The 55,480-nt window shown below is 63.2% G+C and carries 56 protein-coding genes; 24 read left to right on the top strand and 32 right to left on the bottom strand.

Annotation, left to right across the window (positions count from 1 at the left end; genetic code table 11):
• Positions 1-239: 239 nt before the first annotated feature.
• The 3 genes from OZ411_RS31990 to rimO all read right to left on the bottom strand — a co-directional run bounded on the left by OZ411_RS31990 (position 240) and on the right by rimO (position 3,904).
• Positions 240-1,436: an acetylornithine transaminase gene (locus OZ411_RS31990; protein ID WP_282531147.1), complete on the bottom strand. Its 1,197-nt coding sequence runs from the start codon at positions 1,434-1,436 to the stop codon at positions 240-242.
• Positions 1,437-1,664: 228 nt separating this feature from the next.
• Entirely contained in the window at positions 1,665-2,306 is a 642-nt protein-coding gene (locus tag OZ411_RS31995; RefSeq protein ID WP_282531148.1) for a hypothetical protein, read from the bottom strand.
• Between the two features lie 272 nt (positions 2,307-2,578).
• The gene (gene rimO, locus OZ411_RS32000; protein ID WP_130583807.1) at positions 2,579-3,904 is read right to left on the bottom strand and encodes a 30S ribosomal protein S12 methylthiotransferase RimO; all 1,326 of its coding nucleotides are present in this window, start codon (positions 3,902-3,904) and stop codon (positions 2,579-2,581) included.
• Positions 3,905-4,017: 113 nt separating this feature from the next.
• Here rimO and OZ411_RS32005 point away from each other — a divergent pair, with 113 nt between their 5' ends.
• The 5 genes from OZ411_RS32005 to OZ411_RS32025 all read left to right on the top strand — a co-directional run bounded on the left by OZ411_RS32005 (position 4,018) and on the right by OZ411_RS32025 (position 9,824).
• Positions 4,018-4,608 carry an ANTAR domain-containing protein gene (locus OZ411_RS32005; protein ID WP_130583806.1) on the top strand — a complete coding sequence of 197 codons (591 nt, stop codon included), beginning with the start codon at positions 4,018-4,020 and terminating at the stop codon, positions 4,606-4,608.
• Positions 4,605-5,771 carry a CmpA/NrtA family ABC transporter substrate-binding protein gene (locus OZ411_RS32010; RefSeq protein WP_282531149.1) on the top strand — a complete coding sequence of 389 codons (1,167 nt, stop codon included), beginning with the start codon at positions 4,605-4,607 and terminating at the stop codon, positions 5,769-5,771. The genes OZ411_RS32005 and OZ411_RS32010 overlap by 4 nt, the downstream gene beginning before the upstream one ends.
• Before the next feature lie 351 nt (positions 5,772-6,122).
• Positions 6,123-7,898 (top strand): NirA family protein, encoded by a 1,776-nt coding sequence (locus tag OZ411_RS32015; RefSeq protein ID WP_282531150.1) that lies wholly within the window; start codon positions 6,123-6,125, stop codon positions 7,896-7,898.
• Positions 7,895-9,496 (top strand): sulfite reductase subunit alpha, encoded by a 1,602-nt coding sequence (locus tag OZ411_RS32020; protein WP_282531151.1) that lies wholly within the window; start codon positions 7,895-7,897, stop codon positions 9,494-9,496. The genes OZ411_RS32015 and OZ411_RS32020 overlap by 4 nt, the downstream gene beginning before the upstream one ends.
• A gap of 175 nt (positions 9,497-9,671) precedes the next feature.
• Positions 9,672-9,824 carry a hypothetical protein gene (locus tag OZ411_RS32025; RefSeq protein ID WP_165435523.1) on the top strand — a complete coding sequence of 51 codons (153 nt, stop codon included), beginning with the start codon at positions 9,672-9,674 and terminating at the stop codon, positions 9,822-9,824.
• Positions 9,825-9,970: 146 nt separating this feature from the next.
• On the opposite strand, the gene OZ411_RS32030 is transcribed toward OZ411_RS32025, so the two are convergent.
• Genes OZ411_RS32030 through OZ411_RS32045 form a run of 4 tightly spaced genes read right to left on the bottom strand, consistent with a single transcriptional unit; the run spans position 9,971 to position 12,743 of the window.
• Positions 9,971-10,744 (bottom strand): 5-oxoprolinase subunit PxpA, encoded by a 774-nt coding sequence (locus tag OZ411_RS32030; protein ID WP_282531152.1) that lies wholly within the window; start codon positions 10,742-10,744, stop codon positions 9,971-9,973.
• A gap of 34 nt (positions 10,745-10,778) precedes the next feature.
• Complete coding sequence (locus OZ411_RS32035) at positions 10,779-11,822, bottom strand: biotin-dependent carboxyltransferase family protein (protein ID WP_282531153.1); 1,044 nt, start codon at positions 11,820-11,822, stop codon at positions 10,779-10,781.
• Positions 11,819-12,550 carry a 5-oxoprolinase subunit PxpB gene (pxpB, locus tag OZ411_RS32040; protein ID WP_282531182.1) on the bottom strand — a complete coding sequence of 244 codons (732 nt, stop codon included), beginning with the start codon at positions 12,548-12,550 and terminating at the stop codon, positions 11,819-11,821. The genes OZ411_RS32035 and pxpB overlap by 4 nt, the downstream gene beginning before the upstream one ends.
• Positions 12,551-12,554: 4 nt before the next feature.
• Complete coding sequence (locus OZ411_RS32045) at positions 12,555-12,743, bottom strand: hypothetical protein (protein ID WP_282531154.1); 189 nt, start codon at positions 12,741-12,743, stop codon at positions 12,555-12,557.
• Between the two features lie 18 nt (positions 12,744-12,761).
• On the opposite strand from OZ411_RS32045, the gene OZ411_RS32050 reads away from it, so the two are divergent.
• Both OZ411_RS32050 and OZ411_RS32055 read left to right on the top strand, forming a co-directional pair.
• Positions 12,762-13,460 carry a ribonuclease activity regulator RraA gene (locus tag OZ411_RS32050; protein ID WP_282531155.1) on the top strand — a complete coding sequence of 233 codons (699 nt, stop codon included), beginning with the start codon at positions 12,762-12,764 and terminating at the stop codon, positions 13,458-13,460.
• A gap of 23 nt (positions 13,461-13,483) precedes the next feature.
• Entirely contained in the window at positions 13,484-13,888 is a 405-nt protein-coding gene (locus tag OZ411_RS32055) for a cupin domain-containing protein (protein WP_282531156.1), read from the top strand.
• A gap of 127 nt (positions 13,889-14,015) precedes the next feature.
• Here the strand turns inward: OZ411_RS32055 and OZ411_RS32060 are convergent, their stop codons facing one another.
• Both OZ411_RS32060 and OZ411_RS32065 read right to left on the bottom strand, forming a co-directional pair.
• Entirely contained in the window at positions 14,016-14,798 is a 783-nt protein-coding gene (locus OZ411_RS32060; RefSeq protein WP_282531157.1) for a DUF2147 domain-containing protein, read from the bottom strand.
• 192 nt (positions 14,799-14,990) lie between these two features.
• The gene (locus tag OZ411_RS32065; protein WP_282531158.1) at positions 14,991-15,773 is read right to left on the bottom strand and encodes a transporter substrate-binding domain-containing protein; all 783 of its coding nucleotides are present in this window, start codon (positions 15,771-15,773) and stop codon (positions 14,991-14,993) included.
• Between the two features lie 91 nt (positions 15,774-15,864).
• On the opposite strand from OZ411_RS32065, the gene OZ411_RS32070 reads away from it, so the two are divergent.
• Entirely contained in the window at positions 15,865-16,383 is a 519-nt protein-coding gene (locus OZ411_RS32070; protein WP_282531159.1) for a DUF1993 domain-containing protein, read from the top strand.
• 142 nt (positions 16,384-16,525) lie between these two features.
• Here OZ411_RS32070 and OZ411_RS32075 read toward each other — a convergent pair whose 3' ends face one another.
• From OZ411_RS32075 to OZ411_RS32105, 7 genes are all read right to left on the bottom strand, one after another.
• Entirely contained in the window at positions 16,526-16,942 is a 417-nt protein-coding gene (locus OZ411_RS32075; RefSeq protein ID WP_282531160.1) for a hypothetical protein, read from the bottom strand.
• Positions 16,943-17,044: 102 nt separating this feature from the next.
• Positions 17,045-18,469 carry an amidase gene (locus OZ411_RS32080; protein WP_282531161.1) on the bottom strand — a complete coding sequence of 475 codons (1,425 nt, stop codon included), beginning with the start codon at positions 18,467-18,469 and terminating at the stop codon, positions 17,045-17,047.
• Positions 18,470-18,615: 146 nt separating this feature from the next.
• Positions 18,616-19,605 carry a hydroxyacid dehydrogenase gene (locus tag OZ411_RS32085; RefSeq protein WP_282531162.1) on the bottom strand — a complete coding sequence of 330 codons (990 nt, stop codon included), beginning with the start codon at positions 19,603-19,605 and terminating at the stop codon, positions 18,616-18,618.
• 132 nt (positions 19,606-19,737) lie between these two features.
• Positions 19,738-20,838, bottom strand: coding sequence for a sn-glycerol-3-phosphate ABC transporter ATP-binding protein UgpC (gene ugpC / locus OZ411_RS32090; RefSeq protein ID WP_130578204.1), 1,101 nt, complete (start codon positions 20,836-20,838; stop codon positions 19,738-19,740).
• Positions 20,839-20,842: 4 nt separating this feature from the next.
• The gene (locus tag OZ411_RS32095) at positions 20,843-21,754 is read right to left on the bottom strand and encodes a carbohydrate ABC transporter permease (RefSeq protein ID WP_130578205.1); all 912 of its coding nucleotides are present in this window, start codon (positions 21,752-21,754) and stop codon (positions 20,843-20,845) included.
• Complete coding sequence (locus tag OZ411_RS32100) at positions 21,754-22,692, bottom strand: sugar ABC transporter permease (RefSeq protein WP_130578206.1); 939 nt, start codon at positions 22,690-22,692, stop codon at positions 21,754-21,756. Before OZ411_RS32100 ends, OZ411_RS32095 begins: the two co-directional genes overlap by 1 nt.
• Before the next feature lie 125 nt (positions 22,693-22,817).
• Positions 22,818-24,158, bottom strand: a complete 1,341-nt coding sequence (locus OZ411_RS32105) for an extracellular solute-binding protein (RefSeq protein WP_130578207.1) — start codon at positions 24,156-24,158, stop codon at positions 22,818-22,820.
• Between the two features lie 407 nt (positions 24,159-24,565).
• Here OZ411_RS32105 and OZ411_RS32110 point away from each other — a divergent pair, with 407 nt between their 5' ends.
• Positions 24,566-25,294, top strand: coding sequence for a Spy/CpxP family protein refolding chaperone (locus OZ411_RS32110; RefSeq protein WP_282531163.1), 729 nt, complete (start codon positions 24,566-24,568; stop codon positions 25,292-25,294).
• Positions 25,295-25,574: 280 nt separating this feature from the next.
• On the opposite strand, the gene OZ411_RS32115 is transcribed toward OZ411_RS32110, so the two are convergent.
• The 6 genes from OZ411_RS32115 to OZ411_RS32140 all read right to left on the bottom strand — a co-directional run bounded on the left by OZ411_RS32115 (position 25,575) and on the right by OZ411_RS32140 (position 31,532).
• Complete coding sequence (locus OZ411_RS32115) at positions 25,575-25,976, bottom strand: VOC family protein (protein ID WP_282531164.1); 402 nt, start codon at positions 25,974-25,976, stop codon at positions 25,575-25,577.
• A gap of 17 nt (positions 25,977-25,993) precedes the next feature.
• A complete protein-coding gene (locus tag OZ411_RS32120) occupies positions 25,994-27,181 on the bottom strand; it encodes an acyl-CoA dehydrogenase family protein (RefSeq protein ID WP_282531165.1) in 1,188 nt (395 codons plus the stop codon).
• 12 nt (positions 27,182-27,193) lie between these two features.
• Positions 27,194-28,600 (bottom strand): MFS transporter, encoded by a 1,407-nt coding sequence (locus OZ411_RS32125; RefSeq protein ID WP_282531166.1) that lies wholly within the window; start codon positions 28,598-28,600, stop codon positions 27,194-27,196.
• A gap of 190 nt (positions 28,601-28,790) precedes the next feature.
• Entirely contained in the window at positions 28,791-29,408 is a 618-nt protein-coding gene (locus OZ411_RS32130) for a DsbA family protein (protein ID WP_282531183.1), read from the bottom strand.
• An 85-nt stretch (positions 29,409-29,493) separates the two neighbouring features.
• Positions 29,494-30,225, bottom strand: a complete 732-nt coding sequence (locus tag OZ411_RS32135; RefSeq protein ID WP_282531167.1) for a DUF3750 domain-containing protein — start codon at positions 30,223-30,225, stop codon at positions 29,494-29,496.
• A gap of 89 nt (positions 30,226-30,314) precedes the next feature.
• Positions 30,315-31,532, bottom strand: coding sequence for an MFS transporter (locus tag OZ411_RS32140; RefSeq protein ID WP_282531168.1), 1,218 nt, complete (start codon positions 31,530-31,532; stop codon positions 30,315-30,317).
• 36 nt (positions 31,533-31,568) lie between these two features.
• Here OZ411_RS32140 and OZ411_RS32145 point away from each other — a divergent pair, with 36 nt between their 5' ends.
• Positions 31,569-31,847 (top strand): hypothetical protein, encoded by a 279-nt coding sequence (locus tag OZ411_RS32145; RefSeq protein WP_282531169.1) that lies wholly within the window; start codon positions 31,569-31,571, stop codon positions 31,845-31,847.
• Positions 31,848-31,994: 147 nt separating this feature from the next.
• Here the strand turns inward: OZ411_RS32145 and OZ411_RS32150 are convergent, their stop codons facing one another.
• Positions 31,995-34,064 (bottom strand): ATP-dependent helicase, encoded by a 2,070-nt coding sequence (locus OZ411_RS32150; protein WP_282531170.1) that lies wholly within the window; start codon positions 34,062-34,064, stop codon positions 31,995-31,997.
• Between the two features lie 107 nt (positions 34,065-34,171).
• On the opposite strand from OZ411_RS32150, the gene OZ411_RS32155 reads away from it, so the two are divergent.
• Positions 34,172-34,429, top strand: coding sequence for a hypothetical protein (locus tag OZ411_RS32155; protein ID WP_028166438.1), 258 nt, complete (start codon positions 34,172-34,174; stop codon positions 34,427-34,429).
• Between the two features lie 160 nt (positions 34,430-34,589).
• On the opposite strand, the gene OZ411_RS32160 is transcribed toward OZ411_RS32155, so the two are convergent.
• Both OZ411_RS32160 and OZ411_RS32165 read right to left on the bottom strand, forming a co-directional pair.
• Complete coding sequence (locus OZ411_RS32160) at positions 34,590-34,844, bottom strand: hypothetical protein (protein WP_130578217.1); 255 nt, start codon at positions 34,842-34,844, stop codon at positions 34,590-34,592.
• 207 nt (positions 34,845-35,051) lie between these two features.
• Entirely contained in the window at positions 35,052-35,240 is a 189-nt protein-coding gene (locus OZ411_RS32165; RefSeq protein ID WP_282531171.1) for a hypothetical protein, read from the bottom strand.
• A gap of 130 nt (positions 35,241-35,370) precedes the next feature.
• Between OZ411_RS32165 and OZ411_RS32170 the strand changes: the two genes are divergently transcribed.
• A complete protein-coding gene (locus tag OZ411_RS32170) occupies positions 35,371-35,571 on the top strand; it encodes a hypothetical protein (protein ID WP_130578218.1) in 201 nt (66 codons plus the stop codon).
• A gap of 269 nt (positions 35,572-35,840) precedes the next feature.
• Here the strand turns inward: OZ411_RS32170 and OZ411_RS32175 are convergent, their stop codons facing one another.
• The gene (locus OZ411_RS32175; RefSeq protein ID WP_282531172.1) at positions 35,841-36,053 is read right to left on the bottom strand and encodes a hypothetical protein; all 213 of its coding nucleotides are present in this window, start codon (positions 36,051-36,053) and stop codon (positions 35,841-35,843) included.
• A gap of 120 nt (positions 36,054-36,173) precedes the next feature.
• Between OZ411_RS32175 and OZ411_RS32180 the strand changes: the two genes are divergently transcribed.
• Positions 36,174-36,365, top strand: a complete 192-nt coding sequence (locus OZ411_RS32180; protein WP_282531173.1) for a hypothetical protein — start codon at positions 36,174-36,176, stop codon at positions 36,363-36,365.
• Between the two features lie 32 nt (positions 36,366-36,397).
• Here OZ411_RS32180 and OZ411_RS32185 read toward each other — a convergent pair whose 3' ends face one another.
• Positions 36,398-36,559: a hypothetical protein gene (locus OZ411_RS32185; RefSeq protein WP_282531174.1), complete on the bottom strand. Its 162-nt coding sequence runs from the start codon at positions 36,557-36,559 to the stop codon at positions 36,398-36,400.
• Between the two features lie 105 nt (positions 36,560-36,664).
• A complete protein-coding gene (locus OZ411_RS32190; protein WP_282531175.1) occupies positions 36,665-38,173 on the bottom strand; it encodes a PAS domain-containing sensor histidine kinase in 1,509 nt (502 codons plus the stop codon).
• Positions 38,174-38,441: 268 nt separating this feature from the next.
• Between OZ411_RS32190 and OZ411_RS32195 the strand changes: the two genes are divergently transcribed.
• The 5 genes from OZ411_RS32195 to OZ411_RS32215 all read left to right on the top strand — a co-directional run bounded on the left by OZ411_RS32195 (position 38,442) and on the right by OZ411_RS32215 (position 47,438).
• Positions 38,442-44,723 carry a HAMP domain-containing protein gene (locus OZ411_RS32195; protein ID WP_282531176.1) on the top strand — a complete coding sequence of 2,094 codons (6,282 nt, stop codon included), beginning with the start codon at positions 38,442-38,444 and terminating at the stop codon, positions 44,721-44,723.
• A 15-nt stretch (positions 44,724-44,738) separates the two neighbouring features.
• A complete protein-coding gene (locus OZ411_RS32200) occupies positions 44,739-46,235 on the top strand; it encodes an HWE histidine kinase domain-containing protein (RefSeq protein ID WP_130578234.1) in 1,497 nt (498 codons plus the stop codon).
• Positions 46,236-46,641: 406 nt separating this feature from the next.
• The gene (locus tag OZ411_RS32205) at positions 46,642-46,851 is read left to right on the top strand and encodes a hypothetical protein (protein ID WP_028166427.1); all 210 of its coding nucleotides are present in this window, start codon (positions 46,642-46,644) and stop codon (positions 46,849-46,851) included.
• A 163-nt stretch (positions 46,852-47,014) separates the two neighbouring features.
• Entirely contained in the window at positions 47,015-47,218 is a 204-nt protein-coding gene (locus tag OZ411_RS32210; RefSeq protein ID WP_028166426.1) for a hypothetical protein, read from the top strand.
• 7 nt (positions 47,219-47,225) lie between these two features.
• Positions 47,226-47,438: a hypothetical protein gene (locus OZ411_RS32215; protein WP_282531177.1), complete on the top strand. Its 213-nt coding sequence runs from the start codon at positions 47,226-47,228 to the stop codon at positions 47,436-47,438.
• Between the two features lie 211 nt (positions 47,439-47,649).
• On the opposite strand, the gene OZ411_RS32220 is transcribed toward OZ411_RS32215, so the two are convergent.
• Positions 47,650-48,081 (bottom strand): CBS domain-containing protein, encoded by a 432-nt coding sequence (locus tag OZ411_RS32220; RefSeq protein ID WP_130578225.1) that lies wholly within the window; start codon positions 48,079-48,081, stop codon positions 47,650-47,652.
• Positions 48,082-48,245: 164 nt separating this feature from the next.
• Between OZ411_RS32220 and OZ411_RS32225 the strand changes: the two genes are divergently transcribed.
• On the top strand, positions 48,246-48,464 hold the full coding sequence (locus OZ411_RS32225; protein WP_028166424.1) for a hypothetical protein: 219 nt from the start codon (positions 48,246-48,248) through the stop codon (positions 48,462-48,464).
• A 28-nt stretch (positions 48,465-48,492) separates the two neighbouring features.
• Here OZ411_RS32225 and OZ411_RS32230 read toward each other — a convergent pair whose 3' ends face one another.
• Positions 48,493-48,744 carry a hypothetical protein gene (locus tag OZ411_RS32230; RefSeq protein WP_035691250.1) on the bottom strand — a complete coding sequence of 84 codons (252 nt, stop codon included), beginning with the start codon at positions 48,742-48,744 and terminating at the stop codon, positions 48,493-48,495.
• Between the two features lie 170 nt (positions 48,745-48,914).
• Here OZ411_RS32230 and OZ411_RS32235 point away from each other — a divergent pair, with 170 nt between their 5' ends.
• Positions 48,915-49,175, top strand: a complete 261-nt coding sequence (locus tag OZ411_RS32235; RefSeq protein ID WP_130578227.1) for a hypothetical protein — start codon at positions 48,915-48,917, stop codon at positions 49,173-49,175.
• Between the two features lie 77 nt (positions 49,176-49,252).
• On the opposite strand, the gene OZ411_RS32240 is transcribed toward OZ411_RS32235, so the two are convergent.
• Positions 49,253-49,987: a DUF72 domain-containing protein gene (locus OZ411_RS32240; RefSeq protein ID WP_130578228.1), complete on the bottom strand. Its 735-nt coding sequence runs from the start codon at positions 49,985-49,987 to the stop codon at positions 49,253-49,255.
• Positions 49,988-50,180: 193 nt separating this feature from the next.
• Here OZ411_RS32240 and OZ411_RS32245 point away from each other — a divergent pair, with 193 nt between their 5' ends.
• From OZ411_RS32245 to OZ411_RS32255, 3 genes are all read left to right on the top strand, one after another.
• Positions 50,181-51,347, top strand: a complete 1,167-nt coding sequence (locus OZ411_RS32245; RefSeq protein WP_282531178.1) for an HlyD family secretion protein — start codon at positions 50,181-50,183, stop codon at positions 51,345-51,347.
• Positions 51,344-52,951 (top strand): DHA2 family efflux MFS transporter permease subunit, encoded by a 1,608-nt coding sequence (locus OZ411_RS32250; protein WP_282531179.1) that lies wholly within the window; start codon positions 51,344-51,346, stop codon positions 52,949-52,951. Before OZ411_RS32245 ends, OZ411_RS32250 begins: the two co-directional genes overlap by 4 nt.
• 105 nt (positions 52,952-53,056) lie before the next feature.
• Complete coding sequence (locus OZ411_RS32255; protein ID WP_282531180.1) at positions 53,057-54,400, top strand: sorbosone dehydrogenase family protein; 1,344 nt, start codon at positions 53,057-53,059, stop codon at positions 54,398-54,400.
• Between the two features lie 106 nt (positions 54,401-54,506).
• Here the strand turns inward: OZ411_RS32255 and OZ411_RS32260 are convergent, their stop codons facing one another.
• A complete protein-coding gene (locus tag OZ411_RS32260; RefSeq protein ID WP_130231366.1) occupies positions 54,507-54,764 on the bottom strand; it encodes a hypothetical protein in 258 nt (85 codons plus the stop codon).
• Positions 54,765-54,887: 123 nt separating this feature from the next.
• Between OZ411_RS32260 and OZ411_RS32265 the strand changes: the two genes are divergently transcribed.
• Entirely contained in the window at positions 54,888-55,415 is a 528-nt protein-coding gene (locus OZ411_RS32265; RefSeq protein WP_282531181.1) for a four-carbon acid sugar kinase family protein, read from the top strand.
• Positions 55,416-55,480: the final 65 nt, after the last annotated feature.

The raw sequence follows: 55,480 nt of genomic DNA on the forward strand, positions 1-55,480 counted from the left end.
TCGTGACGATCGCGATCCGCCCCTCATCTTGGGTGAGACGCGCGGAGTTAAATCACTGATTTGCCCGACGGGTTAAGCGATTTATTTCTGCGCGAAGGGCTGGACAGACTTTTGGCTGATTTGCCCGTCGGGTTGATTTGTCGCACCCATTGCCTCCACATCGCCATTGCGAGCGCAGCGAAGCAATCCATAGCGCCACGTGCGGGATTGCTTCGCCGCGCTCGCAATGACGGAGAGGACTACGCCACCCGGCGTGCGGCTCCCACTTGCGTCAGGATTGCGTCCAGGCCCTCGATCATCTCGGCGATCTCGGCCCGCGACGCGTTGAGCGCCGGCATGAAGCGCAGCGCGTCGGGTTGTGGCGAGTTGATCAGCAGGCCTTTCGAGAACGCCTGCGCCACGATCGCGGCGCCGATCGGCAGTTTCAGGTCGAGCGCCAGCAACAGTCCGCGGCCGCGCACTTCGCCGAGCCCGTGCCGGGCCGAGAGCCGCTGCAGCTCGCTTTCCAGGAACAGGCCGGCGTCAGCGACGGACTTCAGGAATTCCGGCTTGCCGACCTGTTCGAGGACGGCAAGCCCCGCGGCGCACATCAACGGATTGCCGTTGAAGGTGCCGCCCTGGTCGCCATGGTCGAAGCAGGCCGCATGCTCGGTCGCGAGCAAGGCGGCGAGCGGTACGCCGCCGCCGATGCCCTTGCCGAGCGTCATGATATCGGGCGCAATCCCGGCATGCTCGTAGTGGAAGAGTTTTCCGGTGCGGCCCATGCCGGTCTGGATCTCGTCGACGATCAGCAGCATGCCGTGCTCGCTGGTCAGCGTGCGCAGCTCCTTCAGGAATTGATCGGTCGCGGGCCAGACGCCGGCCTCGCCCTGGATCGGCTCCAGCATCACGGCAACCGTATTCGATGAAATCAGCTCCTCAACCGACGCGATGTCGTTGAGCTGGGCTTTGCGAAAGCCCGGCACCTTCGGTTCGAACAGCGGTTCGAACGCCTTCTTGCCGGAGGCCGACATGGTCGCGAGCGTGCGGCCGTGAAAGCCACCCTCGAAGGTGATGATCTCGAACGCGCCGTTCTTGTATTTTGTCCCATATTTTCGCGCGAGCTTGATCGCGCCTTCATTGGCTTCCGCGCCGGAATTGGCGAAGAACACCTGGTCGAAGCAGCTGTTCTCGACGAGCGCATTGGCAAGCTTGAGGCTGGGTTCGTTGTAGAAGGCCGGGCTCGGGGTCAACAGACACTTGGCCTGCGCGGCGATCGCTTCGGCGACAGCAGGCGGCGAATGGCCGAGGCAGTTGACCGCCCAACCCTGCACGAAATCGAGATAACGGCGGCCAGTATCGTCCCAGAGATAGGAGCCTTCGCCGCGGACAAACACGGTCTTCGGGCGCGCGGTGATGTCCATCAGCGCGTCGAACGGATGGAAGGTGTCAGGCATGTCAGGCTCCTTGAATTGCTTGGGATGAAAGGCAGGCGGCAACGCAAGAAGGCCGCACTTTTGAGGGTGCGGCCTTCTCGAAAACCTTAGGCTGAACTAGCTAGTCAGCGCTGGCGTCGGACATGGCGCAACCCATCATCGTCGCGGGTGCGACGACGGAAAGTAGCGCGGCGGATGGTCCGGTTCAGCTTCATGGCGATGGGCCATACAGCGCAAGGGCAGGGAATGTCAAGTCGCGCGCGGCGCCTCTTCGGTGTCCTCCTCGCCCCAATCGGCGTCGGCGATGGACGTGTCGATCAGTTCGCCACGGAGCAGGGCGAGCGGCGATTTGTAGTACAGCGCGATGTTGTGGAACGGATCGGTCAGGACCTTCCAGACCCAGATCAGTCCTGTCGGCACGTCCTTGATGATGAAGAGCTGGATCATGCGGGCGAGCCCGCCGGCGATGCCGATCGCGAGCCAGACGGCACCGACGTGACGGATGAAGTCGAGCCTGGTGGCCGGCGGTGAGAACAGGCCGAACAGCGTCGGAAAGACGAACAGCGCGACCGGTGCTAGCCCCCAGACGACCAGAAGCACGATCTTGCGGCTTTGGTTGTAGCCGACCTTGATCGCTTCCTTGTACTCGTTGGAAACCTTGTTCACGTCGTCATAGCCGTTGGGCTCAAAGAAGAAGTGCCCGGTCTGCCTCGTCAACATCGCGAGCCAGCCGACCAGACCGGCCATGGCCGGATGGGTGAATAGCAGCCCATAGCAGACCAGGAATATGACGGCGCTGATCAGGTGCAGCGTCTGATTGATGCGGCTCTGGTGGTAGTAGCGGTAATCGTCAAAACGTTGTGTGCGCAGTGTCTTCGAGAAGCGGCTCATCATTCACCCCTTGGATTTGAAGGTGCGCGAGCCATAGGCCGAGTCCGTGAATGGAGCGTGACATCTTGAAGTTGTTATAGTTATAGATACTAATCTAAGATTGGCACGCAAAAGCGGCTTCGCGGGATGCGAATTATCAGGCAACGCCATTCCTTGCCACCGGAGTGGCGGCAGGATTCTCCGAAATTTGAATATCGTTTGGCGGACGTTGAACGAGCATTGAGCTGGATCAAATCGTCCGAACTGGCTGCAACTATCGACGCAGAGACCGCTCAGAATCCGGCGACGCTGCCGTGCAGGTCATATTCGTCAGAGCGTTCGATCTTTGCAGTGACGATCTCGCCGACCTTCAGCGGGCGTCGGCTCGAGAGATAGACCGCACCATCGATCTCCGGCGCATCAGCCTTCGACCGGCCTCGCGCGACGGTCGGGCCGACCTCGTCGATGATGATCTGTTGCCTTGTGCCGACCTTACGCTTCAGCCGGCGCGCGGAGATCTTCTGCTGGCGGGCCATCAGCGCGTTGTAACGCTCCTGCTTGATCTCATCCGGCACGGCGCCGGGGAGCGCGTTGGAGGTGGCGCCTGCAACCGGCTCGTATTTGAAGCAGCCGACGCGGTCGATCTCGGCTTCGTCGAGCCAGTCGAGCAGATAGGCGAAATCGGAATCGGTCTCGCCCGGGAATCCGACGATGAAGGTCGAGCGCAGCGTAAGCTCCGGGCACTGCTCGCGCCATTGCTTGATGCGCGCCAGCGTCTTGTCCTGCGCGGCGGGACGCTTCATGGCTTTCAGGACATCCGGGCTGGCGTGCTGGAAGGGGATGTCGAGATAGGGCAGCACCTTGCCCTCGGTCATCAGGGCGAAGACCTCGTCGACATGCGGGTACGGGTAGACATATTGCAGCCGCACCCAGGCGCCGAGTTCGCCGAGCTCTTTTGCCAGGTCGAAGAATTTGGCGCGGACGGAGCGATCCTGCCACGGGCTCTCGGCATATTTCAGGTCGATGCCATAGGCCGAGGTGTCCTGCGAGATGACCAGCAGTTCCTTGACGCCTGCCTTTACCAGCCGCTCGGCCTCGCGCAGCACGTCGTTGGCAGGCCGCGATACCAGGTCGCCGCGCAGCTTGGGGATGATGCAGAAGGTGCAGCGGTTGTTGCAGCCCTCGGAGATCTTCAGGTAGGCATAATGGCGCGGGGTCAGCTTGACGCCCTGCGGCGGCACCAGGTCGAGATGCGGGTTGTGCATCGGCGGCAGCGCGCGGTGCACGGCGTCCAGCACGCTCTCATATTGCTGCGGACCCGTGATCGAGAGCACGCCCGGATAAGCGCTCTCGATCTGCTCGGGTTCCGCACCCATACAGCCGGTCACGATCACCTTGCCGTTCTCGGCCATGGCCTCGCCGATCGCCGAAAGTGATTCCTGCTTGGCGCTGTCGAGGAAGCCGCAGGTGTTGACGATCACGATATCGGCGCCGTCATGCTTGCGCGCGAGCTCATAGCCCTCGGCCCGCAGCCGCGTGATGATGCGCTCGGAATCCACAAGCGCCTTTGGACATCCAAGCGAAACAAACGAGATTTTTGGCGCGGCCGCCTGTTGCATATCTAAATCTGCCTGATTGATGGGCAGGAGCTAGTCCCAATTGTCCATAATTACAAGGCTTTGAGCTGGCTTCCATCGTGCTATGGATAGTTTTTAGGGAACACGAGTGAACGATGGCTGCCGAGTCGTCTCCGAAAATTGTCATCGTCGACGAAAGCCCGATCCGCGCCGCGATCCTGGAGGAGGGCCTGCGGGAGGCGGGTTATACCAGCGTCGTGCATATCAGCGAGATGCACAGCCTGCTGGCGCGAATCTATGCCGTTGACCCCGATATCATTGTGATCGACCTGGAAAATCCCAGCCGCGACGTGCTGGAACAGATGTTCCAGGTCAGCCGGGCCGTGCGGCGGCCGATCGCCATGTTCGTCGACCAGAGCGATGCCGCCTCGATCCAGGCCTCTGTCGAGGCCGGCGTGTCGGCCTACATCGTCGACGGGTTCAACAAGCAGCGTATCAAGCCGATTCTCGACCTCTGCGTGTCCCGCTTCAACGTGTTCGCGCGGCTGCAGGACGAACTGGACCGCACCAAGCACGCGCTGGAAGAGCGCAAGGTGATCGACCGTGCCAAGGGCATCCTGATGAAATTGAAGGGCCTCACCGAAGACGAGGCCTATGTGCTGCTGCGTTCCACGGCGATGCGCGAAAAGAAGAAGATCGGCGAGATCGCGCAGTCGATCCTGACCGCGTCGGAGTTGCTCAAATGACCACACCGCTTCGCATCGGTTTCATTCCGCTGGTCGACGCCGCCGCGCTGATCGTCGCCGCCGACAAGGGTTTTGCCGCCGCCGAAGGGCTCGACATCACCCTGGTGCGGGAGGTGTCGTGGTCGAACGTCCGCGACAAGCTCAATATCGGCCTGTTCGATGCTGCCCATCTGCTGGCGCCGGTCGCGATTGCCTCCAGCCTCGGCCTTGGCCACGTCAAGGTGCCGATCGTGGCGCCCTTCAATCTCGGCCTCAACGGCAACGCGATCACGGTCTCGCCGCCGCTGCATGCTGCGATCATGGAGGAACTCGACGGCGACCGTTTCGACCCGATGGCAACGGCGCTGGCGCTGTCGCGCGTGGTCGCCAAGCGGCGCAAGAGCGGGGCGGAGCCACTGATCTTCGGCATGACGTTTCCGTTCTCGACCCACAATTATCAACTGCGGTTCTGGATGGCGGCGGGCGGGGTTGATCCGGACGAGGACGTGCGGCTGGTGGTGCTGCCGCCGCCTTACATGGTCGACAGCCTCGCCAACGGCCATGTCGATGCGTTCTGCGTCGGCGCGCCCTGGAACTCGATCGCGGTCGATCTCGGCATCGGCCACATCCTGCATTTCGTTTCCGACATCCTGGTCGCCGCGGTCGAGAAGGTGCTGGCGATCAGGCAGAACTGGGCGGAGAAGAATCCTGACGTCGTCGCAGCGCTGGTGCGGGCGCATCTGCGCGCCGCTGAATTCATCGAGCAGCCGGAAAACCGCGCCGAGGCGGCTGCGATTCTGGCGCAGCCGGAGCGGATCGGCGTCGACGCCGAGGTGATCCAGCGCACGCTCGACGGGCGGCTCAAGATCTCCCCCGACGGCGCCAAGCGCGAAAGCGGTCGCTACCTGTTGGTCGGCCGGCGCGGCGCGGCGCGACCCGACCCGGTGCAGGCCGCGTGGCTCTATGCGCAGATGGTGCGATGGGGGCAGGCGGCCATGAAGCCGGACGCCCTCAAGACGGCCATGGACGTGTTCCGGCCAGATCTCTACGACGCGGCTGTGGGACGTCGGCCGGCGCCCGCCGATGTGCCGCTGCCGATCGGCGCTTTCGCCGGGCCGGCCTTCGATCCCAACGATATTCGGGGGCATCTGGCCGCGTTCAAGATCGGTTACTGGAAGCCGTAAGATTCGTGCTGCGATCGTGGGCAGTTGCCACAGGTCGGCTAAATTTTGAGCGCGCTGCTCGAAAATTCGCAACGCGGCTAGCCTCCGGGCTCCCGGGCGGTTCGGCTAATACACTGAAATAGCGTGATATTGTCTTCGGCGGCGTCTGGCACGCAACTTGAATGCTGCAGTGCGGCCAGCCTGTCGCAGATGCCTGCTGGCTCACGTCCAAGATGGATTTCCGCAGCAACGAAGCTGATCGGACCGTTCCCACGAATCGAGCAAGGCAGTCTTAGGCCACGCCGACTCCCGAGCGGTCGCTTTCCACCGTTGACGCCACTCGCCGTGGCCGCAGGAGCTTCGTCGCAGACCATGAAAATCGAGCCGCTCTCAGTCGACTTCTCCGACGAGCAGAAACGCTACCTCGAAGGCTTTGCCACCGGCCTGCAGATCAGCCGGGTCGGCCGCGGGCTTGGCGGCGGCGCCGCCAAAGCCAATGCCGAGCCGACCGGCCCGGATGCCGCGCATATCAAGGCGCAGGACAAGGTCATCGCGTCAGGCAAGAAGCTCGTCGACCAGGAGAAATTCAAACGCGACGAGCATCCCTTCGATGCCTATCCGCGCCTGAAGCAACAGGCGCTCGACGACGCGCCGCCGTCGCCTGCCGATAATTTCCGCTGGCGCTATTTCGGCCTGTTCTACGTCGCACCGGCGCAGGATTCCTACATGTGCCGCCTGCGCATTCCAAACGGCATCCTGAAGCACTGGCAGTTTGCGGGGCTGGCCGATCTCGCCGAAGAACTCTGCGGCCCGTACTCCCACGTCACCACGCGCGCGAACTTGCAGGTGCGCGAAATCCCGCCGCAGAACGCGGTGAAACTGATCGAGGGCATCCAGGACCTCGGCCTGTGCTCGCGCGGCTCTGGCGCGGACAATATCCGCAACGTCACGGGCACACCGACCGCAGGGATCGATCCGCAGGAAATCCTGGATACGCGCGCTTACGCCCGCGAGTGGCACCACCACATCCTCAACGACCGCTCACTCTACGGCCTGCCGCGCAAGTTCAATGTCGCCTTCGATGGCGGCGGCCGGATCGCAGTGCTGGAGGAGACCAACGATATCGCCTTCACGGCGGTGGAGGTGAAGGACGGGTTTGGAGCGGAGCCCGGCGTCTGGTTTCGGCTCGGCCTCGGCGGCATCACCGGGCACAAGGATTTTGCAAAATACTCCGACATCATTGTCAAGCCGGAGGAGGCGACCAAGGTGGCGGACGCCATCGTCCGCGTCTTCATCGATCTCGGCGACCGCACCAACCGCAACAAGGCGCGGCTGAAATATGTTCTGGACGGGATCGGTCACGACCAGTTCCTGAAGCTGGTCGAGGAGCGGCTGAAGCAACCCTTCACCCGCGTGCCGACTGAGGCGCTGGCGCCGCGGCCTTTGACGGACCGCATGGCGCATATCGGTGTGCACAAGCAGAAGCAGGAGGGGCTGAACTGGATCGGCGTGTCGCTGCCGCTCGGCAAGGTCACCTGCGAGCAGATGCGTGGATTGGCCAAGATCGCGCGCGATATCGGCGACGGCGAGATCCGCCTGACCGTCTGGCAAAACCTGCTGATATCAGGCGTGCGCGACGAGAATATTGAACTCGCGATCGCCGCGATCAAGACGATCGGGCTCGCGGTCGAGGCCTCGCACATCCGCGCCGGGCTGATTGCTTGTACCGGCAATGCCGGCTGCCGCTTTGCCGCCTCGAATACCAAGCGCCACGCCGCCGAGATCGGCGACTGGTGCGAGCCGCGCGTTGCCATGGACAAGCCGGTCAACATTCATGTCACCGGCTGCCATCATTCCTGCGCGCAGCACTATATCAGCGACATCGGCCTGATCGCGGCGAAAGTGGATGTCGGCGAGGAGGATCCGGTCGAGGGCTATCATCTCTTCACCGGCGGCGGCTTCGGCCCCGATGCCGATGTCGGGCAGGAGGTCTATCACGACCTCAAGGCGGAGGACGCGCCGAAGACAGTCGAGAAGCTTCTAAGAGCCTACCTCGCGCATCGTTCATCTGCTGACGAACCCTTCCTTTCCTTCGCGCGCCGCCATGATGGCGAGACGCTGCGCAAGCTCGCCGAGGCATCCGCATGAACCAGATCACGCCTCCACCGAAACTCGACATCATCCCCACCAGCGCGCCGTTCTCCGAAGCGCAGCGCTCCTGGCTCAACGGCTTCTTTGCCGGGCTGCTGTCGCCCGACGCTGCGACGCCATTGCCAGCGGAGTATGGCGCGGCTGTTGTGCAGGGGGCGACCGGCGATGGCGATGACGGCGAAGCGCCGTGGCATGACCAGACCATGCCGATCGCCGAGCGCATGAAGCTCGCCGAGGGCCGGCCGCTGCGGCGGCGCATGATGGCGGCGATGGCGCAGCAGGACTGCGGGCAGTGCGGCTATAACTGCCACGACTATTCCGAGGCCATCGCGGGCAAGAGCGAAGCGCGGCTCAACCTCTGCGTCCCCGGCGGCAAGGACACCGCGCGGATGCTGAAGTCGCTGTATGAAGAGCTCGACAAGGCGCCATCAGCACCGTCTGCACCAGCAGCCGTGACTGCGAACGCGACGCCTGCCGGCGAGCCCGGACGCTCGCGCGACAATCCGGTGCCGGCAAAGTTTGTCTCGCGCCGTCTCCTCAACAAGCCCGGCTCCGAGAAGGAGACATGGCATATCGAGTTCGATCTCTCCGGCTGCGGGATCGACTATGTCGTAGGCGATTCCTTCGGCATTTTCGCCAAGAACGATCTCGGCCTGGTCGACCAGATTATCGCGCTGCTCGGCGCCTCGCATGTGACTGAAGTCCGTGGCAAGACGCTGCGCGAGGTACTGCTCAACGACGTCTCGCTGTCGCCGGCGCCGGACTCCCTGTTTGAACTGATCACCTATCTAACCGGCGGCGCGCAGCGCGAGAAGGCGCGGGCGCTGGCGCAAGGCGAGGATCCCGACGGCGATGCCACCACGCTCGACGTGATGGCGGTGCTGCAGAAATTCCCGAAGGTACGGCCGCATCCGGAAGCTTTCGTCGAGGCGCTGGAGCCGCTGCAGCCGCGGCTCTATTCGATCTCCTCATCGCACAACGCGACGCCCGGAAAATTGTCGCTGACGGTCGACTGCGTGCGTTACATCATCAACAAGCGCAAGCGGCTTGGGCTCGCCTCGACGTTCCTAGCCGAACGCATCAATCCCGGCGACGCGCTTGATGTCTATGTGCAGAAGGCGCACGGATTTGCGCTGCCGCAGGATCCGAAGACGCCGATCATCATGATCGGTCCAGGCACCGGCATCGCGCCGTTCCGGGCCTTCCTGCTCGACCGCCGCGCCACCGGCGCGCAGGGGAAGAACTGGCTGTTCTTCGGCCATCAGCGCAGCGACTGCGATTTCTTCTATGCCGATGAACTCAATGCGATGAAGACGGCGGGCCTGCTCACGCGGCTGTCGCTCGCCTGGTCGCGCGACGGCGAGAAGAAGTTTTATGTGCAGGACCGCATGCGCGAGGTCGGCCGCGAGCTGTGGACCTGGCTCGCGGAAGGCGGGCATGTCTATGTCTGCGGCGACGCCAAGCGCATGGCCAAGGATGTCGAGCGCGCGCTGGTCGATATCGTCGCCCAGTTCGGCGCCCGCTCGGTGGATGAAGCGATCGCCTTCGTCGCCGACCTCAAGAAGAAGAGCAGGTTCCAGCTCGACGTCTATTGATCACGAAATCCGGCGCAAATTCGAACGAATAATATTCTTCACGTGAAGCTGGCCGGAGAAGTATTCCCCTCGAAGGAACCGGCCGGCAGCGCCGGTATCACTATTTTGGGGGCCGTCTTGCGTCGGAGCGCGAACGATATTCCATATGCGGCGGATGTCGCACTGGAGATCGACGATGCGCGAACTATCGGCGGAAGCCCGCCTGCATCTTTACGCGCGCAGCCTGTCGCGGAAATCGGGGACGGGGTTTCACACGGTTGCGCTCTACAGCGCGTTCGCCGTCATCGCGGCGATCGTGTTCGGCACGCTGTCCGTCCATCCGTTCTAAGAACATTGCTTGGCTCGATCGTCTCCGGCCGTCATTGCGAGGAGCGATAGCGACGAAGCAATCCATGCCTCCGCAAGTGGTGAGATGGATTGCTTCGCTTGCGCTCGCAATGACGGGGGAGGGCGGGCTGGCCCTTCAGCGGACTATCAATGCGCCGTCTTGAACGGCGCGACCGCGATCCCCGCATCCTTCAACGCCTGCCGCACGCCGCGCGCGATTTCGACCGCGCCGGGCGTGTCGCCGTGGATGCAGACCGTATCGGTGCGCATCTTGATCACCTTGCCTGACACCGAAACCACCGCGCCGTCCTGCACCATCCGCACCACGCGATCGGCGATCGCTTTTGGATCGTGCAGCACGGCGCCGGGTTTCTTGCGCGAGACCAGGTTGCCGTCGTCCTCATAGGCGCGGTCGGCGAACACTTCATGCGCCAGGCGGAGGTTGGCTTCCTCGCCGGCGCGGACCAGTTTCGAGTTGGCGAGCACGACGAAGATCAGGCTTGGATCGACTGCCTTGATTGCGCTCGCGATCGCTTTCGCCGTCATGTCGTCCTCGCAGGCGACGTTGGAGAGCGCGCCGTGCGCCTTCACGTGCGTGACCTTGTGGCCGGCCGCGGTCGCGATCGCCTGCAGCGCGCCGATCTGGTAGGCGACGAGGTTCTCGATCTCGGATGATTTCAGGCCGGGAACCGGGCGGCGACCGAAGCCATGCAGGTCGCGGTAGCCGGGATGCGCGCCGATGCTCACCCCGCGCGCCTTTGCCAGGTCCACGGTGCGGCGCATGATGTCGGCATCGCCGGCATGGTAGCCGCAGGCGATGTTGACGGAGGTCGCAAGCTCGATCATCGCGGCGTCATTGCCCATCTCCCATGGGCCGAAGCTTTCGCCGAGATCGCAGTTGAGGTCGATGGTAGCAGTCATGGTGCTTGTCCCGCTTTGCGTGGGTGGCTTTTGGCTAGCTAGTCGCTGATTCCGCGACCTGCCATGTCGCGGCGTCGACGGCGTTGACGGCGTGGCCTGCGACATTGGCCGCGCTCAGGGCTTCGAGGTTGAGATCAAGGCTTTCGAGCGGGCGCAGCCGGTCGGGCAGGGTACGGAGCAGTTCGGCGAATTTTCGCGCCTCGGCTTGCGCCTCAGCCATCGTGACCGCCTTGAACCGGAACGAGTGTCCGGCCGAAATCTGGGCGAAGCGGCCGAAATCAGCAGAGATGACGGTCGCGATCTTGGGATAGCCGCCGCTGGTGCCACGGTCCGGCATCAGCACGATCGGCTGGCCGTTGCCGGGCACCTGGATGCTGCCGTTCACGGTGCCATCGGAGACGATGTTGTGGCCGTGCAGATGCTTGATCACCGGGCCCTCGAGCCGGTAGCCCATGCGGTCGCTGGTCGCGGAAATCGTCCATTCGCTGTCGAGGAACAGTTTTTTGTTGTCCTCGGAGAATTCGTCGTCCTGCGGACCGAACAGGATGCGGATCGGCGCCTCCGGCTGTTCGGGCAACTCGATCCGCCGCTCGGCCGCGCCGCTGGCGCGTTGCACCTGCAGTTCGTCGCCGTTCTGGAGCGGGCGCGGGTAGGGGCTGCCGAGGCCTGCGCGCGCGTTCACGGCGAGGCTGCCGAACATCGGTTCCCCCGCAATGCCGCCCTCGATCGCGAGGTAGCTGAACGCGCCGCCCCTGGCAAAGCCGAGCGTCAATGTCTCGCCGTCGGCAATGGTCGCCGAGGTATCGAAGGTCACGGTTCGTCCAGCGATATCAGCGCTGCGCGAGGCGCCCGAGAGCGCAATGCGCACCGCGCCGCAGCGCGCGGTGAAGCTAGCGCCGAACGGACCGATCTCCACGGCAGCGGCGAACGGCTCATTGCCGACCAGCGTGTTCGCGGCCGCCAGAGCGAGCCGATCCATCGCACCGCTCGGCGTCAGCCCATAGCGCTGCGAGCCGGGACGGCCGCCGTCCTGCACGGAACTCGCCGGACCGATCGAGGAGATGATGAGCTTGCTCATGCGGCGACCAATTCGGCGACAAATTCGCCGGCTTCCGCGGCACGGTCCTGCTCGGCGAAGGTCCTGGCGTCGACCGGCGTGAAGCTGACGGTGTCGCCCGGCTCGAGCAGGAAGATCGGATCGCGGTGAAGCTGATAGGTGCGGACGGCGGTGCGGCCGAGCAGATGCCAGCCGCTGGGGCCGGCGATGCACTGGATTCCGGTCTGCACGCCGCCGATCGAGATCGTGCCGGCCGGCGTCAGCACGCGTGGATTCTGGCGACGCGGCAGGTGCAGGAACTTGTCCAGGCCGCTGAGATAGGACCAGCCGGGGGTGAAGCCGATCATGGCGACGCGGTAGTCGCCGGCGACATGGCGCCTGACGATTTCGTCGGGCGTGGTGTTGAGGGCCTTGGCGACGTCATCAAGGTCGATGCCATGTTCGCCGCCATAGGCCACGGGGATGCGCCAGCGCCGGGTTCTTGCGGCAGCCGGATCGGGGCGCTGCGCCAGCGTGAGCAGTTGTTCCCCGAGCGCTTCGAAGCCGATCTGCAGGGGATCATAGTGCACAAGCAGCGAACGATAGGTCGGAACGGTCTCGGTCACGCCGGCGATCGGCGCCACGGCAAGGGTGCGGTCGAGCGCCAGCACCCGCCGATTGGCGGCGTCATCGATATCGCGGCTGAATTCCACCGTGATGGCGCTGTCGCCACTCGGCAGAAGACGGGGTGGGGCTTCGCGGGCGGCCATGGCATCATTGCTCATCGAGCATCAAGCTAGCGTGTTTTGCTGCGCAGTGGAATTCGGCCTGTGAAAAATCACCAAGCAACTTCAATAAATTAAACCGCAGGCTGGCGATAAGATAGCGTAATCGGTGATTTGCATTCTCGCCCTTGACGCGAGTGCCGCGGCTCGCAAGATGCGCGCGCCAATTCATTCCCACCGGAGCCGATCTTTCAAGATGTCCCTCACTGCAGAAGCGATCGCGACGCTGTCGCACGTGTCCACCGCCACCATCACCACGGTCCTGCTCAAGAAGGGGCTGCGTAACGTCTGGATGCGCGGGACCAAGCCGCTCAAGCCGGGCCAGAAACGGCTGGTCGGATCGGCCTTCACGCTGCGCTTCGTGCCGGCGCGCGAGGACTTGGCGACGCCGGAATCCTGGTCGTCGCCGATCTCGACCCGCACTGCGATCGAGGCCATGCCGGAAGGCTGCATCGCCGTGGTCGATTCCATGGGCGTCAGTGACGCCGGAATCTTCGGCGACATTCTCTGTGCGCGAATGGTGAAGCGTGGCGTGACCGCGCTGATCACCGACGGCGTGGTGCGCGACCTCGAAGGCGTGCTCGGCACGGGACTGCCGGTGTGGTGCAACGGTTTTGCCGCGCCGCCGTCGGTCGCGGGCCTGACTTTCGTCGGCTGGGGCGAGCCGATCGGCTGCGGCGGCGTGGCCGTGTTCCCGAACGATGTGGTGGTCGCCGACCAGGACGGCGCGGTGCTGATCCCGCAGGCCTTCATCGACCAGGTGCTGGCCGAAGGGCCGGAGCAGGAACGGATGGAAGCCTGGATCGTCAATGAGGTGAACAATGGCGTGCCACTGCCGGGCCTCTATCCGATGAATGCCGAAACCAAGGCGCGCTACGCCGCAAGCAAGAAGTAACATCAAAAGAGCGAGGTAAGCGCATGGAAATCCATATCGCTGGCACGCGGCCGACCCGTCGCGGGCCGGCCGAATATTTCACCGGCACGGTGCTGCAGGATCCCGTCATCATGGCGCCCGCGCCGGCGCGGCTAAACTGTTCGCGTGTCTCCTTCGAGCCGGGTGCGCGCACGGCCTGGCACACCCATCCGCTCGGGCAGACGCTCTATGTGATCTCCGGCATCGGCCGGGTCCAGGCCGAGGGCGGCCCGATCAGGGAGATCAAGCCGGGCGACGTGGTCTGGATTCCGCCGAACGAGAAGCATTGGCATGGCGCTTCGCCAACCAACGCCATGACACACATCGCGATGCAGGAAGCGCTCGACGGCGTCTATTCGAACTGGATGGAGCATGTCACCGACGAGCAGTACAACGCGAAGGTCGGCTAGTTTTCCCAAGGACGCGGGAGCTTCGTAGCCCGGGTGGAGCGCCAGCGAAACCCGGGTCCGGTCGAGCCGCGTGCGAGGTCCCCGGGTTACGCTGCGCTTCACCCGGGCTACGGTTCGCCGCGAACGATCAGTTCACCCGAGTCCAGGTCTGGCCGCCGCAGAACATGCCGCCGAAGGCGCAGCCCTGCACACGCAGGGTGTCGGAGCCCTTGAGCGCGATTGTCGAGTCATAGGTACTGCCGCTGTTCGGATCGAGGATGCGGCCGCTCCATTTGTCCTTGCTGGGCTTCATGTTGAGCAGGACCTGCTCGCCGTTCTGGTTCGACTGCTCGTCGACGGCATAGCCGCAGAGGTTGGCGCCGCACTGCTCGATGCGGACCTTGCCTTCCTTCTCCTCCGTCAGCCACACGCCGATCGGCGAATTGGCTTGCGCTGCCGCCGCTGGTGTCACGGGCTTCGCGACCGGCGCTGGAGTGGCTGTGGCGACCGTCGGAGCCGGGGCCGGAGGCGGAGCGGGCACCGCGGTCTGCTGGGTCTGCGGTGCCGGTGCGTTCGGCGCAACGGCTGCTGTCGCGGTCGAGGGTTCGGTGGAGGCCGCAGCCGGAGGCGGCGCAGCAGGAACGGGCGGCGGGGCGGCCGGTGCTGCGGCTTGCCCGGACTGAGCGGGAGCCGCCGGAGCTGGCGCGGATTGCGAATCGGTTTTCGCTTCCTGCGATTTCTGCTTGCGAGTGCCTTCCTCGCTCTTGGCGCGCTTGGATTTGCGGCCGGTATTGTCGTAGACGCCGGGGATCTGGACGGTGCCGCGATCGGGGTCGATGCGGATGGTGTGGCCACCATATTCGAAGGTGTACTGGGCCTGCGCTGCGGTGCTTGCGAGCAAAAGCGCAGCGATAGCCAGAAGCTTCTTCATGATGACCTCCAGAACGGGAATCCCCGGTCAGCGAAGCTACACATCAGCAACCTGACGCAACGTGACCTAGATCACTTTCAAAACGTAAGTCGTGTGCTAGCGGCTTTGGTTCAAACGGCTGGTCACCAGTCTAGTTAGCGCTCATAAAGTGGTCAATTTTCCAGTCGAACGCGGCTGATGCTGCTGCATGGATCATTCGAACCAGGCGGCATAGATGCGCTTGAACGTGCCGTCCTTCATTGCGATGTCCAGCCATTGATCCACGAAGAACTTCAGCGGGACGTCGCGCTGCAGCCAGTAGGCCTTTTCCGCAAAGTCGAACGGTTGATCGGGATGCACCGCGCAGAGCACGCCGGGATGCAGTTTCTGCTGGTAGCGCGTCTCGGACGCATCCGTCATCATCAGGTCGGTATCGCCCTTGGCGATCTCGTCGAAGATCCTGGTATTGTCGTCGAAGACCTTGATCTCGGCGTTCTTCACATGCGCCCGCGCAAAGCGCTCGTTGGTGCCGCCGGGATTGACGATGACGCGCGTGCCGGCACGGTCGATTTCGGCAAGCGTCTGGTATTTGTTGACATCCGCGCAGCGGGTGATCGGCGTCTTGCCTTCGCGCACGATCGGGATTGAGAAGAAGCCTTTCTTCTGGCGCTCCAGCGTGATCGAGATGCCGCTCATCGCAATGTCGAAGCGGTCGGCTTCCAAATCGTTCGTCATCTGCGGCCAACCCGTTTTGACATATTCGACCTTGACGCCGAGCGCCCTGCCGAGCGCTTCCGCCATGTCGACATCGAATCCCCTGAAGCCGGGCGTCGTCCTGTCGACAAAGCTGAACGGCGCATAGTCCCCGGTCATGCCAACCCGCAGCGTGCCGCGCCGGACGATGTCGTCGAGCCGGGAAGGCGACGCTGCCGGCTGGGCGTGGGCGGAAGCCATCATCAGCATGGCGGCCACAAGGCCGACGAATGCGCGCAACATCAAAGTTCCTCCATCGATTGCCTCGATGATAGTCTGTTGCGACGGCTTTAGATGGAATGTGCGCGTCGAGCCAGTCAAAGGAAGTCAAATCGTGACAATCTCAGTTTACGAAGCATCGGTCGGCGTATTCGTGCCATATCTTCGCAATCTTTCCGGGCTGCTCGATCACGCGTCCACCTACGCAACGACGCGAAACATCGATCCTGCCGTGCTGCTCGGCATGCGGCTCTATCCAAACATGTACAGCATCAGGCAGCAGGTGGCGGAAGCCAATCGCCATGCGATCGCCTGTTGCGCGCTGCTGGCCGGGCACGAGCCGCTCAGGTTCGGCGACATCGAGCCTGATCTTGATGAGCTCAAGCTCAGGATCGCAGCCACGATCGATTTCGTCCAAAGCCTGCCGCGTGCTGCGATCGACGAGGCCGGCGACAAGGAGGTGGTGTTCACCTTCAAGAGCGGCGCGCAGCGCACCTTCACCGGGCGGTCGCTGCTGCTTGGCTTCAGCGTGCCGCAGTTCTTCTTTCACGTCACGACCGCCTACGACATCCTGCGTCACGCCGGCGTCGATCTCGTCAAGAAGGATTTCCTGGGGCCGCCAAGACCGGCGTAGCTGGGGGGAGCTTCGGTTCTGATTGAATCAGAACCGAAGCTCTAAATTCTTGTTTCGACGCGTTTTCTGCGCAGATAAGTCTACGCAATCTGCGTAAACTTGATCGCTACGCGAACCGGTATCCACTTCGCTCGAAAACGCTCTATATCTCGCCGCCTTCCTCGCGGACCAGGCTGGCGACGGCGGCGCGGCTGGCCATTTCCTGCTTCAAAACCTCAAAGCGATGATGTGCGTCGACCTCGCGGTCATCCACGAACCTGATCGCGGCCTCGCGATCCATCGGGCCGCTCACCAGGGGCTTCGAATTCTCGCCGATGGTCTCGTCGACATAATACTGGCCATCCTGCTCGCGCACCGTCCATTTGAAGCGGAGGGCGGCCATCGGGCCAGGGCCGACTTTGGAATAGCCATGGGCTTCCAGCGGTGGCGGGCTCGCGGGCTCCTCTTCGACCGCCGCCGGCTCGGCCTGCGGCTTCTCGATCGGCGGGGGCGCGTGCTGCTCGTCCAAAATGCTGGCGATGGCGGCAAGCGCATTATCGGTAGGATCGCTCTGGCTCAAAATCTCTTTCCCTGGGGTTGGTCGGCAAAGATGGTTGCCGACACTTCCCGTCTACACAACCCCGGAATGAGGCTGAGTTTTGGCCCTGCAGCAGCTTTTCCCTTACGCACATACCGGCGGACGCTTGTCCTTCCAGGGCCGCACCTGCTCGAGCTGGCCAGCGAGGCGGAACAGCCTTGCTTCGTCGCCAAGCTTGGCGGCGAACATCATGCCGAGCGGCAGGCCGTCCTTGCTCCAGGCCAGCGGCACCGACATCGCAGGCTGGCCGGACATGTTGAACATCGAGGTACCCGGCATGTAGCGCCGCAGGAGCGGACCGATCTGTGCCAGGTCGTCCGACATGGTGTTGATCTCGCCGAGCCGGATCGGCGGCGTGCACAGCGTCGGACTGAGGAACACGTCGCAGCCCTCGAAGAAGATCGCGAGGCTGCGCGAGATTTGGAACGCCGCGAGCTGCGCGGCGATGTAGTCCGCCGACGTGATATTTTGTCCGTTGTGGGCGCTTGCCAGCGACAGGACTTCCAGATCGTCTCCCGTCACCGTGCGGCCGATGCGCTGCTCGATTGCTCGCACGCTGACCGCAGTGTTGCCGCTGACAATCGTCGTCATCACCGTGGATGGATCGGCGGGAAGGGTGGGGGCGCGCTCCTCGACATGATGGCCGAGGTCGGCGAGCAGTTTTGCGGTGTCGCGGACGGCTGCGGCGACCTCCGGGTCGATCGCCTCCCCATAGGGCGATTTGTCCGTGAAGGAGATGCGAAGCTGGCCGGGATCGCGGCTGACTTCCTGCGAGAACGGACGCGCCGGGGGCGGCGCGACATAGAGGCTCCATGGCTCCGGACCGTGGATCGCGTCCATCATCACGGCGCTGTCGCGCACGCTGATGCTGACGACATGCGAGGTCGAAAAGCCGCCCCAGCCCTCGCCACGATCGGGACCGACCGGATTGCGGGCCCGGCTCGGCTTCATGCCGAACACGCCGCAGGCAGAAGCCGGGATGCGGATCGAGCCGCCGCCATCGCTGGCGTGCGCCACGGGCAGGATGCGTGCGGCGACAACGGCGGCGGCGCCGCCTGAGGAGCCGCCGGAGGAATGCGCGAGATTCCAGGGATTGCGGGTCGGCCCGAACAGGCGCGTCTCCGTGGTCGGCATCAGCCCGAATTCGGGGCTCGCGGTCTTGCCGAAGATGGTCACGCCGGTGTCGAGGAAGCGGTGGGAGAGGGTGCTGCTGTGGTCCGCGACGAAATCCCTGTTAACGTTGGCGCCGGAGGTCGTGCGCGTTCCCTGCAGGAGGTCGAGGTCCTTCAGAAGGAACGGCACCCCCGTGAAGGGTCCGTCCGGCAATCCTTTCTCGATCTGCTGCTCGGCATAATTGTAGTGCTTGACGACGACAGCATTGATCTCCGGATCAACCTTGGCCGTGCGGGCGATCGCTTCGTCTAGCAGTTCGCGCGGGCTGACCTGCTTGTTGCGGACCAGCTCGGCGAGGCCCACCGCGTCGTAATTGCCGAATTCCTTGAAAGCCATATTCCACACCTAGAGCGAACGACGCGCATTCGTCTCTATCCCTCTTGCTGGAGCATGACCTTTCGGAAGCAGCGGTATCCACAGGCCATGCGCTGATGACGGGCCGATCGTTGTCGGCCCGTCCGAAGATAGACGGTTTTAACGGATTAGTTGAGCACGTCCTGGTTGATCACGTTCTGCCGCACCGGCGCGCCGTCAAGGACGCTCAGGATGTTGCGTGCGGTCTGCTCGCTCATCCGGTCGACGGCTTCGACCGTGACGCCGGCAACGTGTGGCGCCATGATCACGTTCGGCAGGCTGTGGAGGGCCTGGCCGACCGGTGGCGGCTCCTGCTCGAACACGTCAAGGCCGGCGCCGGCAAGCCTGTCCGATACCAGCGCGTCGTGCAGCGCCTTCTCATCGACGATGCCGCCGCGGGCGGTGTTGATGAGATAGGCGGTCGGCTTCATCAGCTTGAAGCGCGCCGCGTTGAACATGCCGATCGTTTCCGGCGTCTTCGGGCAATGGATGGTGACGAAATCAGCGCGTGGCAGCGCCGCGTCGAGATCCGGCACCGCCTCGCAGCCCGCGGCCGCGATTTCGCTCACCGGCTTGTAGGGATCGTAAACCAGCACCTGCATTTCCATCGCGAGGCACCGTTTGGCCGTGCGGGTGCCGATGCGGCCGAATCCGACGATCAACACCGTCTTGCCGTAGAGATCGAAGGGCAGCACGCCGAGCCGGTTCGCCCAGGCGCCATCCTTGACGACAGCATGCATTTCCTGCGCGCGCTTGGCCAGCGTCAGCATCATGAACAGGGCGTGTTCGGCCACTGACGGCGAGTTCGCCGTGCCCGCCACCATCAGCGGCACCTTGCGGCGCGAGAGCGCCGGGACGTCGACCGCGTCGTAACCGACGCCGATCCGCGTCACCACCTTCATATCTCCGGACGCTTCGAGCTCCGGCTCGCCGAAACGGGTGGCGCCAAGCGCGACACCATGGACCGGGGCATGCTGCTTCAGCAAGACCTCGAAATCCCTGGCGGAGATCAGGTTGGGAAATTCGACGAGTTCGATGTCGTCCCGTTCGTTGAGGAGAGCCCGCGCCCCCGGTGAGAAAGTTTGTGTGACAAAAATCTTCTTCTTGTTGGTGGTCATTTCCTGCCCTTGGCTGTTACGTCTTGCGTCGTCAAATCATGGTCCGATTCCATGGAATCGGACCATGATCCTATCTCTTTATTTGAGCATGGCCTTTTCGGAAAACCGGTTTCCACTTTTCCGGGCCATGCTCTAGAGGACGACGCCGGTCACCTCGTTTAGCAAATGCATGTTGTTGAGGTCCACAGCCAAGCGGAGCGGGGCACCATCCTGCGCGCCGGCATTCGGATTGACCCGGCCGCAGATCTGGGCGCCCTCGAGGGTGAAATAGACCAGGGTCTCCATGCCCATTGGCTCAGTGACGTCGAGCACGGCGTCGAACGGCTCGACTCCCGGGTGCAGATGCGGCCGGGCCTCGGCGATGTGTTCCGGCCTGATTCCGAGCAGGAGCTTGTCGGTGCGGGGCACGGCCTGGTAGCGGGCCGCACGTGCGGGCGGTAACGGGAAGGCGAGGCGGTCGGTCAGGCGCACATGCAGCCGCCCGCCGACATCCTCGAGTCGGCAGGGCACGAAGTTCATCGCGGGCGAGCCGATGAAGCTGGCGACGAAACGGGTCGCCGGCTTGTGGTAGAGCTCGTTCGGCGCACCGATCTGCTCGATGCGGCCATGATTCATCACTACCACGCGGTCGGCGAGCGTCATCGCCTCCACCTGGTCGTGGGTCACATAGACGGTGGTGGTGCGGACCTTCTGGTGCACCTTCTTGATCTCGATCCGCATCTGCACGCGCAATTTGGCATCGAGGTTGGACAAGGGTTCGTCGAACAGGAACACCTTGGGATTACGCACGATGGCGCGGCCCATGGCGACGCGCTGGCGCTGGCCGCCGGAGAGCTGCTTCGGCTTGCGGTCGATCAGGTCGGTGATGTCGAGCATGCGCGCCGCTTCCGTCACCCGGCTCTTGATCTCGGCCTTGGGATAGTGCTTCAGCCGCAGCCCGAAGGACATGTTCTCGGCCACCGTCATATGCGGGTAGAGCGCGTAGTTCTGGAACACCATCGCGATGTCGCGGTCCTTCGGCGGCACGTCGTTGACGATGTCGCCGCCGATCGTGATGTCGCCGTCCGAGATGTCTTCCAGCCCTGCGATCATCCGCAGCGTGGTCGACTTGCCGCAGCCGGATGGACCGACCAGCACCACGAACTCATGGTCGGCGATGTCGAGATCGATGCCGCGCACCGCTTCGACTTCGTCATAACGCTTCACGACTTTCCGCAGCGAAACTTCGGCCATGAGTTCAACCCTTTGTCGCGCCGGCGGTCAGGCCGGCAATGTAATAGTCCATCAGGAAGGCGTAAATGATCAGCGGCGGCGCGGCGCCCAGCAGCGCCCCGGTCATGATCTGTCCCCAGTTGAACACGTCGCCCTTGATCAGGGTGGTGATGATGCCGACCGGCAGCACGAGCTGGTCGGTCGAGGTCGTGAACACCAGGGGATAGAGGAACTGGGCCCAGGAGACCGTGAAGGCGAAGATCGTCGCCGCGATCAGGCCGGGCAGTGCGACCGGAATGAAGATCCGCGTCAACGTCTGGAACCAGGACGCGCCGTCGATGATCGCGGCCTCATCGAGCTCCTTCGGGATCGAGGCGAAATAGCCGATCATGATCCAGGTGCAGAACGGCACCGTCAGCGTCGGATAGATGAACAGCAGCACGTACCAGCGGTTGATGAGCTGGATGCCGGTCCAGTCGCCGATCAGGACGAACATCTTGAACAGCGGGATGAAGAGCAGCGTGTCCGGAATGAGGTAGGTCAGGAACACGCCGGTCGCGAGCGTTGCCGAGCCCCAGAACTTCATCCGCGCCAGCGCGAACGCCGCGGGCACGCTGATCAGCATGGTGATGGTCACCACAAAGATCGAGACCCAGGCCGAATTCCAGAAGAAGCGCAGGAACTGGTTCGATGTCAGCAGCCCGATATAGTTCTCAAGCGTCGGATGATACACCCACCACGGGTTGGTCGCCGCCGAGATCTCGGCGCTGCTCTTCAGCGAGGTGATCAGCATGTAGAGCGGCGGCGTCAGCGAGAAGATCGCGAACAGCACCAGGAAGAAATACGACCAGCGCAGCGCCCAGGCGCGGTCGCGGCTGATGCTGCCATATTTGACCTTGCGGCTCGGTCCGGCCTTGTCGATCGTGATTGCGCTCATCAGGCTTCGTTCCCTCGCTTGGAGATATCGCGCAGGATGAAGATCGCCGCGACCGCGAGGATCGGCACCATGAACAACGAGACGCTCGCGCCGAGCGGGATATCGCTGCCTTCGATGCCGATGCGGAACGCCCACGTCGCGAAGATGTGGGTGTGGTCGAGCGGGCCGCCGGCGGTGAGGATCCGCACGATATCGAAATTCGCGAAGGTGACGATCAAAGAGAACAATGTCGTGATCGCGATGATGTTGCGCATCATCGGCAGCGTCACATACCAGATGCGCTGCCACCAATTGGCGCCATCGATGGCGGCCGCCTCATAGAGCTGTTCCGGCACCGATTTCAGCGCCGCCAGGTACATGATCATGAAGAAGGGCGCGCCATACCAGACGTTGACGAGGATGACGGAGAAACGCGCCCAGTTCGCATCGCCGGTCCATGGGATCGGCCCGATGCCGAAGAAGGACAGCGTGTAGTTGAAGGCGCTGTAGGAGGGGTCAAACAGCCACAGCCAGGCGAGCGTGCTCATCGCCGGTGGGATCACCCAGGGCACCAGCAACATGCCGCGCCATCTGCGCTGCTTGTTGGCGGGAACGTTGTGCACGAAATGCGCGACGATGAAGCCGATCAACGCTTTGAAGATCACGGCCGAAATCGCGAAGATGCAGGACTGCTTCACCACCAGCCAGAACGTGTCGCGCTTGAACAGGAACTCGAAATTGCCGAGGCCGATGAATTTCGTCATCGACTTGTTCAGCGTCGCCAGATGCAGGGAGTAGAACGCGGGATAGATGACGAACGCCGCGACGAGGAGGATCAGCGGTAACGTCATCAGGAACGCGACCGTCGACTTGCGCCTCAGCGCATTGTGTAAACCGTTGCGCCTCCGTGTGGCTTTTGTTGCCTGGACACGGTTCGGGTGAAGGGCGACATCGGCCATGATCGATCTTCCTCGCGAGAGTTATTTCAACGGAGAATCCGGAACGTCGGACCTGATGCCGCCAACAGCGGCGACGGTCCGTGTCGCGGCGGCCGATTCGGGCCACCGCGACGACACGTTCGTTCTCAGCTCCGCATGAAGCCTTCACACTCGCCTTCGGCCCAGGCGAGCGTCTTTTCCATCGCTTCGCCCTGGGCATAGCGCAGGCACATTTTCGTCAGCGTTGCCTGCGCATAGATTTGCTGCGCGATCTTGGGCGGCGCCGGCGAGGCCGCGATCGACAGCGTTTGCCTATGGTAGGGGTCCGGATAGCTAAAGAGAGTGCCCTTCGGTGGCCCTTCCTCCTCCCAAACCTTCAGCTTCGTCAGATTCTCATAGGCGGGCAGGTCATAGCCGCCGCTCGCCACCACCATCTTCTCGACCGATGCCGGCTGCGACAGGTGGACCAGTAGGCTCTTGGCGGCTGCCTTGTTCTTCGAGAACGCCCAGATGTTCCAGAAGAAAGGCAGATAGGGTGCAAAGCGGCCTTTCGGTCCGGCCGGGAAGCCGTGCGTCCAGCACTGTTCGGCGATCTGCGGCGCGTCGCGTTTGGCGACGGCCCAGGCGCTGGGCGGATTCATGATCATCGCCCCTTTGCCCGAGACCAGCCACTTGTTGTTGGAAGCGTCGTCCCATGCCGACACATCCGGCGGCAGGAACGCGATCAGCTTCTTGTAGAACTCGAGCGACTGCCGCACCGCATCGGTCTTGACGGTCAGATTGCCCTTGGCATCGACGAGCTCGGCGCCGTACGACTGGAAGATCGCGCCCGCGGTGTCGACGTTGTCGCTGGTCTCGCCGAGGCCGATGCCGAAGGGAACACCGGCCTTATGGCAGGCTTCGGCCGCCTTCAGGAACGTGTCCAATGTCCAGTTCTCGTCTTTCGGCGGCGCGCCCGCCGGATACATTTCCTGCACATCGATGCCGGCATGTTTCTTCATCAGATCGATGCGCGAGCAGGGGCCCTTGATCTGGCTGCCAACGCTGGCGGGAACGCCGAGCCACTTGCCGTTGGCTTGCCCCAGATAATTGACCGTTCCGTTGACCTTGCCGTTCTGATTGACGAGCTGGTCCATGATGTCGTTGACGGGCTCGAGCAGTTCGGCGTGCGCCTGCGGCCACCAGGTGGGCATCTGCAGAATGTCATGGCCGGACTTCGCCTGGGCTTCGGCGGCGATCGTCAGCAGGTTCTTATTACCTTGGCTCGGGATGTAATCGATCGTCACCTCGACCTTTTCCTTCGCCGCCCATTCATTGACGAGCTCGGTCGAAGCCTTGTTGGCTCCGGGCACCCAATGATCCCAGAAACCAATCGAGAGCGTGCCCGCGGCATAGGCGCCGCGGATGTAAGGAGCCGTAACCAGCGCTGCCGATGACAGCGCTGTAGCCGCAACAAATTCTCGTCGAGACAGCTTCTTCCGTGACATGGCGTTCCCTCCCTGGTGAGCCGACGGTCAAAGACTTGCGAAATCTCGTTTTTGTTTTTTTGGCTCGCCGCATTCGAGGCGGCGGGGCGATTTCCTCATTTTAGATCAGAGCAGAATTGTCGGCGCCTGTCGAGAAATCAGGTGAATGCTTTCGTAGAACTAACGTTGTGTGCAAATTGCAGGCAGTCGGATCTGTTAATCTTTGCGCTATGCCTGCCGCAGGGCGCTGGCAGAAATCTTTTTGCGGCGCACGCGAGGCGTTGCAAAGCGGGCGGTCCAGGTCGCCCTCGCGGTTCACCTTTGGACCGAAGCGACGCCACAGGTAGACCTGCTCGCGCCGAGAACTATAAAGTCTGGAATCGGCGGTGCGTCAGCCGCAATCACGATCGATCATGGAGACTCCGATAATGCCAAGCTTGGTATCGAAGCTGCGTGCGCGCTTGAGGATCTGCGCCGCGCTGGCGGTGGCTGCTATCCTGTCCGTCAACGCCTCGCCGCGCGCGGAGGCGCAAGGGTTGGTTCAGGGCGTCCAGCAGGGGGCCCGTGAAGGCAACAAGGCCGCCGGGCCGGTCGGTGGCGTCTTGGGCGGCGCGATCGGAGGTGTGGTTGGCGTGGTTACGGGGGTGACCGGCGTACTCACCGGCACCAACACGAACCCGGCGCCAGCCGACAAGCAAGGCGCTCCGGCCAAGAGCAGCAAGGCCGCAAAGGCCGCAAAGGACGCAAAGGATAAGGCCGCCAAGCAGCCGCAGATGCTGACCCAGGCGAACGTGCCGCAGCTCTCGGCCGAACAGATCGTCGCCAACAGCGACTCCAATATCGAGCGGATCAAGAAGGAGCTGAATCTCACGCCCGAGCAGGAGAAGTATTGGGCGGGCTTCAATAGTGCGATGCACTATCTCGGTCACAACGGCGCCGATCGCGTGAACCTGCGCATTGCCCGCGCCAAGCGCGACCCGCCGGACGATATCGTCGAGCAGATGCGCAATGAGGCCCAGTTCCTCAACGACCGCGCGGTCGACCAGCGCAACGTGGCCGATGCCGCCGAGCCGCTTTATGCGAGCCTCGACGACAAGCAGAAGCAGACCTTCATCAATGAAATGGTCCGCTTGAGCCACGAGCGGGGGCTGGATTGAGCGGGGGCGCGCTTCGACAGCCGCCACGAATAGCCGGGCAACCATGCCCTGGGGTAGGTTGAAGGCGCGGCACCCGGCTATCCTGCCGCAGCGGCGCGGCCCCTCCAATCGTCATGCAAAGTTGAAGAAACCTCGACTGATTCAGGCCGGACTTATGGCTGATTGAAGGTCTTGTCGGGAACCCGTTGGCGGGGCGCCACAAAATGGCTTCGGCCAGCGCAGGGGCTGGCCGATGAACCGGTGTGGAACTTATGCCCGGAGAGCCTTTGCTAGACCTTGGCTAGGCCTTGGCGAAGTTGAGTTCCACGGCAACCCCGTCCGGGTCGTAGAAGAAGAACTGGGTGTCGCCGGTGCGTGGCACGATGCTTTCGCGGAACTGGATGTTGTGCTCCCGAAGGCGCCTGCGCACGCCATCGACGTCGGTCGCGGCAAACGCGATATGGTCGAGCCGGCCGGTGTCTTCGTATGTCTTCTCGGTGCCGCGGACCACGATGCCCTCGCGCGGCTTGCGGGTGCCCATCAGATGCACGGTGGCGACGCCGCCGGAATAAAGCCAGTAGCCGGGGAAATCGAGCGGCGGCCGCTCGCCGTTCTCGAGACCCAGCACGTCGCAATAGAAGTTCTTGGTCTTTTCGAGGTCCTGCGGTTCGATCGTGTAATGCTGTAGTCGGCCGAGCGGCATGGTGTTCTCCCTGGAAACTAGACGAAGGTCAGGTCGCAGTCGGCACCCATCATCCAGGCGCCGACGGTTTCGAAATGGCTGTGCCGGCCCTGCAGTTGCTGGGTCACGGTGTGGATGTCGCGGAAGCGGCGCTCGAGCGGATGGCCTTCGAAGATCGCGGTTGCGCCCGCGGCATTGTAGGCGAAGTCGACTGCCTCGCGCGCCTTGTGGATGGCGTGGGTGGCGGCCATGCGGATGGTGATCCGCTGCTCGACCGTGATGTCGTTGCCGGCGATGAGGTCTTTCCAGATGTCGGCCATCGATTGCAGCACGAAGCCGCGCGCAGCATGCAGATGGACTTCGGCCAGGGCCAGGCCGGACTGCACCACGGCGTTGTCGCGCAGCGGGCTCTTGGCGCCGCGCGGCACCTTGTTGCGCGCCACGTCGACGAAATTGTCGAGCGCACCGCGGGCGATGCCGCAAGCGACGCCGGCAAAGCCGACCTGGTAGCAGGTGCCTGACCCCATCCGGTAGAGCGGTCCGTCCTCGCGGCGTTCGCGCTCGAATTCGCGGGTGATCGAATGGTCCGCGCGGACGAAGAAGTCGTTCAGCGTGAACTGGTCGCTGGCGGTGCCGCGCAGGCCGACCGTGTTCCAGATGTCGGTCCATTCGACGTCCTCGGTCCGCACCAGCATGGTGCGCTCGATCGGCGCGCCATTGGCATCGCGTTTCGGCGAGCCGTCGGCCGCATAGACCGGGCAATGCGCGCCGAGCCAGGTGGCGTGTCGCCCGCCGGAGGCGAACGACCAGACGCCGGTGACGCGGTAGCCACCCTCGCATTCGACCGCCTTCACCTTTGGGCCGGGACCCCAGGCCAGCACCGCGCGGGGATCGCCGAACACCGCATGCGCGACCGGGAGGTCGAGATAGGCGGCCGCCATCGCGCAACCGCCGGCCTGGCTCAGGCACCACGCCGTCGAGGCATCGGCCTGGGCGATGGTCTCCATGACATGGAAGAAGGTGAGGGGATCGGTCTCGATCCCCTGCGACGACCGCGGCAGCAACAGGCGAAACAGCCTGTAGTCATGGAGCTGGTCGAGCAGCGCCGGTGGCAACCGGCGCGTTTGCTCGATCTCGTTTGCGGCCGCTGCGACCAGCGGCTGGATCGCTTTCGCGCGGGCGATCACGGCCGGATCGCCCGCAAGTTCGGCAGACGTCGCGATCATCGCTCAAAGCTCCTAGGCTTGCCGAACCGACGCGGTCGCGGCCACGTCGGCTCCGGCCGTCAGCTCGCTATCGATCTGTTCGATCGACTTGCCCTTGGTCTCGATGCCGAGGAAGTAATAGACAAGCCCGGCCATCAGGAACCAGCAGCCGAGATAGACAAAGGCGGTCGGGATTTGCGTCAGCGGCACATCAGGCTTCAGGTAGTTGCTGGAGCCGACGATCAGCGCAAGGCCGACCGGGCCGATGATCTTGCCGATGCCGCCGAAGCCATAGGCCGAGCCCATGCCGGTGGTGCGCAGATGCGAGGGCCAGACCTCCGCCGCATAGGGCCCGACAATGGCAAAGCCGCCATCGGCGAAGAAGAACGCCAGGGTCAAGAGCAGCCAGAACGCGGAGACGCCGAACATCGTTGCGTCGTAATGATAGCCCGCGATGATCGTCAGCGCGCCGGCGCCGAAGCCGAGCAGGCCGCCGGAGGTCCGCCGTCCCAGGAGCTCCGAGAGATAGGAGAAGGAGATGCGGCCGAGGAAGCCGGACACGCTGAGCAGGATCATCATCTTGGCGGCTTCCTGCGGCGTCACCTTCAGGATCAGCACGAACAGCGCCGGCGCCCACAGGGTGATGCCGTAAACGCCGGTCTGGGCGCCGGCATTGCCGAGCCAGGAGACGATCAGGCTGCGCGGATATTTGAAGAGATCGAGCCAGCTCGTCTTGATCACCGGGCCGGCATCGGCCGCTGTCGGCAGCGGGAGGGAGGACGGCTCCACTTGCAGCGCCCAGGCGAGCGACTTGCGCGCTTCCTCGTAGCGGCCCTGGCGGCACAGCCAGCGCGGGCTCTCCGGAACCCAGAGCCGGACCAGCAGCACGAGCAGGGACGGCAGCACGCCGATCGCAAACATCAGCCGCCACTGGTCGGAGCCCATGAACGCCCCAAGGACGGCGCCGAGCCCGACGCCGAGCGGGATCACGCAGGTGACGAGGCCGCCGACCCAGCCGCGCTTGTGCGAGGGCACGAACTCCTGCACGAGCGGCAGGTCCACGCAATAAAGCCCGCCGACGCCGGTGCCGACGAAGAAGCGCAGGACCGCGAGATAGATCCAGCCGTTATCGGGGGTAAAGTACAGAAGGCCGGTGGCGATGGAGAAGTTGAGCACGGTGCCGATGAACACGATGCGGCGCCCGACCCGGTCGGCGAGCCATCCCCAGACATAGGCTCCGATGATGGCGCCGATGCCGGAGCTCATCAGCACCGTCGCCGACTGTCCGAAGGTGAGCTTCCACGGCCCGATCAGGAAGGCGAGCACGAAGCCGATCAGGAAATAATCGAAGAATTCCAGCGCGTCGCCGATGATAGCAGCCGAAAGGATCTTGATCTGGTTGCCGGTCAGACTCCTCCGGCGATCGAGAATCTCGAACATGGCGTTTCCCCATGGCGCCTGTTCATTTGATTCAAGCGGGCGTCGCGCCCATCACCCCGCCTATGGACGACGAAGCTATCCTTGAGCTGCGGCGAACGACAAGCCCACCAGCACGCGGAGCACGTCTGCGTTGTGACAATGAGGCGATGTATCCCGCTCTGCACAATCGCATGTGCGAGAGCGAAAAGGCCTAGCGCTTGAGCAGGGTCTTGAGCTTCGCGTCCAGCTCTTCGTAGGACATCGCGCCCTTCCATTGTTCGCCATTGACGAAGAAGGTTGGCGTGGCGTCGACCTTGAGCGTCTCCATTGCGTAGCGCTGGTCGGCGGCGATCTTGTCGAGCAGCGCCTGGTCGGTCTCGCAGGTTTCGACTTCCTGCTCGCTCATCCCGTTGAGTTTGCCGACCAGGAACAGCGTTTCCTTGGTTTGATCCATCAGGCGGGCCTGCTGCTTGAACAGTGTCTCGATGACGGCCAAATGCTTTTCCGGATCGTCCTTGCCAATGCAACGCACCAGCATCGAGGCGGCTGCGGCCTTGATGTCGAGCGGGAATTCGCGAAACACGAACCGGACCTTGCCGGTGTCGATATATTTCGAACGCAGCATCGGAAAGACGTTTTCGCCGAACGCTGCGCAATGCGGACAGCTCATCGAGGCATATTCGATGATCGTCACCGGCGCCTTCGGCGAGCCGATTGCGATGTCGGGCAATGATACGGGCTTGGCGAGGGCCGCTGCGGTCGCGCTTTGTGCCTTCGCCTCCCGATCCATCGGCGGAGCAAGTAGCGCAAGCAGGACAGTGAACCCCAAGGCGGCGCTGGTCGTACGATTGAGAACAGGCAAGGAAAATACTCCGCGAGTGAACGCTTCTTTCCGATAACAACCACGCAGCCAACTATCGCCGAGCCAGCGGCAGGCCGAGCCGGCCGATGCCGGGGAACTTCAGGGCAGGGCGACGGATATCGATGCCAAGGACTCCGCCGAACAAGTTCAGTTCGATCCCTTCGATCCAGCCCATCGTCAGACCGAGATAACCGCCCAATGTGGCGAAGACACCGGTGCGTGACGCAGTGATGCCATACCACTCGCCCCGATAGGGATAGTCCTTGCCGATTGCCGTCGGCGGCAGCACCGCTTGCAGCTCAGGGACGGCGTCGAGCGCCGCCTGAACAAATGTGTTCGAGTTCGGACCAGGCCAGGCGCTGTAATCGCCATCGTCGCGAAATCTGTAATTCTCGATGACCGCCCGGATCTTCGGAACCAACGGCTCAGCTTTCGCGCCGTCCACGCTCACGATTGCTTCCGGCACGGCACCGAACCATCGGCCGTCGGCCACGAATCCGTCGATCCGGATCGGCGCACCCCACGCCGTGTAGTCGTAGCGGCTGTAGCGCGGCGCGTCTCGTTCCTTAACCACGATCCAGGTGTGGACCGCAAAAATCCCGCGCCACCGCACGGTGCGCGCAGCATAGACGCGGATGACGGCGTCAGGATGTTCGGAGGCTTTGGGCAAGAGGCCGGCGCTCGAGCGGTCAGCCGTCTGCCAACTGACGCGCCGGTCTCCGAGCAAATAGGTGACCGTCGAAAAGGCAAGCGGAACGACAATCAGCAGGACAAGGAGGACCACGGATTTCTTCACAGAGGGACATCGGCGGAGGGGTGGTCATCTCGATCTAAGCATTCCGGTCCGCCGGAACCAGAGCGGGCCAGAGGGCATCAATATTTCTTCATTTCGGAGGCAAAGCCGACCCATAGCGCGACCGAGACCAGGCCGAGTGCGCCGAGCAGGACAAATGTGGGCGGATAGCCGATCCATTGCGCGATCCAGCCGCCGAGCGCGGGGCTGAGCGAAGCGCCGACGCCTTGAACGGTGATCACCGCGCCCTGTCCGAGATTGATGCGGCCGGTACCGTTCAGCGAGCGGGCGACCATTCCGGGGACCGCGACGCTCTGCAGGCCGGTGCCGATGCCGTCAAGAATTTGCACCGGCAGCACGCCCCACCATCCCGTGAGGAAGAACGCCAGGATGCCGCGCACCGGCAACACCAGGAAGGACGCGAGCAGCACCGGCCAATAGCTGCGGCTTTCCGCCGCGCGCATGCCGACGATCGAGGTCACGATCATGACGGCCTGCGCGATCACGATCGTGGTCGCCACAAAATCCGGGCCCTTGGCGTGGCCGTCGGCAACCGCGGCCAATCCATAAAGCGGAATGATCGCGGCATTGCCGAGATGGAAGGCGGCAAGCGCGAATGCGAGGACGAGCAGCGGCTTGTGCCTTGCCAGAACGGTGAAGCCGCTTGGCTGGCTCTCCGGGTCATCCTCCTTGGTGCCGCGCGCGGCGTTGTTGTCGATGGCCTTTGGTGGGATCAAGAGGACGCAGGCGATCGCAATGGCGCCGAAGAGCGCCGCCAGCAGGAATACGGCCGTGTAGCCGTACTTCCAGCCGAGATAGCCCGATACGGCCGCGCCGACCATGTTGCCGGCATGGTTGAAGGCCTGGTTGCGGCCGTTCTGCCGGTTGAAGCCCTTCTGCCTGACGATGCCAAGCGTGATGCCGGTGACGGCCGGAACGATGGCCGCGCCGGCAAGCGAGGTCGCGATTTGCGATGCAGCGACGGCCCAGAAGTTCTGCGAGAGGAGAATGAGGGCCGAGGCGATGACAACGGCGACGCCAGGCACGATCACCCAGGCGCGCTTGTGCCTGCTTGCATCGATGAAGCCGCCGATCGGCGTCGTGATCAGCATGCCCGCGACGTTGCCTATCGTCATCGCGGTCCCGATCCAGCCGCTCGCCCAGCCATGCGCCTGCAGGAAGACGCCGACGAATGGCCCGATGCCGGACTGCATGTCGGCCATGAAGAAGTTGAGAGCGAGCAGAGGCCACAGCCGCGCCGCCTTGTCTGATCGCTCATTCTTCTTGCTGACACGCATGGCAAGTAGACTCGTGGCTAGTTAAGTGATCACCAGATGATTCTCCGAGACCGGCGGCGGCCTTCCGCCGAGGCGGTCGGAACAAAGCGCGGGATCATGAATTTGAAGGCGATGGTTCAAATCGACGTTCTTGAAAAACCGATCGAACGCATCAAGGAAACCTGCGTGATGATGGGCATCACGGAGAAGTTCGAGCGCGCGCTTCCGGAGCTCGAGACGTTCCTGGAAGGCGAAGTAGCGAAGGGCGAGACCCGCGAGACGCGGCTGACTTACGATGGACTCTGCTACCTCAAGCAGGTCTTCTCGAGAAAGTAACAGCACGGCACACGGGAAGGTTTTCACGACTGCTCATCGGACGACGGCTCTGACGCGGCTTCATCATCCGCCACGGGAGCCATCGCAAAAGTTTTGCACTTGGCATCAACGTGACGCCGCAGGGATCGTTCCCGATCGCCGTCTCGGCTAGCGCCACATCCCGCGCATCTTGGCGCCGATGTCGACCGGCGCTGCACGATCTGCCGCCACGGCGGTCGCCGCACGAGCGATCGGCCAGACGGTGCGCTCGAACAGCGGCACCAGCCTTTCCGGGATGAAACGCGTGCGTGAGGCGTACATGTGCCGGTCGCCTTTGGCGCTCTGGCCGTGGACGAAGAAGCGCTGCGGCACGATCAGGTGCAGATCATCCTTGGCGCGGGTCATGGCGACGTAGAGCAGGCGGCGCTCCTCTTCCAGCTCGGCGCTGGTCCCGGCGCCGAGATCCGACGGCATGCAGCCGTCGACGACGTTGAGCACGAAGACCGACTTCCACTCCTGTCCCTTGGCGGAATGGATCGTCGACAGGATCAGATAGTCCTCGTCAAGCAGGGGCGGCCCGGCCTGGTCGCTGGTCGCATCCGGCGGGTCGAGCGTGAGCTCGGTCAGGAAGCGCTCGCGCGACGGATAGCCGCTTGCGATCTGTTCGAGCTGGATCAAGTCGGCGCGGCGGACCTCGGCGTCCTCATGGATACGGTCGAGATGCGGCTCGTACCACAGCCGTGCCCGCTCGATATCGACCGGCCACTCGGAATACCGGAGGTTCTCGATCGCGCGGACAAATCCCTTCCAGTCTTCGCCGGCGCGCGGCGGCGAAGGCAGGGTGCAGAGTGCGGCAATCGGATCGGCAGCCTCGGCCATGCGGTCGAGCACCCGCTGCGCCGAGCTTGGCCCGACGCCCGGCAGCAGATGCAGGATGCGAAAACCGGCGACGCGGTCGCGCGGGTTCTCCACGAAGCGCAACAACGCCAGCATGTCCTTGACATGGGCGGCGTCGAGGAATTTCAGCCCGCCGAACTTCACGAAGAGAATGTTGCGGCGGGTAAGTTCGACTTCCAGCGGACCGCTATGCGAGGAAGTGCGAAACAAGACCGCCTGCTGCTTGAGCAACGCGCCTTCCTCGCGGTTGGCCAGGACCTGCTCGACGATGTAACGCGCCTGATCGGCCTCGTCGCGGACGGCGACGAGCTGCGGCTTGCGCGACGATGTCCGCTCGGTCCACAGATTCTTGGTGAAGCGCTCCTTGGCCAGTGCGATCACGCCGTTTGCGGCCGACAGGATCGGCTCGGTCGAGCGATAGTTGCGATCGAGCGTGATGAGCTCCGCCCTCGGCGTAAACTGGTCCGGAAAGTCGAGGATGTTGCGGACTGTGGCGGCGCGGAACGAATATATCGACTGCGCGTCATCGCCCACGACTGTAAGTCCGTTCCCTCCGGGTTTCAGCGCGAGCAGGATCGATGATTGCAGGCGGTTGGTGTCTTGGTACTCGTCGACCATGACATGGTCGAAGCGGCCGCCGATCTCGTCGGCAAGCGCAGCATCGGTCACCATCTGCGCCCAATAGAGCAGGAGGTCGTCATAATCGAGCACGTTCTGCTGCTGCTTGGCGTCGACGTAAGCGGCGAACAGACGCTTCAGTTCGCCCGCCCAACCCGAGCACCAGGGATAGAACGCGCCGAGCACGCCCTCGATCGGCGTCTCGGAATTGACGCAGCGGGAATAGATCGCAAGGCACGTTCCCTTGGTCGGGAAACGACTCTCGGTTTTGGAGAAGCCGAGGTCGTGCCTGACAAGGTTGATGAGATCGGCGGAATCCTCGCGGTCATGGATGGTGAAGGCAGGATCGAGCCCGATTCGCTCCGAATATTCCCGCAACAACCGCGCGCCGATGCCGTGAAAGGTGCCGGACCAGGCGAGGGCATCGGTCATGACGCCGGCGTTGTCGCCGAGCACGCGGCGGGCGATCCGTTCGACGCGCTTGGTCATTTCCGCTGCCGCGCGGCGCGAGAAGGTCATCAGGAGGATGCGGCGTGGGTCAGCACCGCTGACGATCAGATGCGCGACGCGGTGGGCCAGCGTGTTGGTCTTGCCTGATCCGGCGCCGGCGATCACCAGGAGCGGCGCGCCAATGGTTCCATCCGGCCCGACGCCGTGCTCGACGGCGCGCCGTTGCGCAGGATTGAGCGCATCTAGATATGTGTCTTTGCTGTCCGCGAGCACGAATCACCCCGGAGAAAGCTAACAGAGATCGGACCTGTGGGGATGAACGTCCAGGGCGCGAGACAGAATTAGATTGACTTTGGCTACGCCCGTTGCACAACCGCGTCATGGGTGACGTATCGAGTTCCGACACACCGCTGAAGGCGACGTTCAAGATCAAGCTGAACGGCGAGACGGTCACCATTGCGACCGTCGGCCAGGCCTATCGCTTCATCACCAATCTGAACTCGGTGGAGTGGATGGAATTCCGCACGCTGCACGACGAGGCGGTCAGCGCGCTGGAGAAAGCCGCCGACAACGCGATGCTGGCGATCCCGGCGACCAATGCGCTGCGCGCGCTATTCGTGCGCGCAAAACTTCTTTGAAAGGAAACGGGCCGCCTGGCCCCCAAGGCAGCCTCCGGATTGCAGCCGCGGCGAAATTCAGCCCGGGCCGCCCTGTTGTACCGCCGTTACCTTGTTTGCGGCCATAACAGGCTTTGCTTACGCAATAGGCCGTGATTCGGCCATGACCGTACGAACACGGTCACGACGCGTCCTCCACCAGCAAGCGGTCATAGGCAAGCGCGGAGCGCAGGTTGATGGTGGCGATCTTCAGATAGCGCGATTCCTTCATGGCATTGTTCAGCATCAGGATCGCCGTTCGCCAGTGAACGCGTTCGCGCTGATCCTCAGTGAGCGATGAAAAGAAATCCGCCACGTCGCCAACGGTTGCGATCGTCCGCCCGTCCGTCAACGCAAGCGGGAACGGGAGCGGCGAATTCCTTTCGATATCCAGCAAGAGACGCTCCGGGCAACGACCAACCGACGCTTAAGTCACCCGGCTATATCATTTGTTAACAGGAGGCGAGGGGCTGTCAGGCTAAAGCGCGATGACTTTTCTTCGAATCGTCATCCCGCTTTAGCTCTTCGTTTGAGCATGATCTCCGCGCAAACGCTTCGCGTTTGTCGCGAGGGAAAACCGGCGTCCACTTTTCCGGATCATGCTTTAGAACGAATCCGCCAGCGCAATTTCCGCTTCGAGCGCCTGAATGCGGCGCTCGGCTTCTTCAAAGCTCAGATGCCCCGCGTATTGCCTGGGCTGGTAGGCCTCCTCCGCAAGACCCCTCAATCGCAATGCCTGGGCGCGGGTCATTTGAGCACTGGCGCGCTCGCGTACCCCGCCATATTTCGCCACCGGTGTCCTCATGGGTCTGCCTCATGGTCTCAAATCCGTGACTTGACTTTATGTTCTATTTTTGTTCTAACAAGGCATGGATAATAGAATTAATGAAATCCGTCGCAAGATCAGTACGTTACGGGACGAGATGATCGTCGCCGAGGGCGTGGTCCGCGATCAGATCAATCACGATCACGATTGCACGGAAGCGGCGCGCCGGCTGCTTGCCATGCGTTCGGAGATGACTGAGCTGATCGGTCAGTGGAAAGCTGCCGGCGGCAGCGAACGGCTGCCCGACGTCAGAGAGCACCTGAAACGGCAGCCGGTTGTGCGACCGAAGAAGGATTGAGCGCAACAACCAGCCTCGCCAGCGGACCCGCGCTTTCGGGTCGGGCGGGAGCTTGAGCCCGCGACCTGAATGCACGGTTGCCAACCGGCGCCGGCTGACACGGATGCAACCACTGCCATGAGCGAGGGTGTACCGGAGTCACGTGGAGGCTCCTCCCTAGAACTATCCGGCGGAGCCAGCTTCCGCCGGACTTTTTTTCGGCCGCATGGCTAGCACCGATCGGCCTTAGGCGGAGGCGTTTGCAATAACGAACGTCAATTCTTGGAACGTCAATCGACGATTGTTTCGGAAAGAGGCCGGTTCAGCCGGGAGAAACGCTGGAGGCGACCTTCCAGCAGGGCGTCCATGCCACGGCGGTGCAACCATAGCAGTCCGACTGCAAGCTGGCGAAGATCGTTGCGGTCGGCACCGACGGGAAGCCTGCGCGCGCGGCGCAGCGCGTCGGCCGCCTGTCGCTCCAATGGAGATCGCTTACGTTCCATAAGCTCGGCCCCCGGCGGCCATCAATAATAACTACATCGAATAATGACAAGATGGCCCATTTCGGCCGCCGCAACCGTCACATAGGTTAACTTCGGAGAGTTTTGTGTCGGACGGGAACGATGAATGACGATCGCAACCCGCTGCTCACACTGATCTCCTGCGTCATCTGCAGGAAGACGATGCGGCTCGAGCGGAGCACGCCGGGCGAGGATGGCAAGGACGTCATTCAATATCGCTGCGAGGAATGCGGGCGCATCGAACGGGTCCGGCTCGTCCGGGGAAGCTGGCCGTCCACGAGCCAGGCTGGTTGACGAGGTCGCCAAGCGGCTTCAGCTCGTCAGGCTCAGGCCGCCGACGTGACCAACTCGGTGCCCGGATAGGCGACCATCCAATCGTCCAGCAATTCATCGGAGCTGGAATCGTCGAGCACGAGCGGACGACATGCCGCCAAATCCCTCCGGTGCGCGAGCTTGCTGCGTTTCGGCGGTCTCCTGCGGGTCGTCATTGGCCATCGATGCTCCAGCGGCATTTCCCATGGCTGTCGCAACAACAGATCTGGAGGCGGGCAGGTTCCTGCGCGCGGCAAGAAATGGCGACCCGCGCCGCGGGGTCAGTCGTGCCCGGTCAGCTTGGATAACTCACGGCTGAGCTCGTGAAGCTGGTAGGGCTTGCGGAGGACTGGAAAATCCATCCTGGCGTGCTTGGCGGAATCGGAATAACCGGTCGTGAGCAGGACCGGCAGCGTCGGGTTTCGTTCCCTGATCGCGCGCGCCAGCTTCAGTCCGTCCATCTTGCCGGGCATGATGATGTCGCTGAACACGAGGTCGACATCGTCAGCCTCGATCTCTTGCAGCGCCGTTTCGGCGTTAGGCACCCAGCGGACGGTGTAGCCGAGTTGCTCGAGCAGCCCGGCGCTCGCGTCGGCCACAGCGGGGTTGTCCTCGACCAGCAGGACGGTTGCCGAGGCTTGCTTGTTCACGCTCTCCTGTTCGTAATGCTCGGCCGCGCTGCTGCGGGGCAGGCGGAGGCGGACCGTGGTGCCCTTGCCAAGCGCGCTTTCGATCTCGATCGTCCCGCCGGCCTGGTGGACGAAGCCATGCACTTGGGAGAGGCCGAGGCCGGTTCCCTTGCCGATGGGCTTGGTGGTGAAAAAGGGATCGAACACCTTGCTGAGCACATCTTGTGGAATGCCCGCGCCGCTATCCTCAACTGAGATCAGAACCTGATCCTTGTCCAAGTCATTGTGCGCCGACACGGTGACGGTGCCGCCTTCCGGCATCGCATCGCGGGCGTTGATGACAAGGTTGAGGAGGGCGGTTTCGAACTCGGTGGGATCGATGAAGACCGGCCAGACGTCGGGCTGGATATCGATCTGCAACGTCACCATGCTGCCGAGCGCACTCGCTAGCACCTCACGCACGGACGTGATCTGGCGATCGACGTCGATGGTCCGCGGATTGACACTCTGTCGTCGGGCGAAGCTGAGGAGCTGGCTGGTGAGGGACGCGGCACGTTGAGTAGCGGTCTCGATCGCACTCAGCGCGCGCAGGGCCTTCACGCTCGTCAGCTCCTTCTTGATCTTGTGCAGATTGCCCGAGACGATCATCAAGAGATTGTTGAAGTCGTGCGCGACACCGCCGGTCAGTTGGCCGAGCGCGTCCATCTTCTGGGATTCCGCAAGCTGCCGCTGTATCTGCTCCAGCTTGAGCTGCGCTTCGCGTCGCTCCGTGATGTCGCGGGTGATCTTGGCAAAGCCGATCAGGCGGCCGGAGGGATCGCGAATCGGGTCGATCACAACGCTCGCCCAGAAGAACGAGCCATCCTTGCGGACGCGCCAGCCTTCTTCCTCGTAGTGACCGGTCTCCTCGGCGATCTTCAAGGCCCGCGCCGGCTTGCCCGCCGCCCGATCTTCGGGGGTATAAAAGCGCGAGAAGTGCTGGCCGATGATTTCCTCGGGCGCGTAGCCCTTGATTCGCTCGCCGCCGGCATTCCAGTTCGCGACGATGCCCTGTGGGCTCAGCATATAGAGCGCGTAGTCGGTGACGCCCTTGACCAAAAGACGGAAATTTCGCTCGCTCTCGAAGTAGTCCCTTTCGAGCTGTTTGGTCTTCTTGGCCATCTGAAATCCTGCCCCGCGGACGCCAACGCCAAGGTGAGATTTTCGTTCCCGCTTTACGCTTAAGTCTAACAGGCTCGCTGATCGGTCGCAAAAAAGTTCCCGACGGCCGGGAACCTTCCATCAGATCCCTTATTGGTAACATTCGGCCGGTCCCAATAGTTACCGCTCATTTTTTCTGTCTTGATTAGATCGCAACCTATCCGTCTTATGCGTCCGATGGTCCGGAACTTCGAAAATCTAAAGCCGGCCAGCGTGCAGGGGGAATTTTATGAGCGATTTTGGTCCCGCTCCTCGTGGTCGTGGCGAACCCCGCCGTAATAAACAAAACGGCAAGAGCGATCCCGCCCAGGACCTGTTGCAGTCGCTCCAGGCGATGCGGGCCGGTGACTTCACCGTGCGGATGCGCGGCGATTATCTCGGGATCGACGGCAAGATCGCGGACGCCTTCAACGAGATCGCCGCAGCGAACGAGCGCATGGCCCAGCAGCTCGAGCGCGTCGGCCAGGTCGTCGGCCGGGAGGGACAGACCCGCCAACGCGTGAATCTCGGCCTTTCAAGTGGTTCTTGGGCGGACATGGAAGGCTCGATCAACACGCTGATCGACGACCTCTTGTGGCCGACCCGGGAAGTGACGCGCGCGGTTGCGGCGGTCGCACAGGGCGACCTGCTGCAGACCGTGCAGCTCGACGTCGAGGGGCGGCCGCTGCGCGGCGAATTCCTGCAGTCGGCGAACATCGTCAACACGATGATCAAGCAGCTCGGCGTGTTCACATCGGAAGTGACACGCGTGGCGCGTGAAGTCGGCGTCGAGGGCCGGCTTGGCGGGCAGGCCCAGGTGCCGGAGGTGACCGGTGTCTGGAAAGACCTGACGGAGAGCGTCAACTCGATGGCCAACAACCTGACCGGTCAGGTTCGCAACATCGCGGAGGTGACGATCGCGGTCGCCAATGGCGACCTGTCGAAAAAGATCACGGTCGACGTCCGCGGCGAGATCTTGCAGTTGAAGGAAGCGATCAACACCATGGTCGACCAATTGCGCTCGTTCGCGTCCGAAGTGACGCGCGTCGCGCGCGAGGTGGGTACCGACGGCAAGCTTGGCGGCCAGGCGATCGTGCCCGGCGTGGCCGGTACCTGGAAGGACCTGACCGATTCCGTCAACGCGATGTGCGGCAATTTGACCGCGCAGGTGCGCAATATCGCCAACGTGACGACCGCGGTCGCGCGCGGCGACCTGTCGCGTAAAATCACCGTCGACGTGCGCGGCGAAATCCTGGAGCTGAAGGACACCATCAACACCATGGTGGACCAGCTCAACGCCTTCGCGGGCGAAGTGACGCGCGTTGCGCGCGAGGTCGGCACCGAAGGCAAGCTCGGCGGCCAGGCCCAAGTGCCCGGCGTCGGCGGCATCTGGAAGGACCTGACTGATAACGTCAACTTCATGGCGTCCAACCTGACGGCCCAGGTCCGCAACATCGCCGACGTCGCCACCGCGATCGCCGGCGGCGACCTTTCCAAGAAGATCACGGTGAATGTGTCAGGCGAGATCCTTCAATTGAAGGAGACGCTGAACACCATGGTGGACCAGCTCAACGCCTTCGCGTCCGAAGTCACGCGCGTGGCGCGCGAAGTGGGCACCGAAGGGAAGCTCGGTGGCCAGGCTAACGTGCTCGGCGTCGCCGGCACCTGGAAGGACCTGACTGATAACGTGAACTTCATGGCGTCCAACCTGACCGCCCAGGTCCGCAACATCGCGGAAGTGACGACGGCCGTGGCCAATGGCGACCTCTCGAAGAAGATCACGGTCGACGTGCGCGGCGAAATCCTGGAGCTGAAGGACACCATCAACACGATGGTGGACCAGCTCAACGCCTTCGCCGGCGAAGTCACGCGCGTGGCGCGCGAGGTCGGCACCGAAGGCAAGCTCGGCGGCCAGGCGCTGGTGCGCGGCGTCGCCGGCACCTGGAAGGATCTGACCGACAGCGTCAACTCGATGGCATCGAACCTGACCGGCCAGGTTCGCAACATCGCGGAAGTCGCAACCGCGGTGGCGAAGGGCGACCTGTCGAAGAAGATCACCGTGAACGTGTCAGGCGAAATCCTTCAATTGAAGGAGACGCTGAACACCATGGTGGACCAGCTCAACGCCTTCGCGGGCGAAGTGACGCGCGTGGCGCGCGAAGTGGGTACCGACGGCAAGCTCGGCGGCCAGGCGGAAGTGCCCGGCGTCGCCGGCACCTGGAAGGATCTGACCGACTCCGTGAACTCGATGGCGGGCAATCTGACCGCCCAGGTGCGCAACATCGCCGAGGTCGCGACCGCGATCGCCGGCGGTGACCTGTCGCGCAAGATCACGGTGGACGTGCGCGGCGAGATCCTGCAGCTCAAGGAAACGCTGAACACGATGGTCGATCAGCTCAACCGCTTTGCGGGCGAGGTGACGCGCGTGGCCCGCGAGGTCGGCACCGAAGGGCGTCTCGGCGGCCAGGCAAACGTGCCCGGCGTTGCCGGCACCTGGAAGGACCTCACCGACAGCGTCAACTCGATGGCCGGCAATTTGACCGCCCAGGTCCGCAACATCGCTGAAGTCACCACCGCCGTGGCGCGCGGCGACCTGTCGCGCAAGATCACGGTCGACGTGAAGGGCGAAATCCTGGAGTTGAAGAACACCATCAACACGATGGTGGACCAGCTCAACGCCTTCGCCTCCGAAGTGACGCGCGTGGCGCGTGAGGTCGGCACCGAAGGCAAGCTCGGCGGCCAGGCCGAAGTGCCCGAGGTCGCCGGCACCTGGAAGGACTTGACCGACAACGTCAACTTCATGGCGTCGAACCTGACGGCCCAGGTCCGCAACATCGCGGAAGTCGCGACCGCGATCGCCGGCGGCGACTTGTCGAAGAAGATCACCGTGGACGTCCGCGGCGAGATTCTGCTGCTCAAGGAAACGCTGAACACGATGGTCGAGCAGCTCCGCTCCTTCGCGGCGGAAGTGACGCGCGTGGCGCGCGAGGTCGGCACCGAGGGCAGGCTGGGCGGCCAGGCCGTGGTGCCCGGCGTGGCCGGCACCTGGAAGGACCTCACCGATAACGTCAACCTGCTGGCGGCCAACCTCACCACGCAGGTGCGCAACATCGCGGAAGTCACGACCGCGGTGGCGCGCGGCGACCTCTCGCGCAAGATCACCGTCGACGTGAAGGGCGAAATCCTCGAGCTGAAGAACACCATCAACACCATGGTGGACCAGCTCAATGCGTTTGCGGGCGAAGTGACGCGCGTGGCGCGCGAGGTCGGCACCGAGGGGAAGCTCGGCGGCCAGGCCGAGGTGCGCGGCGTCGCCGGCACCTGGAAGGATCTGACCGATACCGTGAACGTGATGGCCGCCAACCTGACCGAGCAGGTGCGCGGCATCGTCAAGGTCGTGACCGCGGTAGCCAATGGCGATCTGAAGCAGAACCTGACCGTGAAGTCGAAAGGCGAGGTGGCCGCGCTCGCCGACACCATCAACAACATGACCGAGACCCTGGCGACATTCGCCGATCAGGTCACGACCGTGGCGCGCGAAGTCGGCGTCGAGGGCCGGCTCGGCGGCCAGGCCAATGTGCCCGGCGCCGCCGGCACGTGGAAGGATCTGACCGGCAACGTCAACCTGCTCGCCGCCAACTTGACTTCTCAGGTCCGCGCTATCGCGGAGGTCGCGACCGCGGTGACAAAAGGCGACCTGACCCGCACCATTCAGGTCGACGTCCGCGGCGAGGTGGCCGAACTCAAGGACAACATCAACACCATGATCGGCAACCTCCGTCTCACGACGGATCGGAACACCGAACAGGACTGGCTGAAGACCAATCTCGCCAGGTTCACCAACATGCTGCAGGGCCAGCGCGATCTGTCGACCGTGGGGCGGCTGCTGCTGGCCGAATTGGCGCCCGTGATCAACGCGCATATGGGCGTGATCTACCAGGTCGAGAGCGCCGAGATCCCGCAACTGCGCCTGTTGTCCGCCTATGCCGACGACGGCGCCAATCCGCATCCATCATTCGTGCGCATGGGCGAGGGGCTAATTGGCCAATGCGCACTGGACAAGCGGCAGCGGCTGCTTTCGGACATTCCGGCCGACGTGGTGCCGGTCAATTCGGCGCTAATGCGCGTGCTGCCGAAGAACGTGGTGGTATTCCCAGTCCTGTTCGAGAACCAGGTCAAGGCCGTGATCGAGCTGTCCTCGCTCGCGTCGTTCACCGCCTCGCAGATCACCTTTGTGGAGCAATTGACCGACAGCGTCGGCATCCTGCTCAACAGCATCGAGGCAACGATGCAGACCGAAGGCCTGCTGAAGCAGTCGCAACAGCTCGCGGGCGAGCTTCAGGCCCAGCAGCGGGAATTGCAGCAGACCAATGAGCAGCTCGAACTGAAGGCGCAACAGCTCGCCGAACGCAACGTCGAGGTCGAACGCAAGAACCAGGAAATCGAGCAGGCACGCCGCGCGCTGGAAGAAAAGGCGAGCGAGCTTGCGCTGACCTCGAAATACAAGTCGGAATTCCTGGCCAACATGTCGCACGAGCTGCGCACACCGTTGAACAGCATCCTGATCCTCGGCCAGCAGCTCTCGGATAATCCCGAAGGCAATCTTGCGCCCAAACAGGTTGAATTCGCCCGCACCATCCACGGCGCCGGCACCGACCTGCTCAACCTGATCAGCGACATCCTCGACCTCTCGAAGATCGAGTCCGGTACCGTGACCGTGGACGCCGAGGAAATCCTGACATCGAGCCTGCTCGAAACCGTCGGCCGGCCGTTCCGCCACGAGGCGGAAAACCGTCATCTGTCGTTTCGCATCGAGGTCGACGAGACGCTTTCCCGTAGCATGGTCACCGACTCCAAGCGCCTGCAGCAGGTGCTGAAGAACCTGTTGTCCAACGCCTTCAAGTTCACCGCCGAGGGTGGCGTCAAGCTGACCGTCTCGGCCGCGGTCGGCGGCTGGAGCGCCGAGCATCCAATTCTCAACACCGCACCCGCAGTCGTCGCCTTCGAGGTGAGCGATACCGGCATCGGCATCCCCCTGGACAAGCAGAAGCTGATCTTCGAAGCGTTCCAGCAGGCGGACGCAGGCACCAGCCGCAAATATGGCGGCACCGGCCTCGGCCTTGCGATCAGCCGCGAACTTGCGAGCCTGCTCGGCGGCGAGATCCATCTGCGAAGTGCGCCCGGCAGAGGCAGTACCTTCACGCTCTATCTGCCGCTGAAATATTCCGGCCCGAGCGTTGCGCTTCGCGTGCCGCCCGCGCTGCCGTTATCGCAGGGCGGTGCGCCGGCATTGCAAGCGCCAGCAGCGCAGGAGCGCGTGGCGGAAGTGCCGGATGACCGGCTTAATCTCGAGCCTGGAGACAGAATCCTCCTGATCGTCGAAGACGACCCGCATTACGCGCGGGTCCTGGTCGATCTCGCACGGGACAAGGGTTTCAAGGTCCTGGTCGCTAACCGCGGCGCCGAGGCATTGGACCTCGCCAAGCAGTTCCAGCCGACCGCGGTTTCGCTCGATGTGTTCCTGCCCGACATGCTCGGCTGGACCGTGCTGAGCCAGCTCAAGCACAATCCGCTGACCCGGCACATTCCGGTGCAGGTCATCACGCTCGACGAGGACCGGCAGCATGCGCTGGCGCGTGGTGCCTTCTCCTTCGTCAACAAGCCCACGACGACCGAGGGCGTCAGCGCGGCGCTCGCCCAGATCAAGGAATATGCAAGGCCGCGACGCAAGCGGCTCCTGATCGTGGAAGACAATCCGGCCGAACGGCTCAGCATCAAAGAACTGTTGGATCACAAGGACGTCGAGATCGTCACCACCGGTACCGGAGCCGGGGCGCTCGCTACCTTGCGAAGCATCCCTTGCGACTGCGTCGTACTCGATCTGCGGCTGCCTGATATGAGCGGCTTTGAGGTGCTCGACGAAATCCGCAAGGACGAGAACCTGTCCAATGTTCCGATCGTGGTCTTCACCGGACGGGAACTCTCGGCCGAGGAGGATGCCGAACTTCATACGATGGCGCGCAGCATTGTCGTAAAAGGCGTCGAATCCCCGGAGCGTCTGCTCGACGAAACGTCACTGTTCTTGCACCGTGTCATCACGGAATTGCCGATCGAAAAGCAAAGGATGCTCGAGAAACTTAACAGTTCCGATGAGGATCTGATTGGCAAGACGGCGCTTCTCGTCGACGACGACGCGCGGAACATCTTCGCGCTTTCCAGCGTGCTCGAACGGCGCGGTATGAGGGTACTGACGGCCACAACGGGCCACGAGGCGATCGCGCTGGTCGAATCCAATCCCAAGATTGCCATCGTCCTGATGGACATCATGATGCCGCAGATGGACGGCTATCAGACCATCGGTGTGATCAGGCAGAATGCGGCGCTTGCCCGTCTTCCCATCATCGCACTGACCGCGAAGGCGATGAAGGGCGACCGCGAGAAATGCCTGGAAGCGGGCGCGTCGGATTATCTGGCCAAGCCGGTGAATACCGAGCAATTGCTGCTCGCCATCCGCATGTGGCTACATCGCTGAAGCGGCATGAAGATGATGGACCATGAAAAGGTAAACATCCTTCTGGTCGATGACCAGCCGGCGAAGTTGCTGGCCTATGAAGTGATCCTGAAGGAGCTCGGCGAGAATTTGGTGGTGGCCGCGTCGGGGCGGGAGGCGCTCGAGTTTCTGCTCAAGAACGAGGTCGCGGTCATCCTGGTCGACGTCTGCATGCCCGAGCTCGATGGTTTCGAGCTCGCGGCCATGATCCGCGAGCATCCGCGCTTCCAGAAGACCGCAATGATTTTCATCTCGGCGATCCAGGTCAGCGATATCGATCGGCTGCGCGGCTACGAGATGGGCGCAGTCGACTACGTTCCGGTGCCGGTGGTACCGGAAGTGCTGCGCGCGAAGATCCGCGTCTTCGCCGAGCTCTACCGCAAGACCCGGCAGTTGGAGCGGCTCAATTCCGAACTTGAGGACCGCGTCCGCGCGCGCACCGCGGAGCTCGAGCAATCAACCGCGCGGCTGGTCGAAAGCGAACAGCGCCGCAGCATGGCGATTGCCGCCGGCAAGATGGGCTCCTGGGACTGGGATTGGGTCAACGGTGACTGGATGTGGGACGATGGCCAGTACAAGATCTTCGGCGTTGATGCCAAGAGCTTCGAGCTGACTTCCGCCAACATTCAAGCGCTGTTTCATCCCGAGGATTTCAACGGCTTGCGCGAGGCCTGGACCGAATTCGCGAAGGGCGTGAAATCATACGAGGCTGAATTCCGCGTCGTCCGCCCCGACGGGGAGGTGCGCTGGTGCGTCGGCACGGCGGCAGCGACGACCGACAAGAACGGCCGGGTCGTGCGGGTCAGCGGCGTCACCGTCGACATCACCGACCGCAAGCGCGCCGAAGAACGGCAGAGCCTGCTCACGCGAGAAGTCGATCATCGCGCCAAGAACGCTCTCGCGCTGGCGCAGTCGATCGTACGGTTGACGCGCGCGCAGAATGTCAACGCCTATGTGCAGGCGGTCGAGGGCCGGATCACGGCGCTCGCGCGGGTTCACACTGTGCTGTCGCTGTCGAGCTGGCAGGGCGCGGAAATCCGGCGACTGGTGGCCGAAGAAGTAGCGCCGTATTCGGAAGCCGGACAAATCCAGTATGAGGGTGCGGAGGTCCAGCTCGAGCCTGCCACGGCGCAAACGCTGGCGCTGGCGCTGCACGAGCTCGTCACCAACTCCGCGAAGTATGGCAGCCTCTCCTCGCTGTCGGGCCGACTCGCCATCACCTGGGAAGTGCAGAGCGACAGGCTGATCCTGGCGTGGGTTGAAACAGGCGGACCGCGAGTAACAAAGCCGACCTCCAAGGGATTCGGCACGAGGAGCGTGATCGCCAGCATCGAGACCCAGCTTGGCGGCAATGCCGATTTCGATTGGCGCCCTGAAGGCCTGGTCTGTCGCCTAACGGTGCCGCTGCAGGGAAAGCCGCGCACGGAGGCCGCTCCATATCGAGATATGAATGCGCCAGGACCGGAGCCGGCGCTCAGTTCGCGCACCGCATAGCCACGACGGGTCAGGCGTCGGAAACGGCGATTAGGAACGTTCTCGTCACTGGCCGATTAGTTTCATCGACATCTTAAGGATGGCTTGCGATGAAACTGACACGAATTGCATTGGCTTTTGGATTCACGCTGTGCTCCGCGCTCGCACTGGCGCAAACGGACGGCGCACCGAGCGGGCGCGGATCGACTACGGGAGACCCGGCCGCGAGCTCCGCCACGCCAGGCTCTGCGCCGACAACCGGCAGTGCAACGAGACCGAGCCGGAGCGGTAGCGGGACATCGACTTCAGGCGGGCGGGACGACAATGGCGACGCGGGCAAGGACAAAATGCCCGAGAGCAACATGACCGTTCGCCCGAACGATCCCGACAAGAAGTAATCGCGAAGACGATTGCAGCGGAGAGGAAGATGGGACTTGCGCAATACGCCATCGTGCCAATTCGCGACCAATGGGGAGTGCTGCACGACGGCGTTGTGAACGGTGAATATGCGACCAAGGAATCCGCGTTCGAATCGGCCGTCGCTGCTGCATCTTTGGCGATTCGGCAGGGCCATGAAGTGCATGTGAGCGTGCCGGCGCGGGAGCAGGGCGAAGCCGCCATGCAGTCCAAGCCTTAGCTGCGGAGGAGCGACGGGTTGCCAAGAGAGGCCGTTGGGGCTGTTTTTCGAGTGATTCGTTCCTGCCTAGCCGCTTATTTTGTTCGCGCGAAGTAACCTGAGTTAGCGACGATAGGTTGTTGGAAGCGCGATTCTATACTCACTTGCGAAGCGGGAGACTTCCATGACGGCAAAGCGCAATCGAAGAAAGAACAGCGTGCCGTTCGACGAGCGGCTCCAGAGAGCGGCAGACGAGGCACGCGCGGCAGCCGAGCAGTTGCCGCAAGGTGAAGCGCGTGACGCATTGCTGAAGAAGGCAAGGCAAGCGGAAACCGCCGCTCATCTGAACGAGTGGCTGACCTCGCCCGGCCTGCAATCGCCGCGCTGAGATGACGATGGATCGCAAGGCTGCCTGTCTGGCGCAGGCCGATGCCTGCCGGGCGAGGGCGCAAGCCGATCCAGCGAATAGCGATCACTGGATCGAAGAGTCGATCAAATGGCTTGAGCGAGCCATCGGTCCAACGGGCGGCCTCGCGATGACTTTCGAGACGAACGACGAGCAGGTCACGGCAGACGGAGCCGTCTCCCGGATCGCGAATTCAACATAAGCCATTCGCGAACAGGTGCTGGCGCCAGCGGCGCTCAGGAAACCCGGCAAGCACAGGGACGCGGTCGGCGGTCCGTCGCAATGATTGGGGGCTCTTCATCCCAGCAGATATCTCAGCATCCCCGTGAGCAGCGCCGCGCTGACGATCGCCAATGTCGCGCAAAGCAGGTCAAGGTTGAGGCTGACTTTGTCGTGTTGATGCTCGTGCATCGCTATAGCTGTGCATGTTGGGCGCTGGGACGAGAAATCTCGCTCAGCGCCACGCCCGCGCTGTGACCGTCCTTGGCCTGCGCAATATCGCCGAGCGCAATAATGCCGACCAACCGCTTTTCGCGATTGAGTACGGGCATGCGACGGACCTGAATCTCGCCCATAGTTGCCATGACCTCGTCGAGATCCTGATCTTCGAAGCAGTACTTCACCTCGGCAGTCATGACGTCCCGGATCCGCGCCTCCGGTCCGCGGCCCATGCCGACGCCGCGAACAGCGATATCGCGGTCGGACACCATGCCGACGAGGCGGTCATTCTCGGTGACCGGCAGCAGTCCGACGCCAAGCGCGCCCATTGCCTCTGCCGCATCCTTCAAGCTGTCTTCGGGAGTACAGAGCTGAACGTCGGGGGTCATCGCATCGCAAACTCTCATGGCAGACCTCGCTGTCGTCGTTTACCGCCTAACCGATGTTGCGGACCGGCGTTCCTTCGGGCCGCAGGATTTTCAAGGCGCGACGGGACGGCGGCTACGACCGGGAACCAAGTCGGGTTGTCGTGCGTAGTCTCGGGTGAGACGATGCCAGGCGGGAGCGAAAAATGCCGCTCTACCATTTCGATCTCGTCAACACCAAGACGGTTGCCGATCAAGGCGGCGCGGAACTCGCTGACGATATCGCCGCGATGGATTCGGCCGACAACATCGCGCGGCGCCTGCTCGGCGAACACCCGGACCTGAAGAACCGGCACTACTCGATCCTCGTCACCAACGAAGACGGCGACGAGATTTGCCGATTGCCGCTGGACATCATCCACTAGGTAAGGCGCGCCGCGCCTATGACCGACCTCATCGCGAGATCAACGACAATTCGATGGTGCGTGCGCGCTTATATTGCTGAAAGGCGGAAATGGCGCGATTCGACAGCACAAGCCTGTTGTGCTGGCCCTGGCTGATCATGAAGGCGACTTTCTCGATCAGGAAGTGGTGTGCTTCCACGGGATCATCGATTTCGCCAGCCCGCCTGAGATAGTCCCACGCGATCTGTACCGCGCTCTCCAGCAGCACGGGGAAGGACTCGTCCTTGAACCATGCCGACATGTCGGTTCCTCGAATCTTACTGGGGAACCCGGTTTGGCGTGTTTGGTTCCTAAGTCTTCTCGCGATCTATTGAGCATGGATGGCGGAACGCACGAACTTGCGTCCACGGCGGTAGGAACCGGTTCGGGCGGCGCCGGGTTGAGCCGACAAGTCAATCCAAGGAGATACCGATGAAGAAGATCATTCTGGCCTCTGCATGCGTTCTGGCATTGTCTGCCGGCGGCGCACTCGCGCAGCAGGCGCAGCCCGCGCCGGGTGCGTCCAGCCAGGGCAATGTCGGGCCTGGCGCGACGCCGCATACGAGTACGCACCCCAGCAAGAAAGGCATGACGACCGGCGCTGGCGGCGGCTCGAGCCGCGCGGCCCATCCTTCCAGCCAAGGTCCCGGCACCAGCGGCAACAAGGGCAAGCAATCGGGCGGCCAATATTAGATCGATGCGATGAAGAAAATGCCGGCCATGAGCCGGCATTTTTTCTCAGCCGGGGCTCTACGCGGTTGGCGTGGTTCCTACTTTCTCCCTTCGATCAATTGTCGCAGCGTAGCTGCGTCGGCGGGCGCGGCGCTCTTCTGGTCGTTGTCGAAATAGACGTAGACGTCGCAGCCCTGCTTCTTCCAGGAGCGGATGCGCTTGGCCCACTCGGCCAAGGTCGCGCTGCGATAATGACCCTTGTATCGGCCGCCAGGGCCGTGGCCTCTGACGTAGACGAAATCGGCGGTGCGCTTCCACGGCGCTGGCGCGTCGTGATGGTCCGAAATGCAGAGCGAGATGTTCGCATCGGCCAGCAGCCGCATGACATTCGGGGCGTACCAGCTCGGGTGCCGGAATTCGAAGCTGTAGCGGCGCTTCCTCGACAGCAGCTTGAGGAAGGAGGCGAGGCGATCCGGCTTAGCCTCAAACTGCGGCGGCAGTTGAAACAGGATGGGACCGACCTTGTTGCCCAGTAGCGACAGGCGATCTTCGAGCAACTCGAGGCTGTTCACGGAATTCTCCGACAGACGCTTCCAATGCGTGATGAACTTGGACGCCTTCCAGGCGAAGACAAAATCCTGATCCGTCTGCTCGCGCCAGCCCTTCACCGCCTCCGGCGTCGGCGTGCGATAGAACACGCCGTTCAATTCTGTGGTCGGAAATTGGCTTGCGTAGTAGCGAAGCTGATTCTTGAGCGGCAGGCCCTTCGGGAAGAACGGCCCGCGCCAAGATTCGTAATGCCAGCCGGATGTCCCGATCAGAATGCGCGCCATTGTGTCCTAGCGAACCGTCACTTCTTTCCCGGCAAGACGCTCTCCAGGGGAGCGCAACGAACCACTGAAAACAGTTGGTCCGCGAGAGGGTTCCAACAGGCAACGGTGCCCGATGAACGGCTTGCTGGGAACCATGCTCTAACCGCGCGGTTAGCCAGATCGATTGCCAATCATCTTCGCTTGAGGTGCTGCCGTGGATGCCACGACCCGAGAGCGTAGGCCGTCCGCGGAAGAAACACGGCCTCCGGAACGCTCCCCCGAGCAGAAGCCTGAACTCAGGGACGTCAGCGAAACGCGGGACAGCCCGCCAACGGCGCCCGACAAGCCATCGATGCTCGATCGGTTCCGCGAGCACTGGCTGTTTGCGGTCGCGGGCGCCTGCGTTCTCCTGGCTGCGCTGATTGGCGGCGGCGTCTATTGGCTCGAGGTCCGTGATTACGAATCGACCGACGATGCTTTTGTCGCCGCCCGCAGCTTCTCGGTTGCTCCGAAGGTCGGCGGCTATCTTGTGGACGTGCCCGTCACGGATAACCAGCACGTCAATGCGGGCGATCTGCTCGCCCGTATCGACGATCGCGACTACAGGATCGCAGTCGACCAGGCCGAGGGGCAGGTTGCCGCCGCGCGGGCCAACATCGCCAATATCGAGGCCCAGATCACCAGCCAGCAGGCGCAGATCGATCAGGCGAGAGCGCAGCTCGCACAGGCCGAAGCGCAACTGCAATTCGCGCAGCAGGAAGCCGCACGCGCCGAGGATCTCCTGCAGAAAGGCGCCGGCACGTTGCAACGCGAGCAACAGACCAAGTCCGATCTCGAAGCGCAGCAGGCCAATACTACCCGTGCGAGGACGGCGGTAACCGTCGCAGAGCTTGGGATCAAGCCGCTGCAGGCCCAACGCGAGAGCGCCAAGGCCTCGCTGCAGCAGGCGGAGGCGCAGCGCGATCAGGCCAGGCTCAATCTCCAATACACCAATGTCACAGCTGCCCAGTCCGGACGCGTCGTCAAGCTGAGCGGCGCCAAGGGGACGTATGCGACGGCCGGGCAGAGCATCATGATGTTCGTGCCCGACGAGGTCTGGATCGTGGCGAACTACAAGGAGACCCAGCTTCGCTATATGCGTCCGGGCCAACCCGTCGAGTTCAGGATCGACGCCTATCCGGATCGCAAGCTGACCGGACACGTCGACTCGGTGCAGCCGGGCTCGGGCACGGCGTTCAGCCTGCTGCCGGCAGAGAACGCCACCGGCAACTACGTCAAGGTCGTGCAGCGCGTGCCGGTGAAGATCGTGGTTGATCATTGGCCCGCCGACGTCCCCGTCGGCCCCGGCATGTCGGTCGTGCCCTGGACGAAAGTACAATGACGGACACGACCCAGGCCGGCGGCTGGTCGCCGGAGCGCTCGGCGGCCGGCGGGCACAATCCTTACCTGATCGCCTTCGTCGTCTCGATCGCGACCTTCATGGAGGTGCTGGACACGACGATCGCCAACGTCGCGCTGCGCCACATCGCGGGCGGGCTGGCCGTCGGGATCGATGAGAGCACCTACGTCATCACCAGCTATCTTGTCGCCAACGCGATCGTGCTGTCGATTTCGGGCTGGCTTGCCACCGTGATCGGGCGCAAGCGCTTCTATATGATCTGCGTGGCCACCTTCAGCGTGGCCTCGCTGCTGTGTGGATTTGCCTGGAGCCTGGAATCCCTGGTGCTGTTCCGTATCCTGCAAGGACTCGGTGGAGGAGGCATGGCGACCTCCGAGCAGGCGATCCTCGCCGACTCCTTTCCGCCGGCCAAGCGCGGGCAGGCCTTTGCGATCTACGGCGTCGCCGTAGTGGTGGCGCCGGTGATCGGGCCGACCCTCGGCGGCTGGATCACCGATACCTATTCCTGGCACTGGGTGTTTCTGATCAACGTGCCGATGGGATTGCTCTCGCTGTTCCTGGTGGGATCGCTGGTCAGCGAACCGTCGGGCGCTGAGGCTGAGCGGCGCGAACTGCTCCGCAATGGCATCCGCGTCGATTATGTCGGCTTCGCGCTGGTCGCGGTCGGACTCGGCTCGCTCGAATTCGTGCTCGACGAAGGCCAGCGCAACGACTGGTTCGGATCGAACATGATCCTTGGCTTCGCACTGATTTCGGCCTTCTGCCTGCTGGCGCTGATCCCCTGGGAGCTGACGCGCAAGGACCCGATCGTCGATCTTCGCCTGCTTGGCCGCCGGCAGTTCGCCGCCTGCTTCCTGGTGATGCTCGGCACCGGCGCGGTCTTGATTTCGACCACCCAGATCCTGCCGCAACTGCTGCAGGCCGAGCTGGACTATACCGCGATGCTCGCCGGCCTCGTGCTCTCCCCGGGTGGCATCTTCACCCTGCTGATGATGCCGATCGTCGGCAGGCTCGTGAGCATCGTGCAGCCGAAATACCTGATCATGGTTGGCGCGACGATCGTGATGCTCTCGATGTGGCATCTTACGGGGCTCACCGAGGACATGACCTATGGCTACGCGGCCTGGTCGCGCATCTTTCTCGGCATGGGCCTGCCGTTCCTGTTCCTGCCAGTGACGACCGCATCCTACGATGGCGTGCCGCCGGAGAAGACCAATCAAGCCTCGGCGCTGATCAACGTCGCACGCAACATCGGCGGTTCCATGGGAGTAGCGCTGGCGCAGACGGTGCTGGCGCAGCGCCAGCAATTCCATCAGAGCCGGCTGGTCGAACACGCCGCGCCGTCCGACATCGGTTACCAGCAGACCATCGATGCGATGACGCGCTATTTCCAGGCGCAGGGCTCCAATGCTTCCGACGCGGCCTCGCAGGCGATCGCCTGGGTCGGTCAGACATTGCAGCGCCAGGTCGACTTCCTCGCCTATATCGATGTGTTCTGGACGCTCGCCGTCATCGGCGCCCTGATGATCCCGCTCGCGCTGAGCATGCGCTCGATCGATCTCAACGCGCCGGCAAGAGGGCATTGATGGCCGAATCGTCGCAACCACAGACGCGATTGTGAAATGAGCCTGCAAAGGTTCCACGCTATGGATGCGTGTTCGCGAGATCGTCGTCTCGCGTGAGGATGTGAAATGCCCTGGAAGCCAGTTGCAGCAAGCGTCACGATTGCGGGCTTGCTTGTATCGATGATGCCGGCTGCTGCAAGCGCACAGCCGGCTGTACTGAAGGGACAGAAAGCCTTTGGCGATTGGCGGAGCGACAAGCCCGGCACCTTGCGTCTGATCACGCCGCAGGATCTGCCCAAACCTGGCGCGACGCCATCGAGCGCGAACATGTCGCGGGTCGCGCCGCGAACGGCCTCGGCAATTCCCCAAGTGCCGCCGGGGTTCAAGGCCGACCTGTTCGCCGACGGCTTGAACGGGCCGCGCATCATCAAGACCGCGCCGAACGGCGACATCTTCGTCGCCGAGACGCGCGCCGGGCGCATCCGTCTGTTGCGTGCCGCCGATGGTGCGACCAAACCCACGATCAACGAAGTCTACGCTACCGGCCTCGATCGTCCGTTCGGCATCGCCTTCTTTCCGAGTGGCGACAACCCGCAATGGCTCTATGTCGCCAACACCGGAAGCGTGGTCCGCTTTGCCTATCGCAATGGCGACCTCAAGGCTTCCGGAAAGCCGGAGACAGTCGTCGCCAAGCTGCCGCACGGCTGGGGCCATTCGACTCGCGACATTGTCTTTACGCCCGACAATAAGCGGATGCTGGTCTCGGTCGGCTCGGCAGGCAATTCGGGGGAGGGCATGGGTACCCCACCGGGTGGCTTGGAAGCCTGGAAGCGCGAGCGCCCGCTTGGCGCCGCCTGGGGCAACGAGACCGACCGCGCGGCGGTGCTTGCCTTCGATCCTGACGGCAAGAACCAGCGCACCTTTGCCGCCGGTATCCGGAACTGCGTCGGGCTTGCGATCCAGCCGCAAACGGGCGTGCCCTGGTGCTCGACCAATGAGCGCGATGGTCTCGGCGACAACCTCGTGCCCGACTATGTGACCCGCGTCCGCGAGAACGCGTTCTATGGCTGGCCGTGGTTCTACATCGGTGCCAATCAGGATCCGCGGCACGCCGGCGCGCGGCCTGAGCTGAAGGACAAGGTCACGGTCCCCGACGTGCTGCTGCAGGCGCATTCGGCTTCGCTTGGCCTCACGTTCTATGATGGCCAGAATTTTCCCGCCGAGTATCGCGGCGACATCTTCGCGGCCCTGCACGGCTCGTGGAACCGATCGAAGCGCACGGGCTACAAGGTGATCCGCATCCGGTTGCGGGACGGCGTGCCGACGGGCGAATACGAGGACTTCGCGACCGGCTTCGTCATCAACGATTCCGAAGTCTGGGGACGCCCGGTCGGCGTCGCCGTGGCACGCGACGGCGCGCTGCTCATAACCGAGGACGCCAACGGCACGATCTGGCGGATCAGCCGTTAAAGCGTGATGACTTTTCTTCGAATCGTCATCCCGCTTTAGCGCTTTGTTTGAGCATGATCTTTTTCGGAAAACCGGTGCCCACTTTTCCGGATCATGCTTTAACGTCTCAGCCTTGCCCGTCGCTGAGCCCGTATTCCTCGTAGATCGCCAGCGGATCGGCGTCGGGAAACAGCCGGCACTTTGCTTGCGCCAGATGCAGGGTGACGGTTCCGCGATCGCAGCCAGCGGCAAGCAGCTTTCGGATGTCTTCCATATGCGGTCGCGGCTGGTGTTTGGGCGGAAGCTGCTCGAGGGCGACGAGCGCCGTCGCCAGCGCCTCGGTGATGACCCATTCGTCGTGGCCGGTGATTCCCTTTCTCGGCATCGCCACACCTCCCGCGTTGGAGCAAGGTACATTCTAGCGTAAAGCCAAGGCGTACCGCCATTGTTGGATTGCATCCAGCGAGGCAGATGCCTAGGACGTGCACACCATTTCCGGCACAGCATCATGCAGCAATTAAGGCTTCTGGCCGACGATCTCACCGGCGCGCTCGACACGTCTGCTGAATTTGTGGGCGCGCTGGACCCGCTGGACGTGGCCTGGCGCGCGGACTCGATCACGGACCGGCACGGCAGTTTCGCCATCGACAGCGGCACGCGGGAGCTCGGGGCCGAGCAGGCGTTTGCCATCGCGCGGGAACTGGCGCCGCTGCTTCGGGGCGCCGGCATGGCCTACAAGAAGATCGACAGCCTGATGCGCGGTCCCTGGGCGGCGGAGCTCAATGCTCGCCTGCGCTCCGGCTTCTGGGACGCCTGCATCGTGGCGCCGGCGTTTCCTCACGAGGGACGCTGCACCCGCGCCGGCCGCCAGTTCGCGAAGGGGCCGGACGGGAGCTTTCAGCCGGTCGGCGAGAGCATCCTCGACCAGCTTCGCGGGCAGGGCATCGAGGCGCGGTCGGGGCGCCACGACGACGCGCTTCGCCCGGGTGTCAGCCTGATCGAAGCGATCGAATATGCGGAGCGGCTGGCGGGGTAGGAGTAGTGCCGGCCGCTCGCTTCTGATGCCCTGTAGGATGGGTAGAGGGCAACGAAACCCATCGC

Origin of the sequence: Bradyrhizobium sp. Arg237L (assembly GCF_029990105.1) — a bacterium.
GTDB lineage: Bacteria > Pseudomonadota > Alphaproteobacteria > Rhizobiales > Xanthobacteraceae > Bradyrhizobium.

Coding starts and splice junctions, on each gene's coding strand:
- OZ411_RS31995 (WP_282531148.1), bottom strand. CDS start 2,306: ATGAGCCGCTTCTCGAAGACACTGCGCACACAACGTTTTGACGATTAC.
- OZ411_RS32170 (WP_130578218.1), top strand. CDS start 35,371: ATGATCGTCGCCGAGGGCGTGGTCCGCGATCAGATCAATCACGATCAC.
- OZ411_RS32185 (WP_282531174.1), bottom strand. CDS start 36,559: ATGACGACCCGCAGGAGACCGCCGAAACGCAGCAAGCTCGCGCACCGG.
- OZ411_RS32265 (WP_282531181.1), top strand. CDS start 54,888: ATGCAGCAATTAAGGCTTCTGGCCGACGATCTCACCGGCGCGCTCGAC.
- OZ411_RS32030 (WP_282531152.1), bottom strand. CDS start 10,744: ATGACTGCTACCATCGACCTCAACTGCGATCTCGGCGAAAGCTTCGGC.
- OZ411_RS32020 (WP_282531151.1), top strand. CDS start 7,895: ATGAACCAGATCACGCCTCCACCGAAACTCGACATCATCCCCACCAGC.
- OZ411_RS32005 (WP_130583806.1), top strand. CDS start 4,018: ATGGCTGCCGAGTCGTCTCCGAAAATTGTCATCGTCGACGAAAGCCCG.
- ugpC (WP_130578204.1), bottom strand. CDS start 20,838: ATGGCCGAAGTTTCGCTGCGGAAAGTCGTGAAGCGTTATGACGAAGTC.
- OZ411_RS32080 (WP_282531161.1), bottom strand. CDS start 18,469: ATGGCTTTCAAGGAATTCGGCAATTACGACGCGGTGGGCCTCGCCGAG.
- pxpB (WP_282531182.1), bottom strand. CDS start 12,550: ATGGCCGCCCGCGAAGCCCCACCCCGTCTTCTGCCGAGTGGCGACAGC.
- OZ411_RS31990 (WP_282531147.1), bottom strand. CDS start 1,436: ATGCCTGACACCTTCCATCCGTTCGACGCGCTGATGGACATCACCGCG.
- OZ411_RS32115 (WP_282531164.1), bottom strand. CDS start 25,976: ATGCCGCTCGGCCGACTACAGCATTACACGATCGAACCGCAGGACCTC.
- OZ411_RS32190 (WP_282531175.1), bottom strand. CDS start 38,173: ATGGCCAAGAAGACCAAACAGCTCGAAAGGGACTACTTCGAGAGCGAG.
- OZ411_RS32060 (WP_282531157.1), bottom strand. CDS start 14,798: ATGAAGAAGCTTCTGGCTATCGCTGCGCTTTTGCTCGCAAGCACCGCA.
- OZ411_RS32095 (WP_130578205.1), bottom strand. CDS start 21,754: ATGAGCGCAATCACGATCGACAAGGCCGGACCGAGCCGCAAGGTCAAA.
- OZ411_RS32155 (WP_028166438.1), top strand. CDS start 34,172: ATGGGTGACGTATCGAGTTCCGACACACCGCTGAAGGCGACGTTCAAG.
- OZ411_RS32205 (WP_028166427.1), top strand. CDS start 46,642: ATGGGACTTGCGCAATACGCCATCGTGCCAATTCGCGACCAATGGGGA.
- OZ411_RS32140 (WP_282531168.1), bottom strand. CDS start 31,532: ATGCGTGTCAGCAAGAAGAATGAGCGATCAGACAAGGCGGCGCGGCTG.
- OZ411_RS32255 (WP_282531180.1), top strand. CDS start 53,057: ATGCCCTGGAAGCCAGTTGCAGCAAGCGTCACGATTGCGGGCTTGCTT.
- OZ411_RS32120 (WP_282531165.1), bottom strand. CDS start 27,181: ATGATCGCGACGTCTGCCGAACTTGCGGGCGATCCGGCCGTGATCGCC.
- OZ411_RS32240 (WP_130578228.1), bottom strand. CDS start 49,987: ATGGCGCGCATTCTGATCGGGACATCCGGCTGGCATTACGAATCTTGG.
- OZ411_RS32250 (WP_282531179.1), top strand. CDS start 51,344: ATGACGGACACGACCCAGGCCGGCGGCTGGTCGCCGGAGCGCTCGGCG.
- OZ411_RS32025 (WP_165435523.1), top strand. CDS start 9,672: ATGCGCGAACTATCGGCGGAAGCCCGCCTGCATCTTTACGCGCGCAGC.
- OZ411_RS32105 (WP_130578207.1), bottom strand. CDS start 24,158: ATGTCACGGAAGAAGCTGTCTCGACGAGAATTTGTTGCGGCTACAGCG.
- OZ411_RS32065 (WP_282531158.1), bottom strand. CDS start 15,773: ATGTTGCGCGCATTCGTCGGCCTTGTGGCCGCCATGCTGATGATGGCT.
- OZ411_RS32210 (WP_028166426.1), top strand. CDS start 47,015: ATGACGGCAAAGCGCAATCGAAGAAAGAACAGCGTGCCGTTCGACGAG.
- OZ411_RS32085 (WP_282531162.1), bottom strand. CDS start 19,605: ATGACCACCAACAAGAAGAAGATTTTTGTCACACAAACTTTCTCACCG.
- OZ411_RS32180 (WP_282531173.1), top strand. CDS start 36,174: ATGAATGACGATCGCAACCCGCTGCTCACACTGATCTCCTGCGTCATC.
- OZ411_RS32110 (WP_282531163.1), top strand. CDS start 24,566: ATGCCAAGCTTGGTATCGAAGCTGCGTGCGCGCTTGAGGATCTGCGCC.
- OZ411_RS32145 (WP_282531169.1), top strand. CDS start 31,569: ATGATTCTCCGAGACCGGCGGCGGCCTTCCGCCGAGGCGGTCGGAACA.
- OZ411_RS32125 (WP_282531166.1), bottom strand. CDS start 28,600: ATGTTCGAGATTCTCGATCGCCGGAGGAGTCTGACCGGCAACCAGATC.
- OZ411_RS32010 (WP_282531149.1), top strand. CDS start 4,605: ATGACCACACCGCTTCGCATCGGTTTCATTCCGCTGGTCGACGCCGCC.
- OZ411_RS32200 (WP_130578234.1), top strand. CDS start 44,739: ATGGACCATGAAAAGGTAAACATCCTTCTGGTCGATGACCAGCCGGCG.
- OZ411_RS32260 (WP_130231366.1), bottom strand. CDS start 54,764: ATGCCGAGAAAGGGAATCACCGGCCACGACGAATGGGTCATCACCGAG.
- OZ411_RS32035 (WP_282531153.1), bottom strand. CDS start 11,822: ATGAGCAAGCTCATCATCTCCTCGATCGGTCCGGCGAGTTCCGTGCAG.
- OZ411_RS32055 (WP_282531156.1), top strand. CDS start 13,484: ATGGAAATCCATATCGCTGGCACGCGGCCGACCCGTCGCGGGCCGGCC.
- OZ411_RS32215 (WP_282531177.1), top strand. CDS start 47,226: ATGGATCGCAAGGCTGCCTGTCTGGCGCAGGCCGATGCCTGCCGGGCG.
- OZ411_RS32050 (WP_282531155.1), top strand. CDS start 12,762: ATGTCCCTCACTGCAGAAGCGATCGCGACGCTGTCGCACGTGTCCACC.
- OZ411_RS32195 (WP_282531176.1), top strand. CDS start 38,442: ATGAGCGATTTTGGTCCCGCTCCTCGTGGTCGTGGCGAACCCCGCCGT.
- OZ411_RS32175 (WP_282531172.1), bottom strand. CDS start 36,053: ATGGAACGTAAGCGATCTCCATTGGAGCGACAGGCGGCCGACGCGCTG.
- OZ411_RS32220 (WP_130578225.1), bottom strand. CDS start 48,081: ATGAGAGTTTGCGATGCGATGACCCCCGACGTTCAGCTCTGTACTCCC.
- OZ411_RS32225 (WP_028166424.1), top strand. CDS start 48,246: ATGCCGCTCTACCATTTCGATCTCGTCAACACCAAGACGGTTGCCGAT.
- OZ411_RS32015 (WP_282531150.1), top strand. CDS start 6,123: ATGAAAATCGAGCCGCTCTCAGTCGACTTCTCCGACGAGCAGAAACGC.
- OZ411_RS32230 (WP_035691250.1), bottom strand. CDS start 48,744: ATGTCGGCATGGTTCAAGGACGAGTCCTTCCCCGTGCTGCTGGAGAGC.
- rimO (WP_130583807.1), bottom strand. CDS start 3,904: ATGCAACAGGCGGCCGCGCCAAAAATCTCGTTTGTTTCGCTTGGATGT.
- OZ411_RS32235 (WP_130578227.1), top strand. CDS start 48,915: ATGAAGAAGATCATTCTGGCCTCTGCATGCGTTCTGGCATTGTCTGCC.
- OZ411_RS32100 (WP_130578206.1), bottom strand. CDS start 22,692: ATGGCCGATGTCGCCCTTCACCCGAACCGTGTCCAGGCAACAAAAGCC.